The organism is Enterobacter sp. MGH 24, from assembly GCF_000493015.1.
GTDB lineage: Bacteria > Pseudomonadota > Gammaproteobacteria > Enterobacterales > Enterobacteriaceae > Enterobacter.
In genome coordinates this window covers 3885981-3943651 of the sequence record NZ_KI535657.1, presented here as the reverse complement: position 1 = coordinate 3943651, position 57671 = coordinate 3885981, and the positions used below count along the sequence as shown (strand labels likewise).

The following is a 57671-nucleotide window of genomic DNA, read 5'->3' as shown; positions in this document are numbered from 1 at the left end:
GAACATGACGTACGCGGTAGAGTTTAACAATGTTTCCCGTCTGTACGGCGACGTACGGGCGGTGGATGGGGTCACCATTGCCATTCGTGACGGAGAGTTTTTCTCCATGCTGGGGCCTTCGGGCTCCGGCAAAACCACCTGCCTGCGTCTGATTGCCGGCTTTGAGCAGCTGTCAGGCGGCACGATTTCTATCTTCGGCAAAGAGGCGAGCGCGCTGCCGCCGTGGGAGCGGGATGTGAACACCGTCTTTCAGGACTACGCCCTGTTCCCGCATATGTCGATCCTCGACAACGTCGCCTACGGGCTGATGGTCAAAGGCATCGACAAGAAAAAACGCCATGCGCAGGCCCGTGATGCTCTGGAAAAAGTGGGCCTGAGCTTTGCCGTTGCCCGTAAGCCTTCGCAACTTTCCGGCGGCCAGCGGCAGCGCGTCGCCATCGCCCGGGCGCTGGTCAATGAGCCGCGCGTCCTGCTGCTGGACGAACCGCTGGGTGCGCTCGATCTCAAACTGCGTGAACAGATGCAGTTCGAGCTGAAGAAGCTTCAGCAGGAACTCGGCATCACCTTTATTTTCGTCACCCACGATCAGGGCGAGGCCCTTTCTATGTCAGACAGGGTGGCGGTGTTTAATAACGGGCGCATCGAGCAGGTGGATACCCCGCGCGATCTCTACATGCGTCCGCGCACGCCGTTTGTCGCCGGTTTTGTCGGCACTTCTAACGTCTTCGATACGGGCCTTGCGCAGAAAATATGCGGCATGGAAGGCAGCTATTCCCTGCGTCCGGAACATATTCGCCTTAATGAGGGCGGAGACGTTCAGGTTCAGGGCATCGTGCAGGCCGTTCAGTATCAGGGAGCCGCCACGCGGCTGGAGCTGAAGCTCGCCGACGGCGCCAAACTGCTGGTGAGCCAGGCCAATCTCAGTGAAGCCTCGCCGCTGGGCGGCATTGCGCCGGGGCAGGCCGTCACGGCGTCGTGGTCACGCGAGTCGATGATTCGCCTGCACGAGGAGAGGTGAAATGGATATGAGCGTTGCGCATCCTCCCGCCTCGCGCGGCCGCTTAAGCCGCATGACGGCGCTGTTCTGGCGTAAACCGTCGCTCGGCCTGTTCCTGCTTCTGCTCGCGCCGCTGATGTGGTTTGGCATCGTCTATTTAGGGTCGCTGCTGACCCTGCTGTGGCAGGGGTTCTACACCTTTGACGATTTCACCATGTCCGTCACGCCGGACCTGACGCTGGCGAACATTCAGGCGCTTTTTAACCCGGCAAACTACGACATCATCCTGCGTACGCTAACGATGGCGATTGCGGTGACGATTGCCAGCGCCATTCTGGCCTTCCCGATGGCCTGGTACATGGCGCGATACACCCGCGGCAAATGGAAAGCGTTTTTCTATATCGCTGTGATGTTGCCTATGTGGGCGAGCTACATCGTCAAAGCCTACGCCTGGACGCTGCTGCTGGCGAAGGACGGGGTGGCGCAGTGGTTTCTTGGTCATATGGGGCTGAAGCCGATCCTGACCTCGCTCCTTACGCTGCCGGCGATTGGCGGCAACACCTTGTCCACTTCCGGGCTGGGGCGGTTTCTGGTCTTCGTCTACATCTGGCTGCCGTTTATGATCCTGCCCGTCCAGGCGGCGCTGGAACGCCTGCCTGCCTCGCTACTGCAGGCCTCAGCCGACCTCGGCGCGCGCCCTCGCCAGACTTTTCGCTATGTCGTTCTGCCGCTGGCGATCCCGGGTATTGCGGCAGGCTCAATATTCACCTTTTCCCTGACGCTGGGGGATTTCATCGTTCCGCAGCTGGTGGGGCCGCCGGGCTACTTCATCGGTAACATGGTCTACTCGCAGCAGGGTGCCATTGGCAATATGCCCATGGCCGCCGCGTTCACGCTGGTGCCCATCGTGCTGATTTCACTCTATCTGGCGTTCGTGAAACGTCTGGGAGCATTCGATGCACTCTGAACGCGCACCGCTGTTCCTGAAAGTGGCAGCCTGGGGAGGCGTCATCTTCCTGCACTTCCCGCTGCTGATTATCGCGACCTATGCCTTTAACACCGAAGACGCGGCCTTCAGCTTTCCGCCGCAGGGGCTGACGCTGAAGTGGTTTAGCGTGGCGGCCGGACGCGGCGATATCCTTGAATCCGTGACGTTGTCACTTCAAATTGCGGCGTTATCCACCGCAATTGCCCTCGTGCTTGGCACGCTTGCTGCAGCGGCGCTGTGGCGAAGCGAGTTTTTTGGCAAGAATACGATCTCACTATTGCTGCTGTTACCGATTGCGTTACCGGGGATCATCACCGGTCTGGCGCTGCTGACCGCATTCAAAACCATCAACCTTGAGCCGGGCTTTTTCACCATCGTGGTCGGACACGCCACCTTTTGCGTGGTGGTGGTGTTTAACAACGTGATTGCCCGCTTCAGACGCACCTCCTGGAGCCTGGTGGAGGCGTCGATGGATCTCGGGGCCGACGGATGGCAAACCTTCCGCTATGTGGTGCTGCCCAATCTGGGTTCCGCGCTGCTGGCCGGGGGAATGCTGGCGTTTGCCCTGTCGTTTGACGAGATAATCGTCACAACGTTTACGGCGGGACACGAGCGCACGTTACCGCTGTGGTTGCTCAATCAGCTCGGCCGTCCGCGCGACGTGCCGGTCACCAACGTCGTAGCGCTGCTGGTGATGCTGGTGACAACCATCCCCATTCTGGGAGCCTGGTGGCTAACCCGCGACGGTGAGAGCATCGCCGGCAGCGGGAAATAACAGTGAATTCAACAGGACAATGCTATGCAAACACATCTGCTGATTAAGGGTGAACTGGTTGCCGGAGAGGGCGAGAAACAGCCGGTTTATAATCCGGCCACCGGAGAGGTACTGCTGGAAATTGCTGAAGCCTCGCCGGACCAGGTCAACGCGGCGGTAGAGGCCGCTGACCAGGCTTTTATCGACTGGGGGCAAACCACACCGAAAACCCGTGCCGAGTGCCTGCTGAAGTTGGCGGATGCGATTGAAGCGCATGGGGAGGACTTTGCCCGGCTCGAATCCCTCAACTGCGGCAAGCCGCTGCACTGTGCTCTGGGTGATGAAATTCCGGCGGTGGTCGACGTTTTCCGTTTCTTCGCCGGGGCCGCCCGCTGTCTTAACGGGCTGGCCGCCGGGGAGTACCTTGACGGCCACACGTCGATGATTCGCCGCGATCCGGTGGGCGTGGTTGCCTCTATTGCCCCCTGGAACTACCCGCTGATGATGGCAGCCTGGAAACTGGCGCCCGCGCTGGCGGCAGGGAACTGTGTGGTGATTAAGCCCTCAGAGATTACGCCGCTGACCGCGCTGAAGCTGGGAGAGCTGGCAAAAGATATTTTCCCGGCAGGTGTGCTGAACGTGCTGTTCGGACGCGGTAAGACGGTCGGCGATCCGCTGACCGGGCATGAAAAAGTCCGTATGGTCTCGCTGACCGGTTCGATTGCGACCGGGGAACATATCATCGGCCATACGGCGTCCTCCATTAAACGCACCCATATGGAGCTGGGCGGTAAAGCGCCGGTTATCGTCTTTGATGATGCCGACCTGGATGCGGTTGTCGAAGGGGTGCGGACGTTTGGTTTCTACAATGCAGGACAGGACTGTACGGCGGCCTGCCGGATTTATGCCCAGAAGGGCATTTATGCCGCGCTGGTAGAAAAGCTGGGCGCCGCGGTCGCCAGCCTTAAAATGGGTGCGCCGGAGGATGACTCTACCGAACTTGGGCCGCTCAGCTCGGCCGCCCATCTTTCACGCGTCTGTAAGGCGGTCGATGAGGCGAAAGCGCTCGGTCATATCCGCGTTGTCACGGGTGGGAGCAAAAAAGAGGGGGCGGGCTACTACTTCCAGCCAACCCTGCTGGCGGGGGCAAAACAGGACGACGCCATCGTTCAGCGCGAGGTGTTTGGCCCGGTGGTGAGCGTCACCGAATTTGACGACGAGGCGCAGGTGCTGGCCTGGGCGAACGATTCGCAGTATGGACTGGCGTCATCGGTCTGGACCAAAGACGTGGGCCGCGCCCATCGTCTGAGCGCCCGGCTGCAGTACGGCTGCACCTGGGTGAATACCCATTTTATGCTGGTGAGCGAAATGCCGCACGGTGGCATGAAATTATCCGGCTACGGCAAAGATATGTCGGTCTATGGGCTTGAGGATTATACGGTCGTGCGGCATGTGATGATCAAACACTAAGCCCGTCATGCCTGGTCGCATTCGCGGCCAGGCGTTCGCCACGCTCGCCATGAGTGTTACGCATGATACTCAATTGTTATTATCCGTAATTTTTAAGTGGTTATTCTGTAACGAAAAAACTTGATCTGTATCAACATATGACGCATATTGCGTGCGGTTATTTTTTCGGCTCTGGTATACAGAATGACGTTGTATCAAAAGATGTTGGTTTTTTACGCAATCATGGCTTCCATCTGCGCATTAATTACCTGGTTCCTCTCCAAAGACCGCAAACGTATCCGCCTGCTCAGCGCTTTTCTGGTGGGGTCAACCTGGCCAATGAGCTTTCCCGTTGCGCTGCTGGTCTCGCTTTTCTGAAGCACGCTTCCATTTTTAAAAGATGAATATGGCATTCCAGATACGGTAACTGTATAAATACACAGTGCATCGTAAAAGGAGTGCTTATGAACAGTTTTTACTCGCAGCAGGCCGGTTGTAACGTGCGCTGGCATGACCTGCCCGGCACCGGCGATCCCGTGGTGTTCATTCACGGGCTGGGCTGCGCCTCTTCCTATGAATATCCCCGCGTCGTTCATGACCCGCTGTTTGGCGCTCGCAGAGCGATTCTCATCGATTTGCCCGGCAGCGGCTACAGCGACAAGCCTGAGCACTACCGCTATAAAACCACCGACCAGGCCCACGTTGTGGCGGAGCTGATTGACCACCTTAAGCTGGATGCCTTCTGGTTATACGGCCACAGCATGGGCGGCAGCATTGCAATCGAAACGGCGGGGCTGCTTGCAACGCGCGTGAAGGGGCTGATGGTGTCAGAGCCCAATTTTCATGCGGGTGGGGGGATGTTCAGCCGGTCTATTGCAGCGCAAACCGAGCAGCAGTTTCTGAACCAGGGCTATGACGCCATGCTCAGCGCAGAAAAAACGGCGTGGGCGGGATGCCTGCAGAGCAATGCGCCGTACGCCGTCTGGCGGGGCGCATCGAGCCTGGTGGCGGGCGTTGAGCCGGAATGGGAAGCGCAGTTCCTGTCACTTCCTTGCCCGGTAACGTTGATTTTCGGCGAGCTGTCTCTCCCGGATGACGATGTGGATAATCTGAAACAAAAGGGCGTTGAGGTAAAAATCATCCCTGCGGCGGGGCACTCTATGTCGTGGGAAAACCCGTCTGCGCTGGCAGAGACGTTAGCCGGGTGTATGACGGAGTGATGAGCGCAAAAGTTTCGCCCGGCGGCGCTACGCTTGCACGGGCCTACAACGATGAAGAGTGTAGGCCGGGTAAGCGGCAGCGCCACCCGGCAAGAAATGCGGCTACATTGTTAATCAGCGTTTAGCGTAATAATGCGTGCAAGGCCTGACGTGCGTCAGGCTGAACATCATGCGGATGCTGGTAATCAATGTTCTCTATCGCGCGGTTATAGAGGGCGACCAGCCAGTCGTATACGTACGCGGTGGCCGCATGTACGGGCTGTTCCCCCAGGCGCGTCAGGCGGGGCTCGGCACTGCTGACCACCGGCGTGACGAAGATAGCCTGGCCCTTGCGGATGCGGCTTGCCGGACGTACCGCCACCGGCGTCTGGTCGTAACCCAGCCAGCCAATGAAATTGCCCATCACGGCATGCAGTTGCGCAGCGCTGCTTTTATCCGCTTCGACGATACGCTGAAGCTGTTGAGGGAGATCAAGCCGGTAGCTGGTGGTCACCAGCACATCCGCGATTTGCTGTAACACTGCAGGTTCCAGCCCCAGACGGGCGGCCGCGGCCTCATTGCGGCTCCACTGGCGCAGATGATTTATCCAGACTCTGTGCGCCAGTCGCGCTTTGTCTTTTGTCTGGAACAGTCCGACGCTTTCCTGTGCATTCTCGGCAAACAGGTCAATGGTGTCCGTAAACAGCCCGTTCACCTGCTCCTCGCGCGGCTGCTGAACGGCGAGCAGCGTTTCAAAGGCTTTCAGCGGCGGCAGCAGGCCTTCAAGCAGTTCGCCGTGGCGGGCGGCGCTGCTTTGCAGCATGCGCACCATGTTTTCGGCCTGAGCGCGTCTTGTCCCCGGTTCATCAACCAGCGGCGCCAGATAGCTTTGCATCAGCGATGAGAGCTCCTGTCGCAGCAAGCCTTTCAGCGTGCTGAGACGTTTCTGTCGCTGTGCGGGAAGCGTGGCCTGAGACAGCCACTCGATGACGCGCTGCATGCTGTGGCTGTCCAGCGCCTGCAGCGTGCCCCAGCGTAAACCCGGTTTCCCGAGCAGATGCTGTACGGCTTCATCGAGATTCTGCCGTGTGGTAAAGCGGGCGTCGTGAGGGGTTATCGCCCATACCAGCCCCGGCAGGGCAGATTCTTCAGCAGGCTGCGTCTCCTTGACCCAGTTCATCAACACTTTTGCTTTTTTGGCCGTCTGCTCGTGCTGCGCCGTCGCATTGCAAATCACCAGCACATCCGGTTGAAGCTGCTGACGGTAATGCTCGAGCAGCCACTGGGATTTCGCCTGGCGTAACGGGTCGGCACGGTTATCTTCAAAGACCGGAATATCAATAATATCGACGTGATCCAGTACGCCGTTCTCTACCGGCAGCACCAGCTCGCGGGTCAGGAAGGCCAGCACGTCGACGGGGATGCTGATGGCGTTCAGCATTTCACCGTTATTCAGCGGATGAAGCAGCGTCTCCTGCGCGTCCTTAAGATCTAACGTGCCGTCGTGCGTCAGGAACCCTTCACCCGGCAGGCCAAAGCTGTCCACCAGCAGGCTAAGCGGGGCAGCAAGCTCGCCGGCATGGCTGGTTTGATGCAGCACGTGGGCCAGGTTCAACCACTGCTGGGTCAGCTCCTGCTGCTCGCCCCACAGCAGGGACCATACGCTGGCCCGCGTGCTGAGATCGAGCGATGGCACCAGCCGGGCAAATTCATGCCACAGGGCATCATCAATTTGCTGTTTCGCGGCGGGTACGGTGCTTTGCCAGAAGCGGGCAATCGCACCCACTTCCTGAGCCGTGATGCCGGGCACGCCCTGCGGCTGGCGCAGCCCGCGCCATTTCTCCAGGCGTGTCTCAATGACCGCCTTATCCACCGCGCGCATCTGAGGATGCAGCGTCGTGCGGGCAATAAACAGCTGTACCAGCTCGGCCTCGGTGACCAGACGCAGGCGCAGTGGGAACGCCTCATCCGCCGCCTCCGGGTTTTCCCGGCTGAAGCGGACGGCCATGTTGGTCAGGGCATGTCCCGGATTGATATGCGAAAAATAGTCAAAGGTGCGCTGGCCCGGCGTCACGTTGAGGCGCCCATTACCGCTGCCGCACAGAGATAACAGCAGGTGTGCTTTCGCGCTCTGCGAGTGACCGTACAGCCCAATGCTGCTCTGGCGGGTCATGGCGCGTTCAATAGCCTGCTCCCGCGCCTGCGCCGCGTTGATGCGAGCAAGCAGGGCGTCAGCATCGTTATCCAGCACAGGGGCGTTCAGGCGCGTCTCATTAATCCACCCGATTAAGGCCTGAGTGGTGGTCGTCGTCGCTGTCATTTCAGGTATACGCTCCCGCTGTCGATCCAGTAGTGGCTACCGCTGTGTCGGCGATCGGCCAAAGTATTCAGTTTGAAGGTTAATGCGTCAGGCGCAACCGGCGTGCCGTCCTGCAGCCAGGCATCGCTCAGCTCGAAGGCCTCCGGGCCTGCCTGCTTGCTGCCGCCGCAGAGCTTCAGCCGCACGTTCAGCACGCCGTCACCGGCAATGGCTTTCGCCAGTTCAGCCGAGTTAATGCTGAGCGTGTAGAGCGGCGTGGCAGGCCAGCGCGCGTTCGCCAGCTGGCGGAAGCCGAGGGTGACGTTACCGCGCAGCGGGAAGTGCAGACGTGCGTCGAGCTTCGCGCCCGGCTTATCAAGGTCGATATCCTGATACCAGACGTTTTCCTCGCGCAGGGTATTGACGGTGTTATCCAGCACGCCGAGATAGCGCACGGTTGAATACGCGCCAATGTCCGCGGCTTTAAAGTTGAAGCGCGGCAGACGCAGATCGAGCGCCAGGCTGCAGAGCATGGCGCCCACCGCGGCTGTCGATTTCGGGTTGCCAATGCGCCCCTGCTGGCTGAACGGATACCACTCGTGCACCTGGTATTTATCCAGCCAGACGATGCGATTGACCGGCACCGGCTGCAGATGACGAATGAGCGCCTGAACGCCCGGCAGGCAGCCAGGACGTCCGGTGATCAGCAGAATATCGCAGCTGTAATGGGATATCGCCTCGCACACCGCGTGGAGCGGTGAGGCCAGCGTAAACTGCCCGGCCAGCATCGCATCCTGCATTTCGCGGAAATTCACGTGCAGCGGCACGGCGAACAGGTCAAACGCGTCTGAACCCGCAGGCAGGGCATGATCGATCGCCTGCTGCAGATAATTCATCACGTTACGGGTCGGCTTCTGCGCCAGGAGATCGCCAAAGGTGGCATGCAGACCGGCCAGCGGATCGTCAACGTCGCTCGATTCCCACGCGGCAAGAATGGCATGGCCAATCGGCATAAAGAGCTGAAGCGCCGTCTGCTGGCGGAGTACGGCCTGGGTATCAATCCGCCCTGAGTCGCCGAACAGCGAAGCCATGAGCAGCGAGGCGTCCGCGATACCGGACTTCTGCAGCTGCGTTTGCAGGGCAGGCAACACGTAGCGCTGAATCACGTCCAGAAGCGTATCGTCACCCGCGACCTTAAAGCCTTCACGGAACAGCAGCTGCGGGGTGATCTTGACGTTATTGCCGGAACCGTCGTCCAGCTGATAATGGGTGATCGCCATATCCGTTGTGCCGCCGCCGATGTCGATGGACGCGACGCGCAGCGCGCGGCCCGGCTGGCTACCCGGCTCAGGCTCACGGTCCGGTCGGGCGAGGGAGGCGAAGAAGGCTTCGGTCTGTCCGCCAAAGCGGGAGATCGCCTCGTTATACAGCCAGACCAGCTGACCGCAGCTCGCTTCATCCCACTCCATCTGGATTTCAGGCACCGGCACCACGCTTTTATCCTGCTGTTTGCGGGTGACAAAATCCTCATCCTGCGGGTGCCAGCCCATCGCTTTCCAGACGATGGCGATGGCTTCAAACATGCGGCGACGGAAAATCTCGCGCTCCTGCTTTGGCATGGCCGAAGGCAGCGTCAGGATCAGGGTGCGCAGCTGGCGCGGCGACGCCGGGAAGCCCAGACGTAAGCGCGTGGCGACGCTGTTGATCTGCCCCAGCGCCTGCGCCAGCAGCTCGCACAGCATGTGCGTCATCAGGGTGCTGCGGCTGTACTGCGGCGAGAAGACCGGCAGCCGCTCGTCCTGCGGCAGCGTGAAGAGCGGTTCTCCGTCATCGTTCATCAGGTTCATCAGCGGAAACGCGGTGGCAAGCGGTTCACGCTGGGTTTTGCTGTTCATCTGGCTAAAGCGCCAGTCCTGCACGACCGGCGTTTCATCCCACAGATAGCGGCGCGGGCTGGAGATGCCGCTATTGCCTTCCGTTCCCAGACGCTGCATCGCCAGCTTACGGGCTTCATCGCCGACGCGAACAATCGACGGCCAGACAAAGGCGTCTTCGCGACCGCTTTCAACCGAGAAGTGCTGCTTGCCAAAACGCGCTTCCGAAAACTCGAGACGGCTGGTGAACAGCGGCTCGTTCAGGAATTGCGGCTCGCTTAACGAGCGTACCTGCAGCTCGGCGGTCTGGCGCAGTCCATCGTTGGCGTCGCCGTGGTCTTCAATAATGACGCCGCAGGTGTGGGTATTGCCCACGTCGAGGATCAGGTCGACCGGAATGGCAGGCGTGCTGAGCGTATGGGTAACAAATTTCACTTCCGGCACGGTGAGCTGTTCACCGAGCATGGTCATCAGGTTGAGCCAGTGGGCCTGATATTCAAAACCGCGCATCGCCTGCTGGAGATCGCGTTCGGAGCGGTTCTCAACGCCGTCGGCATACTGGGTAAATGCCTCGCGCAGCCAGCCGTCAATCCAGGTCTGGTCGAGAAAACTTTCCACCTCATTGTCTCGCCAGGCCAGCGCGAATCGGGTCCCGTTCAGAATATCGTTTTCAACCGGGGACAGGGCAGACGTGGCGTGTTCAGCTATCTGGCTGTCAAGGGCGAGAGTAACGCGGTGCGTATTACCTGCCGTATCGGGTGTATCCAGCCTTCGCACCTGAACGCGGGCCCAGTTATCCGGCCCCTCAACAAAGGTTCGCGGCGGGTTGAAGCGCAGGAACGGGACCGGAAGCCAGACGCCGTCCAGCACCGTCAGAGACTGATGCAGCGGAATGGTGGTTTCCGGTTTGACCACTTCAGGCTGCCCGCCGTTCGTCCCCGGCACGGTATAGCGCCCGTTGACCAGGTCGAAATCGAGCCGCAACAGCGGGCCGTTCGCGGTTTTACGTACGAAGCGCCCGTTGCTGGCGGTATCCTGCGGCGTCAGCCCGAAATCAAGGAACTGCACGCCGCTGTTGGCAATAAGCGTGACGCTTTGTTTATAGTCGCAAAGATTAACCAGCATAGGATCAGGCACCTGCTTTCTTGAACGTCAGTGGGACGACGGTATTGGCATCATAACGGGCGCGACATTCTGCGATATCGCTGGTGCCTGCTTTACAGGCAATCTCCGGCATCGGGTAGCGGGAACCGTCGGTGCAGCGGGCAGTACCGCGACTTTTAATCATCAGCTCGCCGTTGCTGTGCAGCCCGGAGAAGACCTCCGCGCGGCAGACAACGTTGTCGCCATGGACAACCCGGGCGAAACCTTTATTGTTCTGAATCTGATACCGCATTGACGGCGGCTTGCCGGTGACCGGATCTTTCACGTCGAGAACCGCACGCCAGGTGCCGTTCAGGAAGCGCGTCGATCCCGCTTTCACCTGATTCGCTTCCATCACCATGGCATCTTTCGGGATGGCGACAATCACCACCGGAGCGGGCTGTGGCGCAGGAACAGGAGCAGGCTCTTTTTCTTTGCTTACCAGGACCTCTGCCTGATGCAGCGGTAATTTCATGGCCAGCGGCTCAACCGCTTTGATCGGTTTTGGCGCAATCTCCACGGGCTCAGGTGCGGGCATCGGTGCGGGCTCAGCGGAAGGCGACTGTTTTGGCCACAGCAGCGGTGCGGCAATAGCGGCTACAATCACGGCGGCAACCGGCAGCGTCCACAGGGGAACGCGGCGCTTTTTCGCGACAATTGCCGGAGCCGGTTCCTGAACGGGTTGCGCAACAGCCGGAGCTGGCTCGGGTTCATACAGCTCCTCCGGCGTAATGCGCACCACCGTGGAAGGGGCGATCAGCGGCTCGTCAGCGTGCTCAAAGGTCATCACCGGTTCGGGTTCTGGCTCGGGTTCAGGATCTTCAATCACAACGGGGGCAGGCTCAGGGATCAGCGATTCACGCAGGCAGTCGAGGACATCGTCGCGCGCATTTTCGTTCAGGTTTACAAACCCCCAGAAGCTGATGACCGGCTTTCCCTCCACCAGGAACAGGAAATTTTCCCCCGGGAACTGGAACGCCTTCGACAGCAGAGATCCAAAAAGCTGTTGCGCGGTTTTGGGCGACTGGAGGCATTTCTTACTTAACGACTCGACGCTGGCAAGCGTGTTTTCCAGATAGCGCAGGGCGCGATAGCGGTCATCTTCATCGGCCGCTTTCCAGCTGGTTACGCTCCCTTCCACAGGGGAATACCAGTCCACGCGGTCACCGCTGTCGTTGACCTGAGGAATAGCCAGACAGTCGACGATGGCCTGTTGTTTGCGCAACCGGAGCGCTTCCCGGATTTGTAACGCTGATTCAAAAACGGCTTGTCCGCCGCCGCCAACGGCCTGAAAATCATCCAGGTTACCGCTGCGTAAAAGAGTTTTTGCCACGATTTGATCCCATATACTTCTTCACACCGTTACTTTAACGAAACGAGGAAGCAAACAAACGGAGGAAGAGACGCCAAAAGGGCCGATTTCTTGCGGCATAGAAAGTGACGGTTGTGCTTGACGAATAATGGCACTTAAGGCAAATCATCTTTTTGGGCGCTGGCTGTAAAACCAGCGAAAAACGCGGCTTTAGAATAACCTGATAGTGTTTCGTTATTTGCCAGGTCATAACGCCTGTGCTGTTATTACTGTCCTATATAATAAAACTGTCAGGGTTATAACCATGTCTACAGGGAAAACACTGCTCGCCCTTGCGCTGAGCGCTTTTTTACCAGCCGGTGCCGCATGGGCGGCAAACAACGATACCCTTATTTACTGTTCTGAAGCGTCCCCCGAGTCCTTCAACCCGCAAATCGCCAGCTCTGGCCCGTCATTTGTGGCCAGCTCTCAGGTGCTGTACAACCGCCTGATCAATTTCGACCCGGTGAAAAACACCCCGGTTCCGTCGCTGGCGGAGTCCTGGACGATTTCACCGGACGGTAAGACCTATACCTTTGCCCTGCGCAAAGGGGTGAAGTTCAACAGCAATAAATACTTCAAACCGACGCGCGACTTTAACGCCGATGACGTTATTTTCTCGGTTATGCGTCAGAAAGACCCTAAACATCCGTATCACAACGTGTCGCAGGGCAACTACGAATACTTCAACGATGTGGGTCTCGATAAGCTGATCCAGGACGTGAAAAAGGTCGATGATTACCACGTCCAGTTCACCCTCAGCGAGCCCAACGCCGCGTTCCTGGCCGACTGGGGGATGGATTTCGCCTCCATACTTTCCGCCGAATACGCTGACGCAATGCTGAAAAAAGGCACGCCTGAAAACGTAGACACCTGGCCGATTGGTACCGGGCCTTATGCGCTGCAGCAGTACAAGGTGGATTCGCTGATCCGCTACGTCGCTAACCCGAACTACTGGGAAGGCGAGGTGCCGACTAAGCATCTCATTTTCTCCATCACGCCAAATGTGGAAACCCGCCTGGCGAAGCTGCAGACCAACGAGTGCCAGATTATTCCTGCACCGTCCCCGGTCCAGTTTGACGCGATCAAGAACAACAAAGACCTGACGCTGCACTCGGTCGATGCGCTGAACGTCGGCTATCTGGCGTTTAACACCGAGAAAAAACCGTTTGATAACGTGCTGGTGCGTCAGGCGCTTAACTACGCGACCGACAAGAAGGCCATCGTTAATGCGGTCTTTATGGGGTCCGGTACGGTGGCAAAATCGCCGATCCCGCCAAATATGCTGGGCTTTAATAAAGACCTGAACGACTACAGCTACGATCCAGAAAAAGCGAAAGCGCTGCTGAAGCAGGCGGGGCTGGAGAAGGGGGCGGAAGTCACGCTGTGGTCAATGCCGGTTCAGCGTCCGTATAACCCGAACTCGCGCCGTATCGCGGAGATGATCCAGAGCGACTGGGCGAAAGTGGGCGTGAAGGCCAAAATCGTCTCTTACGAGTGGGGGGAATATCTCTCCGGGATGCGTAAAGGCGAACATGACTCCGCGCTGTTTGGCTGGATGTCCGATAACGGCGACCCGGACAACTTTGCCGACGTGCTGCTGGGCTGCAATAGCATCAAAACCGGATCAAACGCCGCGCGCTGGTGCGATAAGGGTTATGATGCTCTGGTGCAAAAAGCGAAGCTGACCAGCAGCCCGGCCGAGCGTGCGAAGCTGTACGGCCAGGCGCAGGAGATTTTCTACCAGCAGGCGCCGTGGATCGCACTGGCAAACGGGAAAACGTTCTATGCAACACGCAGCAACGTGACCGGATACAGCGTGAGCCTGATGGGCAGCGATTTCTCCAAAGCGAAGCTGAACTAAGCGTTTTATCGCCGGGTGGCGGCTACGCCTTACCCGGCCTACATTTGGCACCCGTAGGCCCGGTAAGCGTAGCGCCACCGGGCACATAACAAGGAGTGACAATGTCACATTTAAGCGAAGTTACCGCCCGTGTCGATGCCGCCATCGAAGAGAGCGTCATCAACCACATGAATGAACTGCTAATCGAATTAAGCGATGACGCAGAGCTTAGCCGTGAAGATCGCTACACCCAGCAGCAGCGTCTGCGTACCGCGATTTCACACCACGGTAAGCAGCATAAAGAGGAGATGGATGCGCGTGAGGAACAGCTGACCAAAGGCGGCACCATACTGTAACGTTCAGAATTGGCGTCGCGCCACCAGCCAGGCCCCGACCACCAGCATCACCGCGCCGCACACCGGGCCAATCAGGGCGCGGAGCGGAACGCCATGGCTCCTCAGCACGTCCATCACCAGCCCGCCAATTAGCTGGCTCGCCACCAGCACGGCGATGGTCGTCGCCGCGCCAACGTTCTGATACCCGCTGATGCTGGCAAACACGAAAAACGACCCCAGCAGCCCAGGGATAAGCGTCCACCAGCGCACCGTTGCGGCCAGTTCGCTAAACCCGGCGACGCCCTGTTTCAGCAGCAGAATACTGACAAACAGCACAATACCGACCAGGGAGTTCAGCAGCATCGCGATAAGAATAGTGGAGGAGGACTGGGTGATACGCACCATTAAGGTGTTTTGCACCACCAGACCGATCCCCGCCGCCACCAGAAACGCCAGCGTCAGTGACTGATTCATGGGATGGCGTCCGGATCGCTGCGCTCGTCGAGCTGAAGCTGCATAAAGGTTAAGTCCAGCCAGCGGCCAAACTTGGTCCCCACCTGCGGCATCTGCCCCGTTATCACAAAACCGAGCGTTTCATGGAGATGAATCGAAGCGTGGTTTTGCGCCTCAATTCCCGCCACCATGACATGTTTGCCGATCTGACGAGCTTCGATTATCAACGCCTTCATCAGCGTGCGGCCAATACCTTTGCCCTGATGATCCGGGTGGACGTAGACCGAATGTTCAACCGTATGACGGAAACCGTCGAAGGCGCGCCAGTCGCCGAAAGAGGCGTAACCGGTGATTGCCCCGTCTTCTTCACTCACCAGAACCGGGTAACCCGCGAGCGTGCGCGCCTCAAACCAGGCGATGCGGTTATCGGTATCGACGGTTTTATCGTTCCAGATCGCGGCAGTATGCAGCACCGCGTGGTTGTAGATCTCTCCTATCGCGGCGCAGTCTTCTTTGCAGGCATGACGAACGATCATGATTAACCCTCTGTGTGTTGTTCACTATAGTATTACGTCATTCCTACGATATTACACAACCGTATCGCCCGATCGCTACGGCATAAGGCATATTTTTTTGTTATCAAAAGCCCATTGAAATGCCGTTCATACACTATAGTATGACGTCATGAACACCATAACAGACACAATGAATCAACGGATTAGCGCAAGAATTCGCCTTGAACGCGAGTCTCGCGGATGGTCCCTGAGCGAGCTTGCCGACCGGGCAGGGGTCTCACGCGCGATGATTCACAAGATAGAGCGCGGAGACAGCAGCCCGACGGCCACCTTGCTGGCCCGCCTGTCCGGCGCGTTTGGCATCAGCATGTCAACGCTTATTGCCCGGGCCGAAATGCAGGAGGGCAAGCTGCTGCGCCTGGCAAACCAGCCCGTCTGGCGAGATCCGCAGACGCACTACCTCCGCCGCCATGTCTCTCCCCGTACCGATCTGCCCATCGACCTTGTCCAGGTTGAACTGCCCGCGGGCAGCGATGTTCCGATGCCTGCCTCTTCTTACGCGCTGGCACGTCAGCTGATCTGGCTCCAGTCCGGCGAGCTGGTGTTTCAGGAGGGCGATACGCGCCACGAAATGCACGCCGGGGACTGTCTCGAGCTGGGGCCGCCAAATGACTGCCGGTTCATCAACGAAACGAATGAACCCTGTATTTATCTGGTTGTACGGCTTAATCAGTCAGGCTCGTAATGCTAATGCGATAACGCCGATCGTGAGCCAGGCTGTAATGACATTTGTAGCAGAAGGAGATCCCGATGAATCAATCTGTTTCGCAAAATCGCCGCTGGGTACTGGCCTCTCGCCCGCAGGGTGCACCGGTCCCGGAAAATTTTCGTCTCGAAACGCAGCCTGTTCCCGTACCCGTTGAGGGCCAGCTTTTGCTGCGTACCGTCTGGCTGTCGCTGGACCCTTACATGCGAGGGCGCATGAGCGATGCGCCATCCTATTCACCGCCGGTTGAGCTGGGCGCGGTGATGGTGGGGGGTACGGTTAGCCGCGTTGAACAGTCAAATCATCCCGACTTCAAAGCCGGAGAGTGGGTGCTGGGCTACAGCGGCTGGCAGGAGTATGAACTCTCAGACGGCAGCGGTCTGGTGAAGCTCGGCGAAAATCCGACTCATCCTTCCTGGGCGCTGGGTATTCTGGGCATGCCGGGCTTTACCGCCTATATGGGGCTGCTGGATATCGGGCAGCCCAAAGCGGGCGAAACGCTGGTGGTTGCCGCGGCGACGGGCCCGGTGGGTGCGACCGTCGGGCAGATCGGCAAAATCAAAGGTTGCCGGGTGGTCGGCGTCGCCGGTGGGGCTGAAAAATGCCGCCATGCCGTTGAGGTCCTCGGGTTTGACCTGTGTCTCGATCATCACGCGGCCGATTTTGCCGAACAGCTGAAACGCGCCTGCCCGAACGGGATTGATGTCTATTATGAAAACGTCGGCGGGAAAGTATTTGATGCCGTGCTGCCGCTGCTGAATACCTCCGCGCGCGTGCCGGTGTGCGGCCTGGTGAGCGGCTACAATGCGACGGGTTTGCCCGAGGGGCCGGATCGTCTGCCGCTCCTGATGGCGACCATCCTGAAGAAACGCATTCGTATGCAGGGCTTTATCATCGGTCAGGACTACGGGCACCGCATTAAGGAGTTCCAGGAAGAGATGGGACGCTGGGTGCAGGAAGGCAAAATTCACTATCGTGAACAGGTCACGGACGGGCTGGAGAACGCGCCCGAGGCGCTGATTGGCCTGCTTGAAGGGCGTAACTTCGGCAAAGTCGTGATTCGCGTCGCGAGTGACAATAAATAAACAGCGTTATGGCGGGGTTTCCCGCCATATTTATTTGTGAAGATACGATATATTGTCTTTAATTAATGGACATGGTTTTTCGCGCCCGTATCCCGGATGGGCCCGAAACCGATAAAAAACAAATTTTGCTTTTTTTGATGTTTTTACGTTCTTCCCACCACCAGGCATGACGATACAGGATATATCGGACCAGCGTCGTTTTATTAAAACTGGCGTTTAAAAATAGCATTAAGTTTTAGCTACAGGAATTGAACATGCTTGATTTGGATCACTTAGAAAAAGCCCAAAGGATCAGTCTTACTATGCAAGTTGAACTCAGTTTGAAAGGGGCGTTAATTACAGGCTCCCTCAAACCTGGGGCACGACTGATTACGAAAGAGATCGCCGATAAATTAGGAACCAGTATTACGCCGGTTCGCGAGGCGCTTTTGCGCCTGGTGTCATCCGGGGCGTTACACGCCACGCCCGCACAGGCATTTCTGGTTCCGGAGGTGACGCTGGAGCGTTATAACGAGATTAACGCCATCAGAAAACAGCTTGAGCCGATGGCGGTCGCCGCTGCATGCCAGAATATGTCAGAGGGCAAGCTGGAGGCGTTGCGCAAAATGTCTGACGCATTCCATGAGGCCATGCGCAACGGAAACGTTCAGCAGGCGCTTCATGCAAATCGCGTTTTCCGCTTTACGCTTTATCAGTATGCGGAAATGCCGACGCTTAATGCGTTAATTGAACAGCTCTGGGTGCGCATCGGACCCTGTATGAACTATCTGCATCAGGAGCTTGACGACATCAAAGCGTCGACATATCACTATGACGAACTCCTTTCCGCCCTTGAGCGAAGAGATGTTGCTGCCTGCCAGAAGGCGATTGATAAGGTGATTGATGAAGCGAATTTGCTTTTACAGCGACAATATTTTAACTAAGAGATTATTTAGTAAAGCGACTATATACCGCACCTAATTATTTATCTGGTGAATAACTCCTGATGGCAATAAGCCATCAGGAGGGTTATTTCATTAATAAAATAAACTTTTTTTTGCTTACTCGAAGCGATAAGAAACCGACAGCCCAACCCCGTAGTTACGGCCTGGTGCAGGTTCGTAATAACGACCGTTGGACTCGTTAACAATTACCGAGCCAACGTATTCTTTGTCAAACAGGTTATCGACGCGGCCAAAGACGTCCATGCCCCAGTTGCCATAGTTGAATTTATATCCGGTATTCAAACCGACGACCGTATACGACGGCGCTTTCGCCGTGTTCTCATCGTCGGCCATAATATCGCTCATGTAGCGCACGTCCGAACCCGCGTACCAGCCTTCCTCCGGCTGCCAGCCAAACGAAGCATAACCCATGTTGCGGGCGATGCCCGGCATACGGTTACCGTTGCAGTCTGCGTCGCCGCAGACGTTGGTGCGGTAGGTCGCGTCCAGGTAGGTCCACGCCAGCTTCAGCTTCCAGTTTTCAGCAAACTGCTGGTCGAGGGAGACTTCCACCCCCTGACGACGGGTTTTACCGGCATTTTTATAGCTGGTACGTCCGCCAGAGCTGGCATCCACCACGATCTCATCATCCGTATCGGTGCGGAACAGGGCAGCGGTCAGCAGGCCATTGCCGATGCGGGTTTTGCTGCCCACTTCGTACGTGTTGTTCGTGGACGGCTTCAGGCCAATGTTCAGACCGCCCTGATTATCGGCACGGTAGGAGAGTTCGTTGATGGTTGGGGTTTCGAATCCACGCCCTGCGGCAGCGTAAAGATTCCAGGCGTCCGTCACCGCATACTTCACGGAGCCCGCCGGGAGCCACTTGTGGTAGCTCGCGTCACCGCTGTCATCGCCGTTGCCCGGCGTAACGTAATGGTCGTTGGAATCAAACCAGACCGAGCTGTAGCGCACTCCCGCATCCACGGACAGCTTCTGCGTCAGCTGCCAGCTCGTCTGGAGATAGGGATCGACGTTCCACATCAGGTTACGTTCGTTTCGACGCTTGTCGCCCTTCACGCCGTAATCCGGCACGCCGTTGTTCATCACGAAGTTCTCGTATCCGCGACGATCTTCGCTCAGGTTTTCGTAGTTCAGGCCGGTGGTAAAGGTGACCGGTACCAGCAGCTCGCCGCGGTGCGTCCAGCGGGTATCAATACCCTGATAGTGGCGCTGCATATCAATCACCCCGCCGGAGTGGGAAGGTTTCAGCTGCGGCTGATAGGGAATCGACTGGTACTGCGTCATTTCACGCTCGCCGGCGTACATCATCACGCTGAGGTCGTCCTGCGTGCTGAGCTGGCGATCGTAGCGCAGACCGGCCTGGGTCTGTTTGATGGTCTTGCGGGTGTTGTACTGATCGCCGCGCGGAGACTGACGCGGATTATTCTGCCACTCCTGATAGCTCAGCCCGCCCGGATCGTTGGCCTTCATGTCCACGCTGTTGAAAATCAGCGTCAGCTTGCTGACGTCATCAATTCGCACGCCCAGTTTGGCGTTAGCGAGGTTCTTCCGCGCGCCGCTGTGGTCACGGTAGCCTTTGGTGGTGAAGCGGGTGGTGGAAACGGTGTAATCCACATCGCCCGCGTGGGTGCCGTCACCCATCGCGCCGGTGGCTTTCATGCCGTAGCGCCAGGTACCGTAGCTGCCGTAATAGCTGCTGGCTTCAATGGTCGGCGGCTGCTGCCCGGTCTGGGTGTTGATGTTAATCACGCCGCCAGAGGCGTTGCCGTACAGGGCAGAGAAGGGGCCGCGCAGCACTTCAACGCTCTCCACGCTGGAAAGGTCGATGTTGGAGGTCTGGCCCTGTCCGTCCGGCATGGTGGCAGGGATGCCGTCGACGTACATACGGATACCGCGCACGCCAAACGTTGAACGGGCGCCAAACCCGCGCATCGAAAGCTGGAGATCCTGAGCATAGTTCTGACGGTTCTGAATTTGTAGTCCCGGGACGCTGCCGAGGGATTCAGACAGGTTGATGCGAGGCGTGGCCTGGCGCATGTCATCGCCATTGACGACGCTGACCGCGGCCGGGGTATCCAGCTCCGATACGGTTTGCGGCGTGGCGCTGACGATCATGGTCTGTTCCTCTGCGCTCATGGCAGTGAGCGGCGCAAAAATAACAGGAACCAGCAGCAGCGGGAGAGAAGCCTTACGGGCAGAAATGATTTTCATGAATAAAACCGGTTGTGGTGTATAAACGAACCAAATGGAACATGTCCATATATGTTAAAGGTTTTGTAAAAGTTTTGAAAACTATAACCGCACATTGCGTTAATGGAAGGCGAGACGCGAAAGAAAAACTCCACATTCAACACATTAATGATTACTATTCTCATTATCAAAAGGCAATGCCATGACGTTGTCTGCCGGAAGTGATGTCAGCCCAACCCCACTTTTCAGAAAAGGAATTGTTATGTCTTTACGTCAACTGTGCTCGCCGCGTCTGAGCCTGTCGCTGCTGTCTGCCACTTTACTGCTTGCCGGGACGTTCCAGGTGCATGCCGCCGAAGAGGTGCTGCGTAAAGCGGTGGGCAAAGGGGCGTATGAAATGGCGGTCAGCCAGCAGGAGAATGCGCTGTGGGTGGCAACGTCGCAAAGCCGCAAAACCGATAAGGGCGGGGTTATCTATCGCCTTGATCCGGTTACGCTGGACGTGACGCAGGCGATTCATAGCGATCTCAAACCCTTTGGTGCCACTCTCGACGGCGCGACGCAAACCCTGTGGTTTGGCAACACTATCAACGGCGCGGTGACGGCCATCGATGCGAAAACGGGCGACGTGAAAGGGCGTCTGGTGCTCGATAATCGCCAGCGCAGTGAAACCGTCAAGCCGCTGCAGCCACGCCAGCTAGTGGCGGATGACGCGACCAACACGATTTACATCACCGGTGTCGGCAAAGAGAGCGTGATTTGGGTGGTGGATGGCGCAACGCTGAAGCTGAAAGAGACCATTGCCAATACCGGTACCTATAGCACCGGCCTGGCGCTGGATGCGCAGGCGAAACGCCTCTATACCACGAATGCGGACGGCGAGCTGGTGACGATTGATACGGGCACGAACAAGATCCTGAGCCGTAAAAAAGTGCAGGATGACGGTAAAGAGCACTTCTACCTGAACCTGAGCCTCGATACCGCCGGTCAGCGTGCCTTCCTGACCGATTCAAAACAGCCGGAAGTGCTGGTGGTGAGCCTGAAAGACGGCAGCGTGATCGAGAAAATCGCCGCGCCGGAGTCTCTGGCGGTCCTGTTTAACCCGGCCCGCAATGAAGCCTATGTGACGCACCGGGAAGCCGGTAAGGTGAGCGTGATTGACGCGAAATCTTATAAGGTCACAAAAACCTTCGACACGCCGGTTTACCCGAACAGCCTGGCAATCTCTGGGGATGGTAAAACGCTGTACGTGACGGTGAAACAGAAGTCGACCCGTCAGCAGGAAGCCACTCAGCCTGACGACGTCATTCGTATCGCGCTGTAAGGTGGGAATTGCCCGGTGGCGCTGCGCTTACCGGGCCGACAAAACCATGAGAAGTAGGCCGGGTAAGGCGAAGCCGCCACCCGGCTTTTTTATTAACGCGAGGTTTCTTCTACCAGCGGTGCGTCGTGTTTATCATCGTCGTGATGAACCGGCGCGGTGCTGTGGATCTCGTGAACGCGCTTACGCACGCCGAACCAGCCGGCAATCAGCAGCACGGCCAGCAGCGGAATGGTCGCGATGGTATAAGTACCGTTCGGGTAATCAAACGCCATCAGCACCAGCACGCTGAACAGGAACAGCAGGGTGAGCCAGGAGGTCACCGGTGCGCCCGGCATCTTGAAGCTCACATCAGCCGCTTTGCCCTCTTTGATTGCTTTGCGCAGACGCATCTGGCAGACCACAATGAAGGCCCAGGAGGCGATAATCCCCAGTGCAGCCACGTTCAGAACGATCTCAAATACGCGGGACGGCACCAGATAGTTCAGGAATACGCCAAAGACGTAAACCACCAGCGTTGCCAGAATCCCCGCATAGGGAACCTGCTGCTTGCTCATCTTCGACATGAACTTCGGCGCAGAACCGCCCATCGACATAGAGCGCAGGATGCGGCCGGTAGAGTAAAGGCCGGAGTTCAGGCTGGAGAGCGCCGCCGTCAGGACCACGATGTTCATGATACTGCCCACGTAAGGTACGCCCAGCTTAGAGAAGAAGGTCACGAACGGACTCTGACCTGCCTGATAGGCAGTCCACGGGAGCAGCAGAACCAGCAGCACCACGGAACCGACGTAGAACAGACCGATACGCCAGATCACGCTGTTGATGGCTTTTGGCACCATGGTCTGCGGATCTTTACATTCACCTGCTGCGGTGCCCACCAGTTCGATAGAGGCGAAGGCGAACACGACGCCCTGAACCAGCACCAGCGCAGGCAGCAGACCGTGCGGGAAGAAACCGCCGTTATCGGTTATCAGGTGGAAGCCGGTAGCATTGCCGTCCAGCGGTTTGCCGCTGCCGAGGAAGACGGTACCCACAACCAGGAAAATCACAATGGCCAGCACTTTTACCAGCGCAAACCAGAACTCCATCTCCGCGAACCACTTCACGCCGATCATGTTCATGGTGCCGACAATCGCCAGCGCGCCAAGCGCAAATACCCACTGCGGCACATCGCCAAACGCGCCCCAGTAGTGCATATACAGCGCAACGGCGGTGATATCGACGATACCGGTCATCGCCCAGTTGACGAAGTACATCCAGCCCGCAACGTAGGCCGCTTTTTCACCGAGGAATTCGCGGGCGTAAGAGACGAAGCTTCCGCTGGAAGGGCGATGCAGTACCAGTTCGCCCAGCGCGCGTAGAATGAAGAAAGAGAAGATCCCGCACACCAGATAGACCAGGGCGAGAGCCGGGCCAGCCATTTGCAGACGCGCACCCGCACCTAAAAACAGACCCGTTCCGATAGCGCCGCCGATGGCGATCATTTGAACCTGACGGTTGCCCATCGCTTTGTGGTAGCCCTCTTCGTGGGAGTTCAACCAGCGACGTTTAGCAGCATGATGATCGGCTGCGCTTTTATTGCTTGTTTTCATTGAGTTACCTGTTTGCCTGTCTGAACCATTATCGTGATAGTCCTGCCTGGCAGAGCGCAATACAAACGATTGCTTCTGCGCAAACACATGTCGCCTTCCCAGTCATTCTGCGTATGGATAAGGCGAAACATGGCGAGGCATCCTACCTGCAATTCATAAGCGACGCAAAATATAACCGTGCCGAAAGTGATGCACGTCGAAGGAAATCGTGTGGTCAGAGCAGACGGCGATCACAACACGCTGAATCGTGGTGAGTTTTTAGACAAAACAGTTGGCGGGTTGATTATTTAATCATCAGATTCTCTTAATTATTACCAGGTGGTCAAGATTTTGATTGCTGCAGAGCATCTAGCAGTAACCTGAAAGCGGTAGTGTGTTGGCGACGGCTTGGATAATAAAGGTGATACCCCTCGAAAGTAGGGCACCACGCGTCAAGAACCCTGACCAGCCGTCCGTCACTCAGCGCCCCCAGAACCGACGCCTCCGGCACGTAGGCTAGTCCGAGTCCATTCTCAGCGGCGTCGATGCGCTGCGACAGGTTGTTCAGCGTAAGCTGCCCCTCAACCCGCACGCGAAGCTCGCGCCCGTCGCGCTGAAACTCCCAGTGGTATAACCCCCCTCGCGTGGGCAGGCGCATATTGATACAGCGGTGGTTAGCGAGCTGCTCCGGCGTCTGCGGTACACCAAAGCGTGCCAGATAATCCTCGGAGCCAACGACCGCCATGCGCATGTCCGGCGCGATCCGTACCGCAATCATATCTTTTGCCACCTGTTCACCCAGGCGAACTCCCGCGTCGAAACGGCCATCCACGATATCCGTCAGGCCATTATCGACCGTCACTTCGACGTTAATCTCAGGATACTGCACCATAAACGCCTTCAGTACCGGCCAGAGCACGGCATCCATGGCATGCTCGCCGGCGACGATGCGAATAGAACCTGCGGGTTTGTTGCGCGCGCTGCGAAGCGCCGTGAGCTCCTGCTCAATCTCAAGCAAATGCGGGCTCAAGCGCGCAAAGAGCTGCTCACCCGCCTGGGTGGGAACCACGCTGCGGGTTGTGCGGGTTAAAAGGCGAACGTCGAGCCGCGCTTCAAGCTTGCGCATGGCATGGCTTAGCGCCGATTGCGAGACGCCCAGCTGCGCCGCGGCGCGCGTAAAGCTGCGCTCGCGGGCAACCACCATAAAGGAGAGCAGGTCGTTGAAATTATCTTTTAGCACCGCGATTGCCTCTATTTATGAATTTCAATCATATTTCCTATCTGATTATGCACGCTAATGCTCCGGATTGCTTTGCGCTACTGTTAACGCAACAGTAAAAGAGGAGCATAAGATGAAAATTATCCGCAGCGGGTCATTACCTTCAGCAAAGGGACCGGAAGCCTGGTTCACAGGCACGGTCCGCATTGACGCGCCATTTCAGGCGAGCGAACCTGCCAGCGTCGGCGGGGCAACCGTGACCTTTGAGCCGGGCGCGCGCACCGCGTGGCATACGCATCCCCTTGGGCAAACGCTGATTGTGACGCAGGGGCGCGGCTGGTTACAGGAGTGGGGCAAAGCGGCGGAAATATTGAATCAGGGCGATATTGCCTGGATCCCACCCGGCATAAAGCACTGGCACGGCGCAAGCGCGCAAACGGCGATGACGCATATTGCCATCGCCGAATCCGTTAACGGCAGCCCGGTAACCTGGCTGGAAAAAGTCACCGACGAGCAGTACCCGAACGGCTAACCGCCAAAAACGGCAATCGCCTGCTGCAGGCGCGTCGTGCGCTGCGTCAGGTGATTCGCGGCGTGAGCGACGTTATCCACCATCCCCGTATTGTTGTGGGTCATTGCGCCGATACGGGAGATGGATGCGTTGATGAGCGTCAGCGCCTGGGTTTGCTCCTGCGTGGCGTGGCCGATCTCCTTAATCAGGGAGGAGACCCGCAGCACGTTGTCGATCATCACCGTCAGCTGCGTTTCGGTCTGTTCCACTTTTTCCACGCCCGCGTTGACGCTGGCGACGTTTTTCTCAATCAGCGCTTTGATCTCTTTCGCCGCCGTCGCGGAGTGCTGCGCAAGGTTGCGCACCTCGGCCGCCACCACGGCAAAACCGCGCCCGGCTTCACCTGCGCGCGCCGCTTCCACGGCAGCATTCAGCGCAAGAATATTGGTCTGGAAGGCAATACGATCGATAACGCTGATAATATCGACGATCTGGCTGTTATCCTGCGACACGGACTGCATCATGCCGATGGTCTCTTTCATCATCGCTTCGCCGCAGTGGGCGCTGTCGCGGGTGCGATCCGCCATCTCCGTGGCTTCTTTCGCGGTTTCTGCCGTCTGCTCCACCGCGCTGGCGATCTCCTCCACCGCCGACGCGGTCTGCTGGAGAAAGTCTGCGGTCTCTTCTGAGCGCGTCTGCAGCGCTGCACCTTCTTTCGCGACCTGCTGGCTGATGGTGCCAATCCCGCTGATTTGCGCCCCGACATCGTCAACCAGCGAATTCAGATTCAAGCCTGATTGATTCACCAGGCGCATCATCAGCCCGATGTCGTCGATCCTGTCAAAATGGTAATAGTCGGTTTTACGTCCTGAAACTATGCGCTGCATCTGCTGCACAATGGATTTTACCGGACGGGCGATCTGCGCATGAAGATAATAAGCCAGGGAGGTAAACAGCAGAACCAGACTCCCCGACTGCACCAGTTTATCAGGGAATAAATACACCGCCAGGCAGGAGAGTAAGGCCGTCGTCGCAATACCAAGATGGATGCGTTTGCTGGTGCTGAGGCTTTTAAAAAGCGACATAAACGAAAATAAACCGCGGCGGACCAGTAATCCTTTATAAAAGCGGTAATGTTTTAATTCGTTATTACGCACTTTGGCATACAGTTTTTCACTGGCCGCGATCTCTTCCCGCGCGGGGATATTTCGCACGGAAATATAGCCCGTCAGGGATCCTCCCTGCCAGACCGGCGTCACGTTAGCCCGCACCCAGTAGTGATCGCCATTATGACGACGGTTCTTCACCAGCCCCGTCCAGGTCTCGCCTTGCTGTAGGGTAAACCACATGTCGCCAAACGCTTCGGCAGGCATATCGGGATGACGGATGAGATTATGCGGCTCACCCAGAAGATGTTCTTCTTTATATCCGCTGGCTTCAATAAAAGCGGAATTAGCATAGGTAATATGACTTTTTATATCGGTGGTCGACATTAACGTCGAACCATCGTTAAGTAAATACTCGTTTTGTGTAACGGGACTGTTACGCCTCATGAGTAACTCCATGATGATGTGCAAGAATAAAAAAACGTCCGGAAAATGCTCCGGCAAGATTAATGTGATTATTTTTATATAACGGCCTGCTGCATATTCTCTCTGAAATTCTGACCGTCTGAAATACCCGTTGTTCATTATTTTTAATCTGTTAATGCTGGCGAATGTAATAAAAATGAAAATATTTTCAGGGGCGTTTTTTTGAGTCGCTGCAAATAAACGACATAACCCAAACTGAAAGAGGGAGATCGTCTCTCAGGAAAAATTGCCATGCTGAAATAGCGTTTCGTTAACAGGATGAAAACGCTATGATTTGGGCTGTTTTCGATAACACAGTGAGGCTGAGGTGAAAATTAACGTCATCGGAACCAGCGGGAGCGGAAAAAGCACGCTGGCGAAGCAGATTGCGACCGAACTGGCTATTCCCTATATCGAGATGGACAGACTCTACTGGCGACCCGACTGGCAGGGCACGCCGGACGATGTGTTTCAGGAAAAGCTGGAGCAGGCGCTACAGGCGTCGCCAGACTGGGTGCTTGACGGCAACTATAACCGCACGCGGCCGGTGAAATGGCGTAATGTCGACGTTGTGGTCTGGGTCGATTATGGCTTTGCCCGCACCCTCTGGCAGGCCGTCATCAGGGCCATCAAACGGGCCTGGCATAAGCACGAGCTCTGGCCCGGCACCGGGAACAAAGAGAGTTTCCGGCGCGCGTTTTTCAGCAGAGACTCCATTCTCATCTGGACGATAAAAACCTGGCGTAACAACCGCACGCGCTATGAAGCCGATCTGCAAAACCCGCAGTATGGGCATATTCGCTTCATCCGCATTACCCGGCGCGGGCAGGTGGAAACGCTGATTGCCGACTTAAAGTCTTATTCTTAGCATGGTTTTATATATCTGATTTCCGGCAAACTAAATGTAAATTAATTGTTTCTCAGTGGTGAAATGCGCCTTTAATAATGTCGACATGTTAAGTCAAACGAGAACGCAACATGTCATGGCGAATCAGCATTCTGGATAAAAGCCCCATCGCTGAAAACGAAACGGCTGCCGATGCACTGGCGCGTACCCTGGCGCTGGCGCAGCAGGCAGAAAATCTGGGCTATCACCGCTTCTGGATTGCCGAACACCACAATACTCCCCACCTTGCCAGCCCCTCGCCGGAGCTGCTGATTGCCTGGATCCTCGGGCAAACCACGCGCATTCGGGTTGGGTCCGGCGGCGTAATGCTTCAGCACTACAGCCCTTATAAAGTCGCCGAGAATTTCAACGTGCTGGCCGCGCTGACGCCTGGCCGTGTGGATCTCGGCGTCGGGAAAGCCCCCGGCGGATTACCGCTCTCAACCCGCGCGCTGCAGCAGGGCCTGAATCAACAGGAAAAGGGCAGCTTCGCCGAACAGCTGGCCCAGCTCGACCGCTGGATCCGTCCTGAACATCCGTCAACCGAGGATGCCGTCCGCGCCACGCCTCTGCCACCGTTGCCTGCTGAGGGTTTCCTGCTGGGCGCGAGTACCAAAAGCGCGCTGCTGGCCGCCGGGCTCGGCTGGCACTTTGTGTTTGCCGCGCACCTGAACGGTGACCCGGACCTGCTGCGTGAGGTGATTACCACCTGGCGTGAGAACAGCACGCGGGACGCGATAGTGGCGGTACAGGCGATTGTCGCGCCGACGCAGGCCGAGGCAGAAGCCCTGGCGCAAAAGGTCGAAGTGTGGGGCGTCGAGCTGGCAAACGGCCAGCGCGTCACCGTCGCCAGCGAAGAGCAGGCCTACGCCTTTGCGCGTCAGGCGGGCAGCGAGCCGGTACGCATTGCACGTCGGGCGCAGTCGCTGCTGGCGGGTACGGCTGAGTCGGTGGTCGAACAGCTTGACGCCCTGCATGAAAAGTGGGGCATTGACGAATTTATCATCGACACGCCGGTAGCGGAGGGAGCAACGCGCGTCGCGTCGCTGCGCCTGCTTGCCGAGGCGCGTCTTAACAGGGAGGTCACCGTATGAGCTTTGGCGAACAGCTGATTGCCTGGCGTCGCGAACTGCACCAGAACCCGGAGCTGTCCGGCCAGGAAGTGGAGACCACGACGCGCCTGCGCCAGTGGCTGACGAATGCCGGGATTACCCCGCAGCCTTACGACCTGACTACCGGGCTGGTGGCGGAAATCGGCTCGGGCAACAAACTGATTGCGCTGCGGGCCGACATTGATGCTCTGCCGATTGAAGAGCGCAGCGGCGTGCCGTTTAGCTCCCAGCGTGCAGGCGTAATGCATGCCTGCGGGCACGATATCCACACCAGCGTCATCCTCGGCGCCGCGTTGAAGCTGAAAGAGCGGGAAGCGTCGCTTAACGGCCGGGTGCGGATCCTGTTTCAGCCTGCCGAAGAGAACTTTGGCGGTGCGAAGAGCATGGTACGGGCCGGTGCCCTGCGTGACGTTAGCGCCATCTTCGGCATGCACAACGAGCCCAGCCTGCCGGTGGGTGAGTTCGCGACCCGCGGCGGACCGTTTTATGCCAACGTCGATCGCTTCGTGATCCGCATTACCGGTAAGGGCGCGCACGCCGCACGACCTCATGAAGGCAACGACGCCATTGTGCTGGCGAGCCAGCTGGTGACGGCGCTGCAAAGCGTCGCCAGCCGCAACGTCAACACGCTGGATTCGGTGGTGCTGAGCGTGACGCGCATTGCAGGCGGTAACACCTGGAACGTGCTGCCGGAAAGCGTCGAGCTGGAAGGCACGCTGCGCACCCACCGCACGGAAGTGCAGCAGAACGTGAAAGCCCGCGTGGGCGAAATCGCCGCCGGGTTTGCCAGCGCCTTTAGCGCGCAGATTGACATCACCTGGTATGCCGGGCCCACCGCGCTGGTGAACGACGAACGCTGGGCCGATTTCGCCACCTCGGTCGCACGGGACGCCGGATATGAAACCCGGCACGCCGAGCTGCATATGGGCGGGGAAGATTTCGCGGTCTATCTGCAGTCCATTCCCGGCGCGTTTGTCAGCATCGGCAGCAACAGCCCGTATGGTTTGCATCATCCGGCATTCAACCCGGATGAAGCCTTAATTGAGCCCGCTGCCCGCTATTTTGCACAGCTTGCGGAAAAAGCCCTGCAACACGTTTAATTCTTAAGAGGTGAATATGTCTGCAACCCGACAACTGCGGCTGGGGACCATTTTGCATGGCGCATCCGGAAATATGTCCGCCTGGCGTCACCCTGAGGCCGTCGCCGATGCCAGCATCAATTTTGATTTCGTCAAAGCCACTGCGTTGAAGGCGGAGGAGGGCAAACTCGATTTTCTATTCGTTGCCGACGGTCTCTATATCAACGAGAAATCGATCCCGCATTTTTTAAACCGCTTTGAACCGCTGACGGTGTTATCGGCTCTTGCCAGCATCACCTCGCGCCTGGGGCTGGTGGGAACCTTATCCACCTCCTACAGCGAGCCTTTCACCACGGCGCGCCAGTTCGCCAGCCTCGACCACCTGAGCAACGGACGCGCGGGCTGGAACGTGGTGACTTCGCCGCTGGAAGGGTCGGCAAAGAACTTTTCCCGCGAAAAACACCCCGAACACGCGCTGCGCTATCGCATTGCCGATGAGTATCTCGACGTGGTGAAAGGGCTGTGGGATTCCTGGGAGGGCGACGCCTTTGTGCGCAATAAAGAGAGCGGCCAATTCTTTGATTCGGCAAAATTGCATACCCTGGACCACCACGGTGATTTCTTCCAGGTCGCCGGGCCGCTGAATATTGGTCGAACGCCACAGGGACGACCGATTGTCTTTCAGGCCGGCGCGTCTGACGACGGGAAAAAGCTGGCGGCGAAGCATGCAGATGCCATTTTTACCCATCACGAGACCTTCGACGAGGCAAAAGCCTTTTACCGCGACGTGAAGCAGCAGCTGGAAAGTAACGGACGCCGCGCGTCAGATTTACATATTTTCCAGGGCGTCAGCGTGATTGTGGGTAAAGACGCCGATGACGTGGAAAACCAGTATCAAACCACGGCGGCGCTGGTGTCGATTAACGATGCCCTCAACTATCTCGGACGCTACTTCGAACATCACGATTTCAGCCAGTATCCGCTCGACGAGCCGTTCCCGGATATCGGCGACTTAGGCAAAAACAGCTTCCGCAGCACCACCGATGAAATCAAGCGCAATGCCCGCGAGCGCAGCTTAACCCTGCGTCAGGTTGCGCTGGAAGCCGCCTCGCCGCGCCCGCGCTTTTCCGGTACGCCGGAAGAGGTGGCCGACGGCCTGCAGGCCTGGTTTGAAGGCTATGCCGCAGACGGCTTCATCATCCAGGGCGGTACGCCGGACACCTTCCCGCGCTTTGTTGACCAGGTGGTGCCCGTTTTACAGGCCCGCGGTCTGTTCCGCACCGACTACCCGGGCACCACGCTGCGCGAAAGTCTGGGTTTAGACGAACCTAAAAACCAATACACACAACAATAAAAGAGAACACCGCTATGCAGAAAACATCGCTTATTCTGGCGCTCGCGCTGGCCTTTACCCCTGCCGTCTGGGCAGAGAATGTGAATATTAACGGCACCGGCGTGAGCATCGAGGCCAACAAAACGCCGGTTAATACCGCCAAAAACAACGATGCGGTGGCACAGCTGCCGAAAGATTATCGCTTCGCCGTGCCGGGGAAATTTACCGTGGCGGTGGCCGCGCTTAACTCGCCTCCGCTGACGGTCTTCTCCGATGACAACAAAACGCTGCTGGGGAGTGAAGTGGACGTCGCCCGTCTGGTCGCTGACAGCCTGGGGCTGGAGCTGAACGTGGTGCCGACCTCCTGGGAAGACTGGCCGCTGGGCGTGGCCTCCGGGAAATATGATGCCGCCATCAGCAACATCACCGTCACCAAAGAGCGCAAAGAGAAGTTTGACTTTGCCACCTATCGTAAAGATTCCCTCGGGTTCTACGTGAAATCAACCAGCCCGATCAAGTCGCTTGAGAAGGCTGAGGACATCGCCGGGCTGCGGATTATCGTCGGCTCCGGCACCAACCAGGAGGCCATCCTGCTCGCATGGAATGCCGAAAACCTGAAGAAGGGACTGAAGCCCTTCACCCCGATCTACACCAAAGACGATGCGGCACAAACGCTGGCGCTGCAGTCCGGACGCGCGGACGCCTACTTCGGTCCGAACGTGATTGGCGCCTGGAAAGCGGCGCTGAACGGGAAAACCAAACTGGTGGGTAGCGTCGACGGCGGCTGGCCGAAGGCGGCGCACATCGCGGTCACGCTGAAAAAAGGCAGCGGGCTGGTTGAGCCGGTGCAAACCGCGCTGAACGGCGTCATCAAAAACGGCGATTACGACAAAGTGCTGAACCGCTGGGGGGAAGGGGTTGAGCGCATTCCTCAGTCCGAAGTGAACCCGGCTGGCCTGGGCGATTAAGGAGGCGTGATGAGCGAACGATTTCGTGATGTTTCCCCGGAAGACGCTGAGCTTCAGCCCATCATTGAGGGGCTGTTCGGCGAATATGCCGCCCGTTACGGGGACTACTTCTCTAAAGACGCGGAGGTGGAGCTCACCGAGTGGTATTTAGCGCCGCAGGGGCTGTTTATCGTGCTGGAGCGCGACGGGAAGATTATCGCCACCGGCGCGTACAAACCTTTCGACGAACGCACCGCGGAAATCAAACGCATCTGGACGGACAAAACCCTGCGTCAGCAGGGGCTTGCCGGACGTGTGGTGCAGGAGCTGGAGCGCAGGGCGGTGCTGGCAGGCTATAGCCAAATCTACCTGACAACCGGCTTTCGCCAGCCGGAAGCGGTCAGGCTCTATCTCAGCCAGGGCTATCAGCCGCAGTTCGATCTGAACCGCGATCCGGAAGAGTACAGCCAGCCGCCGTTTGACGGTCGGCTGCGCTTCACCAAAACGCTGGTACGCGAAGCGTTCAGTAAAACCGCATGAGGAACGACGATGAGCAACGTTGAAACCATTAAGGTGGTCCCGGCGCGTTATCCGCTGCGGACCGTCGGCGCCGCGGTGGCGCTGTTTTTCCTGGCGGTCGTGATTCAGTCCGTGGCCTTTAACCCGCGCTGGGAGTGGTCGGTGTTCGCCCGCTGGTTTTTTGACCCGGTGATCCTTGAGGGCGTAGGGCAGACCCTGCTGCTGACGCTGATCGGCACCGCGCTGAGCGTGGTGTTGGGCGGCATGCTGGCGCTGGCGAGACTGTCCTCGTCATGGCTTCTGAGCAGCCTGGCGTGGGCCTACATCTGGCTGTTTCGGTCGCTGCCGCTGATCGTGGTGCTGATCGTTCTGTACAACTTTTCCTATCTCTACGACACGCTCTCGCTCGGCGTGCCGTTCACCAGCATCACCTGGGGCAGCTTTGAAACCATCAACGTGCTGGGGCAGTTTTCTACCGCCGTGGTGGGGCTGACGCTGGTGCAGAGTGCCTATACCGCCGAGATCATTCGCGGGGGATTCCTCGGGGTCGATCATGGCCAGTACGAAGCCGCCGCCGCGCTCGGCCTGCCGGCCTGGCGACGCACGGTGCGCATCATTTTGCCTCAGGCGTTGCGCACCATTCTGCCGTCGGGGTTCAATGAAATCATCAGCCTCGCCAAGGGCACGGCGATGGTGTACGTCCTGGCGATGCCGGAACTGTTCTATACCATCCAGATGATCTACAACCGCACGCAGGAGGTGATCCCGCTGCTGATGGTCGGTGCCGCGTGGTACCTGGCGATCACCACCGTCCTGTCCGCTATACAGTATGGCGTCGAGCGCGCGCTTGCCCGCAGCGAACGCCGCTCTGCCGTTAATCAGAACCGTGCCACCCGTCGTACCCGTTCTGTCACCACCGCACCAGCACAGGAGCCTATTCATGCAAGCCTCTCCTGAAGGACATATTTCGATTACCGGCGTCAGCAAATTTTTTGGCCGCCATAAGGCGCTCGACAACGTTTCGCTTGAGATCCCGCCCGGGTCCGTGACGGTGATCCTCGGACCGTCCGGCTCCGGTAAATCGACGCTGCTGCGCACCATTAATCACCTGGAGCGCGTCGACGAAGGCTTTATCCAGATCGACGGGGATTACATTGGCTATCGTCGTCAGGGCGATAAGCTCTATGAGCTAAAGGAGAAGGAGATCCTCAAACAGCGCGTCAACGTGGGCTATGTGTTCCAGAACTTCAATCTCTTTCCCCATCTCACGGTGCTGGAAAACCTGATAGAGGCGCCGATCGCGCATAAAAAGCTCAGCAAAAAAGAGGCGGTGGAAAGGGCGTACAGCCTGCTGGACGTGGTTGGGCTGCGGGATAAAGCCGATGCCTGGTCACGCCATCTTTCAGGCGGTCAGCAGCAGCGTATCGCGATTGCCCGCGCGCTGGCGCTGCGTCCCCGCGTGATGCTGTTTGATGAGCCTACCTCGGCGCTGGATCCGGAGCTGGTGGGGGAAGTGCTGGACGTGATCAAAAAGCTGGCCCGGTCCGGCACTACGCTGGTCGTGGTGACCCACGAGATCGGCTTTGCCCGGGAAGTGGCGGATCAGGTGGTGTTTATGGTCGACGGAAAAATCGTCGAGCAGGGAAGCAGTGACGAGGTATTAAACCGTCCGTCACATGCGCGAACGCGCCAGTTTCTCTCCAAAGTCTTGTAAGGAGCGCCAATGAAATATGGACTTCTGGCGGGGCTGGTCTTTACGACGGCGAGCCACGCCAGCATTGATTTGAAAGCCAACGAACAGCCGCTGCCGGTGACGGTGGATCGGCAGGCCGTAGCGAAGATCCCCGCAAACTACACATTCGTGGAGCCGGGTACGCTAACGGTCGCCGTTTCGGCGCTGAATTCTCCGCCGCTGGCGCTGCTGGCCAGCGATAACCGCACGCGCATTGGCAGCGATCCGGATATCGCCCGTCTGCTGGCGGGCAGCCTTGGACTGAAGCTGAAGCTGGTGCCGACGGCGTGGGAAGACTGGCCACTGGGGATCGCCTCCGGGCGCTACGACGTGGCGCTGGTAAATATTGCGGTGACCGAACAGCGTAAAGAGAAGTTTGATTTTGCGACCTACCGCGTCGATTCGCTGGCGTTTTCGGTGAAATCCACCAGCGAGATCCAGTCAATCAAAAGCGCGGAAGATCTGGCCGGGAAAAAGGTGATTGTCGGCTCCGGTACGAATCAGGAGCGCATTCTGCTGGGCTGGAACGAAGAGAACAAAAAGGCGGGGCGGACGCCTGCGCTGCCGGTCTATCTTCACGACGATGCCTCGGGCAATCTCTATATTCAGTCCGGCAGGGCGGACGTGTTCTTTGGCCCTCAGTCGGTTTCAGCTTACAAAGCGGCGCTCACCGGCAAAACCCGCGTTGTCGGTTTAGGGCCGAAAAAAGCCTATGTCGCGACCACCACCAAAAAAGGCAATGAGCTGGTGTACGCGCTGCAGGCCGCGCTGGACGGCGCGATTAAGCGCGGAGATTACCAGAAGGTGCTGGCCCGCTGGGGCGAGCAGGGGGAAGCGGTGGCGCAGTCGGAGGTCAACCCGCCTGGGATAACCTACTAATGGTGCTCTACACTTAGGGTTTTCATCCCTCAGGGGGCAACATGATTAAACTCTACGGCGTACCCGGCTGGGGCTCGGCAATCGGTGAAGTGATGCTAACCCTGGCTGATATCCCCTATCAATTTATCAACGTGGACGGGTTTGACCAGCCCGGCCCGCAGCGTGAGCTGCTGCAAAAGCTCAACCCGCTGTGTCAGGTACCCACGCTGGCGCTGGAAAATGGTGCCATCATGACCGAAACAGCGGCGATTGCCCTGATGGTGCTCGACCGATGCCCCGATCTCGCGCCGCCCGTGGGGCAGGCCGAACGCCAGCAGTTTCAGCGTCTGCTGATCTGGTTTGTGGCCAACGTCTATCCCACATTTACGTATGCGGACTATCCCGAACGCTGGGCGCCGGATGCGCCGGAACAGCTTCAGAAAAACTGCATCGAATACCGGAAATCCCTCTATTTGTGGTTCGACGCTCAGCTCAAGGCCGCCCCGTTTGCGTTAGGTGAACGGCTGACGCTGCTGGATGTGTATATCGCGGTGGTGCGGACCTGGGGGCCTCGCCATGGCTGGTTTGCAGCCAATACGCCGAAACTGACGGCCATCGCAGATACCGTCTGCCAGCTGCCGGAACTGCACAAGGTGTTAAAGGCCAACGGTATTATCTGATAACGTGGAGCTCTTACTCACAACTGGAAGCCTGCATATGCCACACGTAGATATCAAATGTTTTCCCCGCGATTTGAACGACGAACAAAAAACCGCACTGGCCGAGGATATTGCTGAGGTCATTATTCGCCATTTCAACAGCAAAGACAGCTCGGTGTCCGTTGCGTTGAATCAGGTGAACCAGGAGGACTGGAAAGCGCAGGTCTGGGACACCGAAATAGGACCAAAGCTGGACGAGTTAATCAAAAAGCCAGGCTATTCAATGTAAGCGCAATTGCCGGGGGGAGCGCTCCTTCCCGGTTTTTCCCGTCACGTCTTCCTGCTTTTTCGCAAAAAACGATAAAAATGCGTTTTGTCTTATCCGCTACACTTAACGTTTCTGACTGACAGCTCATCAATCCTTAGGAAAGATCTCCAACAGAATCAGTTAAGGACAGACACGTTAAAGGATAATTTTCTCATGACAAAATTACCCCGTTTTTCACTCGCCTTTCTTCATCCCCGTTACTGGCTAAGCTGGACCGGCATTGCCGCGCTGTGGCTCATTATGCTGCTCCCTTATCCGCTTCTGTTCAGAATCGGTCATGGGCTTGGTCGACTGGCGATGCGCCTGCTTCCGCGCCGCGTTGAGATTGCCCGCCGCAACCTGGAGCTCTGTTTTCCGGAGATGAAAAAGGATGAACGCGAGACGTTGCTGCAGCGTAATTTTGAATCGGTAGGAATGGGGGTGATCGAAACCGGAATGGCATGGTTCTGGCCTGCATGGCGGGTGCGGAAATGCTTTACCGTGACGGGTTATGAGCACATGGAAAAGGCCAGGGCGCAAGGAAAGGGCGTGGTGCTGGTGGGGATGCATTTTCTAACGCTTGAGCTAGGCGCGCGGATATTTGGCATGCTTAACCCCGGTATTGGGGTGTATCGTCCCAACAATAATGCGCTGCTGGACTGGCTCCAGACGCGCGGACGCCTGCGCTCCAATAAAACCATGCTCGATCGCCATGATTTAAAGGGCATGATTCGCTCGCTGAAGCAGAATGAAATTTTGTGGTACGCCCCGGACCATGACTATGGCAAAACCAATAGCGTCTTCGTGCCGTTTTTTGCGGTGCCGGATGCCGCCACGACCGCGGGAAGCTATATGCTGGTCAAAAGCGCTAAGCCTGCCGTTATTCCCTTTGTGCCGCGCCGCAGGGCGGACGGCACCGGTTACGAACTGATCATTCTGGAGGATATCAGCGAGGCGTTGCAGGGGGGAGATAAAGAATCTGTTGCGACGCAGATGAACAGGGCGATTGAGCAAGCGGTACGGATGGCGCCTGAGCAATATATGTGGCTGCACCGTCGCTTCAAAACGCGTCCTGAAGGTGTACCCGATCGGTATACCCGCCTGAAACAGACGGCAACACGGGGTGATATTCTCTCCGCTAGCGATTTTTCTGACCGTTCAGGCGTACAGCACTAAAACCTCAGCGATGCCCTCACCCTGGGGTGAGGGCATGACTGGCGCTATAGCGCAGACCGGCGGTACGGCGCATAGTCCGCCTGCCACCAGGTCTTCTCAATACGCGCCATCAACGTCTCATCATCTATCGCCGGAGCCATGCCCTGTGCAATCGCGGCCCGGGCGACGGCAACGGCAATCTGGCGTGACACCGTTTCAATCTCATCTACCGGCGGCAGCAATCCCCCTTTTTCCGTAGTGACCAGTGGAGACTGCGCGGCCAGGCTGCGGCTTGCTGCCATTAGCATCTCTTCCGTCACCCGGCGCGCGTTACAGGCCAGTACACCCAGCCCCAGGCCCGGGAAAATATAGGCGTTGTTGCACTGGGCGATCTCGTAGTGTTCATTCTCCCAGAATACCGGGGCGAACGGGCTGCCGGTGGCCACCAGCGCGGCTCCCTGGGTCCAGGCGATAAGATCCTGCGGCTGGGCTTCCGCCCGCGAGGTTGGGTTCGAAAGCGGCATGATGATGGGGCGCGGACAGTGGCGATGCATCTCTTTGACAATCTCTTCGCTGAACAGCCCCGGCTGGCCTGACACGCCGATCATCACCGTAGGATGCGCGTTCTTCACCACGCCAAGCAGGGAAATATTCTTCGCCTCTACCTGCCAGCGGCTAACGGCGTCGCGCGCGGTAAGCAGATTTTTCTGGAAATCGAGCAGGTTAGTCATGTCGTCGGTCAGCAGGCCGAAGCGATCGACCATAAAGATCCGGCTGCGCGCTTCGGACTCGGTCAGGCCGTCATCCACCATCAGCGCCACAATTTTTTCAGCTATCCCGCATCCGGCAGAGCCGCTGCCCAGGAAGACCACGCGCTGATCGCGAATGCGCGTGCCCGCCGCATGCGCCGCCGCCATCAGCGTCCCTGCTGTGACGGCGGCCGTGCCCTGGATATCATCATTGAAGCAGCACAGCTGGTCGCGGTAGCGCTGGAGAAGTCGGGTGGCATTTTTCTGCGCGAAGTCTTCAAATTGCAGGAGAACATTGGGCCAGCGCGCTTTAACGGTGCTGACAAACATATCCATAAACTCAGCGTACTGGTCGTCGCTGATGCGCGGATGACGCCAGCCCATGTACATCGGGTCGTCGAGGTGTTGCTGATTATTGGTGCCGACATCCAGCATAATCGGCAGGGTAGAGGCCGGATGGATCCCGCCGCAGGCGGTATAAAGCGACAGCTTGCCAATGGGGATGCCCATTCCGCCGATACCCTGATCGCCAAGCCCTAAAATACGTTCCCCGTCCGTCACCACAATCACGCGAACGTCGTTGCGCGAAAAACTTTGCAGCATCTCGTCAATACGATGGCGGTTAGGCCATGAAATAAACAGGCCGCGTGCGCGTCGATAAATCGTGGAGAAATGCTCGCAGGCTTCACCGACCGTCGGGGTATATATAATCGGTAACGTCTCTTTCAGATGCGAACGCAGGAGATTATAAAAGAGCGTTTCATTGGTGTCCTGAATATTTCGCAGATAAACATGACGCGAAATATCGCTTTTAAAATGGCAGAACTGCACCCAGGCGCGCTCGGTTTGTTCTTCAATGGTTTCAACGTTGTGCGGCAATAACCCATGCAGATTAAAATTGTCACGCTCTTCTTTAATAAATGCGAGCCCTTTATTTAGCAGCGGATTTTCCAGCAATACGGCCCCGTTATAGGGGGTGTACAGAACTTCTTTCCGGGACATGGTTAACTCCTGAATATTTAAGCAATACAGATAAAAGGCGAGTAAAAACAGTGGCTTTACTGGGTGTAAAGACACGGTTTGTTGTGCGTTTGATTGGGGGGTAATTTAGCGCTTAGCTAACGGAGCAGGAGTGATAAAGTTCACATTCTTTCTGGTTTTATTAATTTCAAAAAGGAATGCACCGATCGCCATGAATAACTTTAGTTACATAATGATGAATTAAATTATTTAAAAGGAAAGAGTTATTGCGTTCACATTTCTCTGCGGGAGCACATGCTAATTTCACCCTGAGCCTGTTTTTAGAAAAGGCCGCATAATTCATTATTTATATTTAAGAACATTTTTTCGTATCAGGAATAATTTCAGTTATTCCTTTCTCTGTATATCCGAACACAATTTTCAGGTGATTATATGAAAGATAATCCTGTACCGACTTCTGAGCTGTCTACCTCGCGTTTTGCCTTTGGGCTCAACAATGCCGAGGTGGGCACGGTCCCGTTGATGCTGTTCGTCGGGATTGCCGCCATTGTGGCGACGTCCGCCTGGGCAGGGCTGCTGCCGAAAAATATGATAGGTGGTCTCGCGGTCATCATGACCCTCGGCTTCGCGTTTGCCAAAGTGGGGCGTCAAATCCCGGTGCTGAAGGATATCGGCGGCCCGGCGATCCTGTGCCTGATGGTTCCCTCCGTGCTGGTCTATTTTGGCGTATTCGGGAAACAAACCCTTGATACCGTACACCTGCTGATGAAAGAGGCGAATCTGCTCTATTTCGTCATCGCCTGCCTGGTGGTCGGCAGCATTCTGGGAATGAACCGGGTGCTGCTGATCCAGGGGATGATGCGCATGTTTGTTCCGCTGGCGGCGGGGACCTGCATGGCCGTGCTGAGCGGCCTCATGGTGGGCTCACTGTTTGGTTATACGCCTTACCACACCTTCTTCTTCATCATTGTGCCCATCATCGGCGGCGGAATTGGCGAGGGGATTTTGCCGCTGTCCCTGGCCTATTCGGCAATACTGGGGCAGACGCCGGACGTCTACGTTGCGCAGCTGGCACCCGCTGCGGTCGTCGGGAATATCTTCGCCATTATTTGTGCGGGCTCGCTGGCGCGTCTCGGCGCGAAACGTCCTGCGCTTTCGGGAAACGGCATGCTCACGCGGAGTAAAGACGACGCCAGTCTGTTTGCCGGGGCACAAAGCGCTCAGCAGACGGATTTTCATCTGATGGGGGGCGGATTGCTGATGGTGTGCGCGTTTTTCATCGTCGGCGGATTGTTTGAAAAACTGGTCCACATTCCCGGCCCGGTGCTGATGATCCTGATTGCCGTCCTGTGTAAATACTTCAGGGTGATCCCAGCCTCAATGGAGCAGGGCGCGCACAGCTGCTATAAATTCGTCTCGGCTGCGCTGGTCTGGCCGCTGATGATCGGCCTCGGGATGTTATACGTGCCGCTCGAGAGCGTGGTGTCGGTTTTCTCCGTGGGATACGTGGTGGTATGCGGTTCGGTCGTGATTGCGATGGCGCTGAGCGGCTACGTTATCGCGTCGCGTCTGAATATGTATCCTGTGGAAGCGGCCATTGTGACCTGCTGCCACAGCGGGCTGGGCGGGACGGGGGATGTGGCCATTTTGTCCGCGTCTAACCGGATGTCGCTGATGCCGTTCGCGCAGATCGCCACCCGCATCGGCGGCGCGTCGACGGTGATTTTCGCCACGCTGCTGATGGGCTGGATTATGGCGCACTGATCCGAAACGTCAGGATACTGAATCGCAACGACATTTTCAGGGTGCCGCTGCGGTTCAGTCCTTTATAAAACTCACCGCGCTGTATAGAATTACCGCATCCACAGCGACGGGATACCACACGATGACCGCAAGAGTTGATTATCAAATTGAAAAATATCTCCTTACCGAAGCCGCCGAGCCGGAGCGCCTGACGCGCCAGTGGGCAGAGGTGATGGAGGAGTGTCGTGAGCAACAGTCCGGTGCAGAGGAGCGGCTGCGTCTCGCGTTGCTTAATGTGGATTACGTCACCAGCTTCGAGCTGCCCTTCAGGCTGCTCCTTACCCGTGCGCCCCAGCTGATAGACGCTGTCAGAAAAGAGCTTCAGCTCAGTCAGAAAAATGTTCTGTTTAACGGGAAGCGCTTTGGCTGCGTCTATAGCCTTAAAAGGGATCTCGACGGAATACCTGACGAGTTTACCTATCAGCTGAAAACGCGGATCCAGCGCAGTAATGCGAGAGGATGTAATGAATTGCCTTACCGGCAAATTGCCCAGCAGGTTAAAGCCCCTCGCGAACGCCTTAAGCTGGCGCTGGAAAATGGGTTAGCGGTAACGGCACTCGACGGGCTTTTCTGGTTTGGCATTCAGCGCATCGCGGCGGATGTACAGAGATTACGCAAGACAGGGATGAGGATCGTGACGTCCGACGCCGAGGTGTTTGATACACTCACCAAAACAACCCGGCGGATCCCGGTCTATCATCTGGAAGAGACTGAAATTATTTAACCTGCAGCAGTATCTTCATCAGCCCTGGAAAGCGGGCATCCAGATCCTCTCTTCGCAATGAAATCATGTTTTCGCGTCCCTGCGGGCGCTGCCAGATCACGCCGCTGTCGCGCAGTACGCGCCAGTGGTGGGTCATCGTGGACTTCACCACGTCTTCCGGGCGCAGCGCGTTACAGCTGAGTTCGCTGCCATCGGCCAGCCGGCGAATGATCGACAGCCGGAGCGGGTTGCCGAGGGCAAACAGCACATTTTCCAGCAGTATTTGTTCAGTTTCAGGGTGGTTGGGGATCATCGTTTTCCTGCGTTTGGCGTCAGATTGAGCTATATCAACAATAGGTCAACCGTTAAAAAATAGTTCGATAATACTCGTACAATAGGACTATTATAGCAAACGAACGAATGCACGACCATCCTGGTCGTCACAAACAAGTCATAGTGACTAAGGAAATATCATGCCCCGACCCATCCCTCTCGAACGTTATCGCAACATCGGTATCTCCGCGCATATCGATGCCGGTAAAACCACCACCACCGAGCGCATCCTGTTTTATACCGGGATGAGCCACAAGCTGGGTGAAGTACACGATGGCGCGGCAACCACTGACTGGATGGCGCAGGAGCAAGAGCGCGGGATCACGATTACCTCCGCGGCGGTCAGCTGTTTCTGGCCGGGCATGGACAGGGGATATGAGCCGCACCGGATCAACATCATCGACACCCCGGGGCACGTGGATTTCACCATTGAAGTGGAACGTTCCATGCGCGTACTCGACGGTGCCGTAATGGTGTATGACTCCGTGGGTGGCGTGCAGCCGCAGTCGGAAACCGTCTGGCGTCAGGCCAATAAATATCACGTTCCGCGACTGGCCTTCGTCAACAAAATGGACCGTCCGGGTGCCGATTTCTTCCGCGTCGTGCGGATGATGCAGGAGCGCCTGAAGGCCAATCCGGTGCCGATTGTCATTCCGGTGGGCGCCGAAGATCATTTCACCGGCGTGGTGGATCTCATCAAGATGCGCACCATTCTGTGGGATGATGCGACGCAGGGCATGGTGTTCACCTATGCGCCCGTCCCGGATGATTTAGTCAGTACCGCCCGTGAATGGCGGGAAAAAATGGTCTCTGCGGCGGCGGAAGCCAGCGACGATCTGATGGATAAATACCTGGAAACCGGCGACCTGACGGAAGCGGAAATTATCAAAGGGCTGCGTATTCGCACCATCTCGGGTGAAATTCAGCCGATGCTGTGCGGCAGCGCGTTCAAAAATAAAGGCGTGCAGCGCATGCTCGACGCGGTGATTGAGCTCATGCCGTCGCCGCTGGACGTGCCGGCCATTGATGGCGTGGATGAAAAAGGGCAGCACGCGGAGCGTCATCCAAGCGATGATGAGCCGTTCTCCGCCCTGGCGTTCAAGCTGATGAGCGATCCGTACGTCGGTCAACTGACCTTTATCCGCGTGTACTCTGGCGTGCTGCGCAAAGGCGACGCGGTGTACAACCCGGTGAAAGGGAAGAAAGAGCGTATCGGGCGTATCGTGCTGATGCATGCCAACGATCGCCACGAGGTGGACGAACTGCGCGCCGGGGATATCGCGGCCTGCGTGGGGCTGAAAGATGTGACCACCGGCGACACGCTGACCGATCCGAACGCGGTGATCACGCTTGAACGCATGGAGTTCCCGGATCCCGTTATCTCGCTGGCGATCGAGCCGAAAACCAAAGGCGATCAGGAGAAAATGGGGATCGCGCTGCAGCGTCTGGCGGCGGAAGATCCGTCTTTCCGCCTGCATACTGACGAAGAGTCCGGCCAGACCATCATCTCCGGGATGGGTGAGCTACATCTTGAGATCATCGTCGACCGCATGAAGCGTGAGTTTGGCGTCGAGGCGAACATTGGTCGTCCGCAGGTAACCTACCGTGAAACCCTGCGTAAAACGGTGAAGGATATCGAAGGTAAATTTGTTCGCCAGTCCGGCGGTAAAGGGCAGTACGGCCATGTGGTCCTGAGCCTGGAGCCGCTGGAGCCAGGTAGTGGCTTTAAATTTGAAGATGCCACCAAGGGCGGCGTGGTGCCGCGCGAGTATATCCCGTCCGTTGAGAAAGGGCTGCGGGAAGCGATGAACAGCGGCGTGCTGGCGGGTTATCCGGTAGTCGATGTCAAGGCGACGCTGACGTTTGGCTCGTATCACGACGTTGACTCCTCGGAGATGGCGTTCCGCATGGCGGCGATCCTCGGCTTCAAAGAGGGCGCTCGCAGGGCGGATCCGGCTATTCTCGAGCCGATCATGCACGTGGAGGTGGAAACGCCGGAAGAGTACGCGGGTAACATCATGGGCGATCTCTCTTCCCGCCGCGGCATGGTGCAGGGGATGGCAGAGCAGTACGGAAGCCAGATTATTCGTGCTGACGTGCCGCTGGCAGAGATGTTTGGTTACGCCACGACATTGCGCTCGATGTCCCAGGGGCGCGCGACGTATACGATGGAGTTCCATCATTTTGCGGAAGCACCGCGGAATGTTGCGGATGAGATTATTTCACGACGTGCGAAGTAGTGAATGAATTGCACACGGTAGCCGCTGGGCTACCGTGTGCTTTTTCCTCTGCAACAGAGGGCGTTTCCTTTCATATCACGTTGTTACTTTATCAGCGTGGCCGAGCGAACTTTCCATACGCCTTTTTCCTGAACGAGACAATCTGCTACAACGTGATCTTGTTTCTTACCAAACGCGATATAGACGTTTGTGCAAACGGCATCAAAATCAGAGTGTAAGACGGTTATCTGATTCCAGTCTTCATCCCAATCCTGCGATTTGATGAACATATCTGCATCTGGCATGTCTTTTTCGTTACTGTCGCCAGAGTACATTTCTTTAATTGCTGCAAGGGTCCCTGAGGCTACGTACTCGTTCATGATGTCTGGATTAAGTACTGGCGGTTTGTTCTGATCTAATTGCGCGATATACCATTGATTGAATTTTAGCGCCGCCTGGCCCGGTGAAGAGATGCTATCTGCGACCGCGAACGGCGACAGGGCGAAAAGAAAAAAACAGAGTGTTTTCATTAGTCATGCCTGAACAGTTCGTAATGGGGTTGATCAAATACCAGTCGGAGGAAATGGAGCACTGCCATTCAGACAGTGCCAATAGCTTATGCTACCACTCTATGGTTCCAGCTATCTTTGTAAACGATATTACCATCACAGTGCTTCCAGGTAATACTTTCATAACGTAGAAGGATTGTTTCAAGGTGAGTGCCAGAGCCTGCGCCAGGATATAAATCAGGTGTTATCGATGTGATTTTAACATTCTCCAGGAAAATGTTAAAATATTCGCTTTCTATTCCAGCTTCGTTAATTACGTACATTTTTATCACTGCTGATTTGAGTGTGGCTCCGGTAGTTAAAGCTTTATACAAGAGAGGGGTCACCCGATCGAATTCCTTCTGAAACATAATTGGTGCGTGAATTCGTGTACCCGTTAGGCGACCAGTATTGCTATCGGCTGGGATATTGACATTATGAGTCAATGATTTTAGCTCAATAGCACCGATACGCCCGAAGACCAGAGATGAGCCAACCATTGGTGAACCATTTTCATCCGTTAACCACATATAAGCTGGATTGGACATAGTAAATCCTTTTATTTCAGTTTTGTTATGCGTGAAGTTACTCGAGGAAGTAACCAGATTAGAATAATGATTGTGAGCAAAGTCAATGTTAGGCAGTATTCGGGGAATTCGTGAAGCCATAACAAACCAAAACCTATGACGAGTGCAGGAAAGGCTATACTTTCTAAAAAAAGTCTTATTAGATTTTTAAACATTTAAATCACTTTGCATAAAATCGGCTAAATCATCCAGGTTTGAAAAAGCATTTAATTTCATTTTTTCAAATAACTTTGATAGGGTTGGCTCACAAAAATAATAGAGCATCTCGAGTTTTTCCTGGTACAGAATCCAGTAATAATCGGGATTAATAACTTTCAAATGACGGGCGGCGAGAGCACATTTCTGTTGAATGCCATAAAACTGGAGAGCGAAGACTCCTTGTGGTAATTTTGCAGAAAGACGTTCAACAACAACTTTCGAAATGAGGTTGGAGTTAGAAAGGGCGATCGAGGCCGCAGTGGCAAACGCATAGCGCGTTGCTCCCGCTACGTTCATGTGAGAGCTGAATTCTGCAATTCTTTTTGTGAGCTTACGGGCTGAACCTTCTGGATTGCCATCATCTATGTCATCACATATCGTTTTCAGGTACAGATAAAATATGTGTGCAATGACATCGGCGTGTTTGAAAATCGACTCTATTGAGTAGAGCGTTCTGATTTCTTCTGCTTTTAACTCCTGACAGACATCATTGTACTGGGGAATAAAACATGATGAATACCAACTGACTCGCTCGATACCAGAATATATATCGGATGCAACACCTCTTGCCGATCGCAAAACACCCCCAATTGCGTTTTGCATAGTGAGCGCCAAATGGCGGTCGCTCTGAAATTTTATCCTTAAATAATCAGAAGCCTTCATGATGTGAGATCCTTAATGCGTTTTATATTTTACGTTGTTATTGCTACCACATAATTAATATCCTCTTTTTTTTCTGACAGCTGGTAAGCTTTTAATGTTATATGAAATCATTATATTTCATTGGCATCTGATTGATCTTACCAATCCAGCGCCTTCACCATCTTCCCGCTCGCCACAAACGTCCCGGCCCCAAGATGATGCAGGGTATTCAGCTTATCCTCGTCAAACTGCCAGCGTCCGGCGACAAACGTGCGTTCATCGGCTGCCGCTGAAACCACTTCCCCAAACAGCGTGTCGTATTTTTCTGCCACGGAGGTGACGGGTAATAACCGACACTCCATCCATGCCAGACATTTTTCTTCAATCACCGGCAGGCCAAGTTCAGGACCGTTCACGACCGGGATCCCGTAGCAGTTGAATTTGTCTTCATCGCGCCCGCTGACGCTACCGACCGCGTAAGTCCAGTTGGCCGCCGCCACGCCGGGGATGACGATGCCAAATTTCCCGCTGCGTTCAATCAGCTCACGTGACCAGGTACTTTTATCTACTACTATAGCGATACGCGGCGGCTCAAACTCAACGGGCATTGACCATGCGGCGGCCATCACGTTGCGTCTGTCGAGGCTTTCATCCCGACTGGTGATAAGCACAGTAGGGCCGTGGTTCAGAAGACGGCTGGCATGACGTAATTCAACAGGGCGAAAGTGGCTCATAGGTTCTCCTCATCTATACCGATGAGTATGACGAAAAAGCACGTAAATCAAAGTGAGTGCGTAAAATTAGTTTATAAACAGAACATCACAATCAAAGGAAACTGATTCATGTCCCCATTCCTGACCGCCTATTTCGCCCGCATCGGCTGGACGCAACCGACACGAGTGGATATCGACACCCTGCGCGCGCTGCATTTACATCACAACTGTGCGATCCCTTTTGAGAATATTGATGTCGTTCTGCCGCGCGAAATCCAGCTTGACGATCGGTGCCTGGTCGACAAGCTGGTCGCCGCACGTCGCGGAGGGTACTGCTTTGAGCAAAACGGCCTGTTCGAACGCGTATTGCGTGAGGTCGGGTTTACGGTGCGAAGCGTGCTGGGACGCGTGGTATTAGCGAGTCCGCCGCAAATGCCCCCGCGCACGCACCGGCTGCTGCTGGTCGAGCTTAACGGTGAGCGCTGGATAGCCGATGTCGGCTTTGGCGGCCAGACGCTGACGGCGCCGATTCGTCTGCTCGCCAGTGAAGAACAAGAGACGCCGCACGGGCTGTATCGACTGCTGAGCGAGGGTAATGACTGGGTGCTGCAGTTCCGTCACCACGAGCACTGGCAGTCGATGTACCAGTTTGACCTCACAACGCAGTATTTCAGTGATTACGTGATGGGGAATTTCTGGTCGGCGCACTGGCCGCAGTCGCATTTCCGCCACCATCTGCTGATGTGTCGTCATCTGCCGGATGGTGGCAAACTGACGCTGACCAACTTCAACTTTACCCACTGGCAAAATGGTCATGTGGAGGAGCAGATCCATTTACCGGACGCTGAAGCGCTTTACCGACTGATGCAGGAACGCTTCGGACTGGGCGTTGACGATGCAAAACACGGATTTTCACTGGCGGAGCTGACGGCGGTAATGGCGGGCTTTGATACACATCCTCAGGCCGGGAAATAATGCGCAAAGGGGCTCAGGCCCCTTTACCGTTTCAGGGTTTATAGCTGAGTAAACTTGCCGATCCAGGGGCTGCTGTTTTCGCCTGACCACAGATGTAGAATCAGCTCCCGGAATTTTTCCGCCGCCGGACTCAGGGTCGTTTCGCGGCGCTGCACGAGGCCCAGCGTACGACGTATGACGGGTTCAATCAGCGGACGGCTGACAAGGACATGATGTTCGTCGGTCGGCATCGCCAGGCTGGGAACGACAGACACGCCAAGACCCGCTTCCACCATCCCCAGCGACGTTGACAGATGACGCACTTCATAAAACCAGTTCGGTTTCCAGGCCATTTTCTCGAACGCCTGATCGATAAGCGATCGGTTCCCGCTGGAGCGTCTTACGCCAATCAGCTTCATGCCAGCCAGATCGTCCCATGTCACCAGCGGTTTTTTCGCCAGCTCGTTGTCCCGTCGGCATGCCAGAACAAAGGGTTCATTCACCAGCGGCGCAAAATCGATATTTGGATGTGTGACGTTTATCATATTTATGCCGAAATCTGCGTCGCCATTTAACACCGCTTCGAGACAATCGCTGGCACTGTGCTCAAGTATGCGGATACGGATATTTGGATAGTCATTGTTATAATCTCGTATCACTGAAGGCAGAAAATAGAATGCGGCGGTGGGGATACAGGAAACGGTAATAACTCCTGCCTGATGCGTCGCCATTTCTTTAATACTCAGGATCGCGCTTTCATAAAAATCGATTAAATTCTTTGCCTTAGGTAAAAATTCCCGGCCCACGGTTGTGAGCTTGACGCTGCGCGTGGACCGTTCAAACAGCATAGCCCCAAGGCTCTCTTCGAGCTTCTGAATTCTGCGTGTTAAAGCCGGTTGTGAAATATGAAGAAATTGAGATGCTTTTGTAAAACATCCGATTTCTGCAATTTTTACAAACGCTTGTATTCCCTGTAATTCATGCTGCATATCCGCACCTGATTATTACTTTCCCATACCCACGATAACGCAAGGGCTATTAATACGCAAAGCGTATTAATCATGCTTTTTTTGACATTAGAGTTATCAACGGGAGTGTGAAAACCTTATTGCGTTCCTGATAAACGTGAAATGAGAAAAAGACATGTTAAAGATCCCTTGCGTATTAATGCGTGGCGGTACCTCAAAAGGCCCGGTCATTCTGGCCAGCGACCTGCCTGCGGAAACCGACGCGCGTGACGCGGTTTTACTCAGCCTGATGGGCGCAGGCCACGAACTCGAAATTGACGGTATTGGCGGTGGAAGTCCGCAAACCAGTAAGGTGGCGATCGTTAGTCCGTCCGACAGCCCGGACGCGGATGTAGATTACCTATTCGCCCAGGTGATGGTGAACGAACGTCGCGTCGATACCACGCCTAACTGCGGCAATATGCTCTGTGCCGTGGGCCCCTTTGCCATTGAAAAAGGGCTGGTGAAGGCGCAAAGCCCGGTGACGACGGTGCGTATTCGCAATCTCAACACCGGAACGCTGGTCGACGCTGAAGTGCAAACGCCTGAGCATCGCGTTGTGTATGAAGGCGATACCCAAATAGACGGTGTGCCGGGGACAGCGGCACCGATTGGCTTAACCTTCCTGAATTCTGCGGGGTCGAAAACCGGGAAACTGCTGCCAACGGACAGCGTGACAAACGTGTTCGACGGTATCGAAGTTACCTGTATTGATATGGCAATGCCGATGGTCCTGATTGACGCCTCGGCGCTGGGCAAAACAGGCGGGGAGTCACCGGCAGAATTAGATGGCGACAGGGCGTTTAAGGAAAGGCTGGAGAACCTGCGCCGTCAGGCTGGCGCGGCGATGGGCTTAGGGGACGTGTCCAACAAAGTGATCCCTAAACCGGTTCTTCTCAGCCGCGCGCGAAACGGCGGAACGCTTCAGGTGCGCTATTTCATGCCGCATACCTGCCATAAATCACTGGCGATTACCGGCTCGATTGGTATCTCAACCGCGACGCTTATTGAAGGCTCCGTCGCCGCTAAAATTGTTGCCGACCGTCGAAAGGAACGCTTTACCAACATTATTGATATTGAACACCCCAGTGGAAAAATATCCGTATCGTTGCTGAGGGACGGAAATAATATCGAAAATACCCGAGCTGCGGTTATTCGTACGTCACGCAAATTATTTGAAGGCGTTGTTTGCGTGCCAGAAAAAATGCTCTCTGAAGTTGATTAAGTAAAGTCCTAACTAAAAAGCTATCCATCTTACAAAAATACATTCTGTACCTTAACTATAATACTGAGGTTATTATGGCGTTAACGCATGCTAACAATACCCTGAAAGCCCCCGATCCGGTAAAAGCCAGCGCGCATATTCGCGTGATTCTGGCGCTGGCATTATCCGGGCTTGCGGAACTTGCTTCGTTGTTTTTTATTCAGCCGCTGCTCCCGACGCTTGCTGTGGAATATAATGTTCCGGTCAGTCAGGTGAGTATTATCTTATCCGCAGAAACGGCGTTGCTGGCAATTGGGCTGCTGTTTACCGGGACGTTATCCGATCGCTACGGCAGGAAGCGGTTAATTATCGTCTCCCTCCTGCTGGGCGGCATTCTGACGCTGCTCTGCCCGCTGGTGGAATCCTGGGCGATGCTGGTTGCGCTGCGGGCGGTAATTGGTCTGGCGCTGAGCGGCATCGCGGCGGCGGCAACGGCCTACATCAGTGAAGAGGTCGCCCCGGTAGCGGCAGGCATCGTAACGGGATATTTTGTCTTTGGTAACTCGATGGGCGGCATGTCCGGGCGTATTGTTGCCAGCCAGCTGATCGATCACGTTTCAATCAATGTCATCTTTTACGGGTTTGCGGTCAGTCTGATTGCGGTTGCCATTCTGGTGAAGTTCCTGCTGCCAGAATCGAAGAACTTCACGCCTACGCAGAGTCTGAACGTGATGCGCATGGTAAAAGGGGCGGCATCGCATTTCAAAAACAAAAATCTGGCGCTGGCGTTTGTTATCAGCTTCATTATTTTCGGCGCATTTACCTCACTTTATAACTATCTGGCCTTCTTTCTGAAAGGCGAGCCATTCCATATTTCACCGGCAAACGCGGGCCTGCTCTCCTTTAGCTTCGCCCTGAGTTTCTTTACCGCTCCGCAGGCAGGTCGCTTATCGGCGAAATATGGCGCCATGAAAGTCCTGCGCGTGCTGTTCCTGATCATGGCCTTAGGGATGCTGCTGACGCTGACGTCAAATGTCGTCACCTTTATTGTCGGCGCTGTGATTTTTACCGGCTGTTTCTTCGGCTGCCACTCTATCGGTTTAAGCTGGGTCAGTAAAAACGCAACGCATGCAAGAGGCCAGGCCGTCGCGCTCTATTTATTCTTCTACTACATGGGCGGTTCGGTTATTGGTTTTATCAACGGTTTTGTCTTCCACTCAATGGGCTGGCAGGGGATGACCGGATTTATTCTGGCATTACTTGGCGTAGGCGTTGTGGTGGCAACGTATCTGGCATCCGGCAATAAACAGGTACTGGTTCCAGCGCAGTCAGCTGAATAAATAGCATGGCAATGTGTTCACGCCTCGGGGCGTGAACACAGGATGAGCACGTATATCAAACGGGTATTATTATGAAATTAGCAAGTTATATTCATCAGGGCCGTAAAAGCTACGGGATTTATACACAGTCCGGCATTATCGATCTGGGAAATAAAATCGGCCATCACTATGCGACTTTGAAAGACCTTCTACAATGGGATGCGGTTGACGTCGCCAGGCAATATCACGATTGCCCTGTGGATATGATGCCTGAAGACATTACCTTCCTGCCCGTGATAGAAGAGCCAGGAAAGATTTTCTGCGTTGGGATGAATTACGCTGAAAAAAGAAAAGAATTTGCCGAGACGAATAATGCCCCCACGCTGTTTATTCGCTTTCCTGATTCCCAAACCGGGCATGCGCGGCCGGTTTTAAAACCGGTTCTCTCCAGCGAGTTTGATTACGAAGGCGAGCTGGCCGTGATCGTCGGTAAACCCGGCACCCGAATTGACGTCGAAAACGCACTCAGCCACGTCGCGGGCTACAGCTGCTATATGGATGGTTCCGTCCGCGACTGGCAGCACGCCTGGTTCACCGCCGGGAAAAACTGGAAGCAAACCGGCGCCTTCGGCCCGTATATGACCACGGCGGATGAGATCCCCGATCCTCACGCGTTGACCATCCACACCTGGCTGAACGGCATGCTGGTCCAGAATGACTCCACCGGCAGCATGATCCACAAAGTGGCAGATCTCATTGCCTATATCAGCACGTTCACCTCCCTCAGCGCCGGAGACGTCATCATTACCGGCTCGCCCGGCGGCGTCGGGAAAAAACGTAACCCGCCTCTGTTTATGCGCGATGGCGATCGTGTCGAAGTCGAAATCGAAAACATTGGCCGCCTGATGAACACCATCGTGGAAGCGCAACTCCAGCAGCAAGAATTAACCGTCTAGACGCTCAGGAGAGAGACGATGTACACCGCCACCACGCCAGAATTTGAGGTGATTAAAGCCGGTAACGCTCAGGCCAGAGAGGAGGTCGCCCGCTTCCTGGCCCGCAACGGTTTAGGCATTGATAACGATATTGAGCAATTTATCGTTGCGCGCTATGAGCGTCAGCTTGTCGGCTGCACCGGCATTGCGGGTAATACGCTGAAATGCATCGCCGTGGATGCCGGCTGGCGGGGCACGTCGTTAAGCCTGACGTTAATTCATGAGGCCGAGCTTCTGGCGGCACAAAACGGCGAACATCAGCTCTTTCTTTTTACCTGCCCGGATAACGTAAAGTCATTTCGCGGATGCGGGTTTTATCCCCTGGTGACGATCGAGAATTGTGCGGCATTAATGGAGAATACGCCCGTCGGAATTCATCGTTACTGCAGCCAGCTGCGTCGCCACCATTTCGTGCCGGGGCAAAACACTGGCACGATTGTGATGAACGCGAATCCGTTCACCCTGGGCCATCAATATCTTATCGAGCATGCGGCCAGCCGGTGCGACTGGCTGCATGTTTTCGTGGTGCAGGAAGATGTCTCCGCTTTTTCGTTTAAAGAACGGTTGGCGATGGTCAGAGACGGATCGCGGCATCTGCAAAATGTCACTGTGCATCCGGGGTCGGCATATATTATTTCTCGCGGGACATTCCCGGGCTATTTCTTAAAAGATAAGCAGGTCATCGATAAAGCCTACGCCGCCATTGACCTCATGCTGTTCAGAAATTACATCGCCCCCGCGCTGAATATTACTCATCGTTTTGTCGGTACCGAGTCTTTCTGCCCGTTAACCGCCGAATATAACCGGGCGATGCACCGCTGGCTGGAAGACGAAACGTGTTCGGCGCCGCGTATCAGCGTACACGAAATAGAAAGAAGAACGGATGGCAATAATGTGCCAGTGTCGGCTTCAGCCGTTCGTCGTTTATTAAATGAAAATAAACTCTCTGCCGCCAACCGCATGGTGCCGGCCACCACGCGCGCGTTTCTGAATAAAGAGGTCCAGCATCAGCCCTGTTTATCCGAACCGATGTCGGCAGCGGTTTAACCGCATTATCACAGGAAAAATGATATGAAAATTGTGCAAGCCGCAATGGCGGGAACGCTGGAGTCCAGCGACCTGATGGTGAAGGTGAGCCCCGTCGAGAGCGGGCTGGATGTGGTCATCCAGAGCGAAGTGTATAAGCAATTCGGCGACCGAATTACTGAGGTAGTCAATGAAACCCTGGCCGCGTTCAACATCGAGCAGGGGCTTGTCGTAATTGATGATAAAGGCGCGCTGGACTGCGTGATCCGCGCCCGCGTACAGGCTGCTCTGCTCAGAGGAATGGCACGGGAAGACATTGCATGGGAAACGTTATAATGAAAAAGTTACGCCGCAGTATGTTATTTATTCCCGGTTCAAGTGCCGCCATGCTTTCAACGGCATTTATCTATAAACCTGATTCCATAATGTTTGATCTGGAAGATGCCGTCGCGCTAAAAGAAAAAGACAGCGCCCGTCTTCTGGTATTTCACGCCCTGCAACATCCGATGTACAGCGATATTGAAACCGTTGTCAGAATTAACCCGCTGAATACGCCTTTTGGATTAAAAGATCTGGAAGCCGCCGTCAGGGCGGGTGTCGATGTCATTCGTTTACCCAAAACCGATTCCCCGGAAGATATTCATCAGCTCGAACGCGAAATCGTCCGCATTGAAGAAACCTGCGGACGTCCCGTTGGCTCAACGAAATTAATGGCGGCGATAGAATCTGCCGTTGGCGTGATTAACGCTGTCGCTATTGCGAAATCCTCCGACCGCCTGATGGGTATTGCGCTGGCCGCCTTTGACTACGTGATGGATATGCAAACCGAGCGGGGCGACGGGACGGAACTGTTCTATGCCCGCTGCGCCGTATTACATGCCGCGCGCGGAGCCGGTATTGACGCCTTCGACGTGGTGTACGCCGATGTGAACGACGAGGCCGGTTTCCTGAAAGAAGTGGATCTCATCCGCCGGATGGGCTTCAACGGTAAATCGCTGATTAACCCGCGACAAATTGAAATTCTTCATAACGCCTACGCGCCAACGCAGGAAGAGGTGGATTACGCAGAGCGCGTGCTTGCCGCCGCTGAGGAGGGTGAACGCAACGGACTGGGGGTGATTTCACTGAACGGCAAAATGATCGATGCGCCAATCATCAACCATGCCCGCGTTGTGATTGAACGCAAAAATGCCTCCGGCATTCGTCAGTAATCCCCTTTACCGCAAGCGACAGGATGAAAAATGAAAAACCAAACTGAAACCCTGCACCACATTCCTGGCTCTCGCCGTGAGTACGTCGCCTTCAGCGGCGCTAACGCGACGACGCCTTATCTTGCTGACAGCCAGCAAAAGACTCAGCGAAAACTGTTTACCAGCGTGGACGATGTGCTGGCCCGCTGCGATCTGCATGACGGCATGACCGTCTCTTTTCATCACGCCTTTCGTGAAGGGGATAAGGTTATCAATTACGTGATGGATAAGCTGGCCCAGCGCGGCCTGAAGGGGATCACGCTCGCGTCCAGCTCGCTGATGTCGTGCAATTCACCGCTTATAGAGCATATTCGCAATGGGGTGATCGGTAAAATCTACACCTCCGGGATGCGTGGTGAACTGGCGGATGCGATTTCGCACGGGCTGATGGACGAGCCGGTGCAGATCCACTCCCACGGCGGGCGGGTGAATTTGATTCAGAAGGGCGAGATTGCCATAGATGTCGCGTTTCTGGCGGTCTCCTGCAGCGACGAATACGGTAATGCCAGCGGCAGCGGCGGCACCTCTCAGTGCGGCTCTCTCGGCTATGCGATGGTCGACGCGAAGTATGCCAAAAAGGTGGTCTTGCTCACCGAAACCCTGAAGCCGTTCCCCAACCTGCCAGCCAGTATCGTTCAGGATCAGGTTGACTATGTTGTGCAGATTGAGAGCGTCGGCGACCCGGCAAAAATCAGCGTCGGTGCCGCCAGGGTGACCAGCAATCCGCGCGAGCTGATGATTGCCCGCTCTGCCGCCGACGTTATCGAACACTCCGGCTATTTCCGCAACGGCTTTTCCATTCAGACCGGTTCAGGGGCGGCGTCAACCGCCTGCACGCGGTTTATGGAAACTCGTATGCGCAAGCACAATATTGTCGCCCGCTTCGCGCTCGGCGGGATCACCGGCAGCATTGTCGATCTGCATCAGAAAGGGTTAATTGAAAAGATCCTCGATACGCAAAGCTTTGACGGCGCGGCTGCGGCCTCCATGGCGGTCAATCCCGACCACGTGGAGATCTCCACCAACGTGTATGCGAACCCGGCCGCAAAAGCCGCCTGCTGCGACAGGGTGGACGTGGTGATCCTCAGCGCGCTGGAGGTGGATACCCAGTTCAACGTTAATGTCCTGACCGGCTCCGACGGCGTGATGCGCGGCGCGTCGGGCGGACACTGTGACGTCGCCGCGGCGGCAAATCTCACCATCGTGGTTGCCCCGCTGATCCGCAGCCGCATTCCTACCGTCGTCAGGCAGGTCACCACGCTGGTGACGCCGGGCGAAAGTATTGACGTTTTGGTTACCGATCACGGTATTGCCGTTAACCCGGCACGCCCGGAAATTCGCGAACGCCTGATTAACGCCGGGCTGGCCGTTGTCGACATCGACGCGTTGTATCAAAAGGCGCTGCTCATCTCGGGTGAACCTAAGCCTGTTGAGTTCACTGACCGTATCGTCGGCGTGGTTCGCTACCGCGACGGCAGCGTGATTGACGTGGTTCGCCAGGTGAAGGAGTAATCGTCATGACGGATAAAGCTTGGAACGCGAAAGTCTCTCTGGAACAGGTAATGAGCGCCAGAGAGCAGCGAGCCCGTCGGCAGCAGGCGTGGCTGTTTCAGTCGGAACATACGGTTGTATCCGTCACGCTGGTCTGGCCGGGGGAGGTGAAGGATACCGACCTGGCCAGGCGGGTGATGGCCGCCGCGAATCAGGCGCTCGGCGAGGTATTCCGCACCCATCAGTGGACGGTCTGCCGGCATCAGATCCTGCAGCCGGTCACCGGCCCCGAAGCGCTCTGGTCGGTGTCGGCACCGGCGTGGATGATCAAACACGTCACGGCGCATCTGGAAGATAACCATCCTCTGGGGCGCCTGTGGGACATCGACGTGTTTTGTCCGAAGACGGGGCTGCTGAAAAGAAACGCCATCCAGCAGCCGATGCGCAGATGCTTTATCTGTCATGAACCGGCCCACGTTTGCTCGCGCGCGCGGCGTCATTCGCAGGCCGAACTCGCGCGCGTAATCGAGGCGTTAACCGATGACTACTTCGCTTGCCAGATGTAATGCGTCAGACGCTCAGCACACCTTCGCTGAGCTGGCTGCCGAGGCCATGTATCGGGAAATTCGCTTAACCCCGAAGCCGGGTCTGGTGGATCGCGTAAACAGCGGGGCGCATAGCGACATGGATTTTGCGCTGTTCATGACCAGCATCGCGGCGATTGCGCCCTGGTTCTCAACCTTCTTTCACGTAGGCAGAGAGACGGCTCGTCATGCTGGGCCGCAAACGCTGCGGGCCATAAGACCGACCGGCCTGGCCTGCGAGCAGGCGATGTTTGACGCCACCGGTGGGGTGAATACCCATAAAGGCGGGATCTTCTCTATGGGGTTGCTGTGCGCCGCGGCGGGACGCCTGACGCAAAGGGATGAAACGCTCACGCAGCGCAGCTTATGCCGTGAGACCCGCATTATCTGTACCGGCATCGTGGAGCAGGAGCTGAAAACCACCGGCATCGCCAGAACGAAGGGCGAGCAGCAGTACCAGGCATACGGCTTTACCGGGGCGAGAGGGGAAGCGGCCAGCGGTTTTATGACCGTCCGCCAGGCGGGTCTCCCGCTCCTCTACACCGCGTTAGGTCAGGGCGAATCCGAAGACATGGCGCTCTTGAGGATGCTGCTGGGTTTGATGGCCGCGAATCCGGATACCAACCTGGTTTCTCGTGGGGGAATAGAAGGGCTGAATTACGCCAGACGCTATGCGAGGCGGTTATTAAAAATAAGACGTCTCCCGGCGGATAAATTGGTTAACGCGCTGCTCAGAATGGATGCGGAATTTATCAAACGCAATTTAAGCCCCGGCGGTAGCGCCGATCTTATTTCCGTTGGCTGGCTATTGTCGCAGTTTCCACCCGAATAATCGCGAATAGCGTAACAGGAAAACGTCATGATTGAACAACGCCTGCAGCAGCTCAGTAAGGTTTACACCCTTGTTCTGGTCCCGGGTCTCAGAGACAGCGATGAACATCACTGGCAAAGCTGCTGGGGGCGGCGTTTTCCCTTCTGGAAACGGATCCAGCAGAAAAACTGGTTAGAGCCCGATATCGAAAACTGGGTCTCGGCCATTACCCGCGAGCTGGCAGTGTGCCCGCTGCCCGCCATTCTCGTCGGCCACAGCTTTGGCGCGCTGGCGTCCTGTCGGCTGCTGCAAACGCGGCGGGTAAACGTCGCCGGGGTGGTGATGGTCGCACCGGCAGAGCCTGCTTTTTTCGGACTTGAAGAGGCCATTCAGCCAACGCCATTACCCGTCCCCTGCATGATCTTTGCCAGCCGAAACGACCCTCTGATGCCTTATGCACGCGCTCACTATTGGGCCACGTGCTGGCGCGGTCATCTCATCGATATCGGTGAGGCCGGGCACATTAATTCTGAGTCCGGTTTTGGCGAATGGCCGTATGGACTCGAACGATTAACCGAATTTTGCGAAC

Annotated in this window: 53 protein-coding genes and 1 pseudogene (1 of these 54 only partly in view); 38 read left to right on the top strand and 16 right to left on the bottom strand. The window is 56.2% G+C overall.

Translation table 11 applies throughout. From position 1 onward, the window contains the following. Window positions 1-4: 4 nt before the first annotated feature. The 6 genes from L370_RS03490 (at window position 5) to L370_RS03510 (ending at window position 5408) form a co-directional block, all read left to right on the top strand. On the top strand, window positions 5-1018 hold the full coding sequence (locus L370_RS03490) for an ABC transporter ATP-binding protein (RefSeq protein WP_023335878.1): 1014 nt from the start codon (window positions 5-7) through the stop codon (window positions 1016-1018). Window positions 1019-1025: 7 nt separating this feature from the next. After that, on the top strand, window positions 1026-1964 hold the full coding sequence (locus L370_RS03495) for an ABC transporter permease (protein ID WP_369796165.1): 939 nt from the start codon (window positions 1026-1028) through the stop codon (window positions 1962-1964). Then, window positions 1954-2760, top strand: coding sequence for an ABC transporter permease (locus L370_RS03500; RefSeq protein WP_023335876.1), 807 nt, complete (start codon window positions 1954-1956; stop codon window positions 2758-2760). Before L370_RS03495 ends, L370_RS03500 begins: the two co-directional genes overlap by 11 nt. Window positions 2761-2784: 24 nt before the next feature. After that, window positions 2785-4209: an aminobutyraldehyde dehydrogenase gene (gene patD, locus L370_RS03505; protein WP_023335875.1), complete on the top strand. Its 1425-nt coding sequence runs from the start codon at window positions 2785-2787 to the stop codon at window positions 4207-4209. A gap of 183 nt (window positions 4210-4392) precedes the next feature. Then, a complete protein-coding gene (locus tag L370_RS0122150) occupies window positions 4393-4566 on the top strand; it encodes a GhoT/OrtT family toxin (RefSeq protein WP_013096478.1) in 174 nt (57 codons plus the stop codon). A gap of 86 nt (window positions 4567-4652) precedes the next feature. Further along, entirely contained in the window at window positions 4653-5408 is a 756-nt protein-coding gene (locus L370_RS03510; RefSeq protein WP_023335874.1) for an alpha/beta fold hydrolase, read from the top strand. Window positions 5409-5529: 121 nt separating this feature from the next. Here L370_RS03510 and L370_RS03515 read toward each other — a convergent pair whose 3' ends face one another. The 3 genes from L370_RS03515 to L370_RS03525 are packed head-to-tail and all read right to left on the bottom strand — an operon-like array spanning window position 5530 to window position 12036. Then, a complete protein-coding gene (locus L370_RS03515; RefSeq protein WP_023335873.1) occupies window positions 5530-7707 on the bottom strand; it encodes a virulence factor SrfC family protein in 2178 nt (725 codons plus the stop codon). Next, window positions 7704-10685: a virulence factor SrfB gene (locus L370_RS03520; RefSeq protein WP_023335872.1), complete on the bottom strand. Its 2982-nt coding sequence runs from the start codon at window positions 10683-10685 to the stop codon at window positions 7704-7706. The genes L370_RS03515 and L370_RS03520 overlap by 4 nt, the downstream gene beginning before the upstream one ends. A 4-nt stretch (window positions 10686-10689) precedes the next feature. Beyond that, a complete protein-coding gene (locus tag L370_RS03525; RefSeq protein ID WP_023335871.1) occupies window positions 10690-12036 on the bottom strand; it encodes an SrfA family protein in 1347 nt (448 codons plus the stop codon). Window positions 12037-12319: 283 nt separating this feature from the next. Between L370_RS03525 and L370_RS03530 the strand changes: the two genes are divergently transcribed. Together L370_RS03530 and L370_RS03535 are read left to right on the top strand one after the other, a co-directional pair. Further along, complete coding sequence (locus L370_RS03530; RefSeq protein ID WP_023335870.1) at window positions 12320-13918, top strand: ABC transporter substrate-binding protein; 1599 nt, start codon at window positions 12320-12322, stop codon at window positions 13916-13918. Window positions 13919-14019: 101 nt separating this feature from the next. Then, complete coding sequence (locus L370_RS03535) at window positions 14020-14253, top strand: YdcY family protein (protein WP_023335869.1); 234 nt, start codon at window positions 14020-14022, stop codon at window positions 14251-14253. Window positions 14254-14256: 3 nt separating this feature from the next. Here L370_RS03535 and L370_RS03540 read toward each other — a convergent pair whose 3' ends face one another. After that, entirely contained in the window at window positions 14257-14706 is a 450-nt protein-coding gene (locus L370_RS03540) for a DMT family transporter (RefSeq protein ID WP_023335868.1), read from the bottom strand. Continuing rightward, window positions 14703-15221 (bottom strand): GNAT family N-acetyltransferase, encoded by a 519-nt coding sequence (locus tag L370_RS03545; protein ID WP_023335867.1) that lies wholly within the window; start codon window positions 15219-15221, stop codon window positions 14703-14705. Before L370_RS03545 ends, L370_RS03540 begins: the two co-directional genes overlap by 4 nt. A 148-nt stretch (window positions 15222-15369) precedes the next feature. Here L370_RS03545 and L370_RS03550 point away from each other — a divergent pair, with 148 nt between their 5' ends. The 3 genes from L370_RS03550 to L370_RS03560 all read left to right on the top strand — a co-directional run bounded on the left by L370_RS03550 (window position 15370) and on the right by L370_RS03560 (window position 17974). Next, complete coding sequence (locus L370_RS03550) at window positions 15370-15945, top strand: helix-turn-helix domain-containing protein (protein WP_032643265.1); 576 nt, start codon at window positions 15370-15372, stop codon at window positions 15943-15945. 65 nt (window positions 15946-16010) lie between these two features. Continuing rightward, complete coding sequence (locus tag L370_RS03555) at window positions 16011-17051, top strand: NADP-dependent oxidoreductase (RefSeq protein WP_023335865.1); 1041 nt, start codon at window positions 16011-16013, stop codon at window positions 17049-17051. 254 nt (window positions 17052-17305) lie between these two features. Then, window positions 17306-17974, top strand: a complete 669-nt coding sequence (locus L370_RS03560) for a GntR family transcriptional regulator (protein WP_023335864.1) — start codon at window positions 17306-17308, stop codon at window positions 17972-17974. 117 nt (window positions 17975-18091) lie between these two features. On the opposite strand, the gene pqqU is transcribed toward L370_RS03560, so the two are convergent. Then, the gene (pqqU, locus tag L370_RS03565; RefSeq protein ID WP_023335863.1) at window positions 18092-20206 is read right to left on the bottom strand and encodes a TonB-dependent receptor PqqU; all 2115 of its coding nucleotides are present in this window, start codon (window positions 20204-20206) and stop codon (window positions 18092-18094) included. A 241-nt stretch (window positions 20207-20447) separates the two neighbouring features. Between pqqU and L370_RS03570 the strand changes: the two genes are divergently transcribed. After that, the gene (locus L370_RS03570; RefSeq protein ID WP_023335862.1) at window positions 20448-21509 is read left to right on the top strand and encodes a 7-bladed beta-propeller protein YncE; all 1062 of its coding nucleotides are present in this window, start codon (window positions 20448-20450) and stop codon (window positions 21507-21509) included. 92 nt (window positions 21510-21601) lie between these two features. Here the strand turns inward: L370_RS03570 and ansP are convergent, their stop codons facing one another. Next, window positions 21602-23098: an L-asparagine permease gene (ansP, locus tag L370_RS03575; RefSeq protein ID WP_023335861.1), complete on the bottom strand. Its 1497-nt coding sequence runs from the start codon at window positions 23096-23098 to the stop codon at window positions 21602-21604. A 322-nt stretch (window positions 23099-23420) separates the two neighbouring features. Beyond that, a complete protein-coding gene (locus L370_RS03580) occupies window positions 23421-24317 on the bottom strand; it encodes a LysR family transcriptional regulator (RefSeq protein WP_023335860.1) in 897 nt (298 codons plus the stop codon). Between the two features lie 112 nt (window positions 24318-24429). Between L370_RS03580 and L370_RS03585 the strand changes: the two genes are divergently transcribed. Then, entirely contained in the window at window positions 24430-24828 is a 399-nt protein-coding gene (locus L370_RS03585; RefSeq protein WP_023335859.1) for a (R)-mandelonitrile lyase, read from the top strand. On the opposite strand, the gene L370_RS03590 is transcribed toward L370_RS03585, so the two are convergent. Next, complete coding sequence (locus L370_RS03590) at window positions 24825-26360, bottom strand: methyl-accepting chemotaxis protein (protein ID WP_023335858.1); 1536 nt, start codon at window positions 26358-26360, stop codon at window positions 24825-24827. The genes L370_RS03585 and L370_RS03590 overlap by 4 nt on opposite strands. Before the next feature lie 346 nt (window positions 26361-26706). On the opposite strand from L370_RS03590, the gene L370_RS03595 reads away from it, so the two are divergent. The 11 genes and pseudogenes from L370_RS03595 to L370_RS03650 all read left to right on the top strand — a co-directional run bounded on the left by L370_RS03595 (window position 26707) and on the right by L370_RS03650 (window position 36986). Further along, complete coding sequence (locus L370_RS03595) at window positions 26707-27246, top strand: AAA family ATPase (protein WP_023335857.1); 540 nt, start codon at window positions 26707-26709, stop codon at window positions 27244-27246. A 110-nt stretch (window positions 27247-27356) separates the two neighbouring features. Continuing rightward, window positions 27357-28358: an LLM class flavin-dependent oxidoreductase gene (locus L370_RS03600; RefSeq protein ID WP_023335856.1), complete on the top strand. Its 1002-nt coding sequence runs from the start codon at window positions 27357-27359 to the stop codon at window positions 28356-28358. Then, complete coding sequence (locus L370_RS03605) at window positions 28355-29476, top strand: M20 peptidase aminoacylase family protein (protein WP_023335855.1); 1122 nt, start codon at window positions 28355-28357, stop codon at window positions 29474-29476. The genes L370_RS03600 and L370_RS03605 overlap by 4 nt, the downstream gene beginning before the upstream one ends. Before the next feature lie 16 nt (window positions 29477-29492). Further along, window positions 29493-31756 (top strand): annotated as a pseudogene (locus L370_RS23715) (NtaA/DmoA family FMN-dependent monooxygenase). A 9-nt stretch (window positions 31757-31765) separates the two neighbouring features. Next, window positions 31766-32275, top strand: coding sequence for a GNAT family N-acetyltransferase (locus L370_RS03620; protein WP_008501765.1), 510 nt, complete (start codon window positions 31766-31768; stop codon window positions 32273-32275). Window positions 32276-32284: 9 nt separating this feature from the next. Then, complete coding sequence (locus L370_RS03625) at window positions 32285-33211, top strand: amino acid ABC transporter permease (RefSeq protein ID WP_023335852.1); 927 nt, start codon at window positions 32285-32287, stop codon at window positions 33209-33211. After that, complete coding sequence (locus L370_RS03630) at window positions 33195-33968, top strand: amino acid ABC transporter ATP-binding protein (RefSeq protein WP_023335851.1); 774 nt, start codon at window positions 33195-33197, stop codon at window positions 33966-33968. The genes L370_RS03625 and L370_RS03630 overlap by 17 nt, the downstream gene beginning before the upstream one ends. A gap of 9 nt (window positions 33969-33977) precedes the next feature. Next, window positions 33978-34865: an ABC transporter substrate-binding protein gene (locus tag L370_RS03635; protein WP_023335850.1), complete on the top strand. Its 888-nt coding sequence runs from the start codon at window positions 33978-33980 to the stop codon at window positions 34863-34865. A gap of 41 nt (window positions 34866-34906) precedes the next feature. After that, complete coding sequence (locus tag L370_RS03640) at window positions 34907-35524, top strand: glutathione S-transferase family protein (RefSeq protein WP_023335849.1); 618 nt, start codon at window positions 34907-34909, stop codon at window positions 35522-35524. Window positions 35525-35561: 37 nt separating this feature from the next. Further along, complete coding sequence (gene pptA, locus L370_RS03645) at window positions 35562-35792, top strand: tautomerase PptA (RefSeq protein WP_023335848.1); 231 nt, start codon at window positions 35562-35564, stop codon at window positions 35790-35792. Between the two features lie 192 nt (window positions 35793-35984). After that, window positions 35985-36986 carry a Kdo(2)-lipid IV(A) acyltransferase gene (locus tag L370_RS03650; protein WP_023335847.1) on the top strand — a complete coding sequence of 334 codons (1002 nt, stop codon included), beginning with the start codon at window positions 35985-35987 and terminating at the stop codon, window positions 36984-36986. A 44-nt stretch (window positions 36987-37030) separates the two neighbouring features. Here the strand turns inward: L370_RS03650 and L370_RS03655 are convergent, their stop codons facing one another. Then, a complete protein-coding gene (locus L370_RS03655) occupies window positions 37031-38716 on the bottom strand; it encodes an NAD-dependent malic enzyme (protein WP_023335846.1) in 1686 nt (561 codons plus the stop codon). Window positions 38717-39127: 411 nt separating this feature from the next. Here L370_RS03655 and L370_RS03660 point away from each other — a divergent pair, with 411 nt between their 5' ends. Together L370_RS03660 and L370_RS03665 are read left to right on the top strand one after the other, a co-directional pair. After that, the gene (locus tag L370_RS03660) at window positions 39128-40459 is read left to right on the top strand and encodes a 2-hydroxycarboxylate transporter family protein (protein ID WP_023335845.1); all 1332 of its coding nucleotides are present in this window, start codon (window positions 39128-39130) and stop codon (window positions 40457-40459) included. 121 nt (window positions 40460-40580) lie between these two features. Next, on the top strand, window positions 40581-41222 hold the full coding sequence (locus tag L370_RS03665; protein WP_023335844.1) for an ECs1377 family protein: 642 nt from the start codon (window positions 40581-40583) through the stop codon (window positions 41220-41222). Here L370_RS03665 and L370_RS03670 read toward each other — a convergent pair. Next, complete coding sequence (locus L370_RS03670; protein ID WP_023335843.1) at window positions 41215-41514, bottom strand: ArsR/SmtB family transcription factor; 300 nt, start codon at window positions 41512-41514, stop codon at window positions 41215-41217. The genes L370_RS03665 and L370_RS03670 overlap by 8 nt on opposite strands. Window positions 41515-41674: 160 nt before the next feature. Between L370_RS03670 and fusA the strand changes: the two genes are divergently transcribed. Continuing rightward, complete coding sequence (gene fusA, locus L370_RS03675; RefSeq protein ID WP_023335842.1) at window positions 41675-43774, top strand: elongation factor G; 2100 nt, start codon at window positions 41675-41677, stop codon at window positions 43772-43774. An 83-nt stretch (window positions 43775-43857) separates the two neighbouring features. Here fusA and L370_RS03680 read toward each other — a convergent pair whose 3' ends face one another. The 4 genes from L370_RS03680 to L370_RS03690 all read right to left on the bottom strand — a co-directional run bounded on the left by L370_RS03680 (window position 43858) and on the right by L370_RS03690 (window position 46462). Then, the gene (locus L370_RS03680; protein WP_023335841.1) at window positions 43858-44283 is read right to left on the bottom strand and encodes a DUF3828 domain-containing protein; all 426 of its coding nucleotides are present in this window, start codon (window positions 44281-44283) and stop codon (window positions 43858-43860) included. 86 nt (window positions 44284-44369) lie between these two features. Next, on the bottom strand, window positions 44370-44849 hold the full coding sequence (locus L370_RS0122145; protein WP_032666614.1) for an Hcp family type VI secretion system effector: 480 nt from the start codon (window positions 44847-44849) through the stop codon (window positions 44370-44372). A 186-nt stretch (window positions 44850-45035) separates the two neighbouring features. Further along, window positions 45036-45749, bottom strand: coding sequence for a hypothetical protein (locus L370_RS03685; protein ID WP_023335839.1), 714 nt, complete (start codon window positions 45747-45749; stop codon window positions 45036-45038). 137 nt (window positions 45750-45886) lie between these two features. Beyond that, on the bottom strand, window positions 45887-46462 hold the full coding sequence (locus tag L370_RS03690) for a flavin reductase family protein (RefSeq protein ID WP_023335838.1): 576 nt from the start codon (window positions 46460-46462) through the stop codon (window positions 45887-45889). Between the two features lie 108 nt (window positions 46463-46570). Between L370_RS03690 and nhoA the strand changes: the two genes are divergently transcribed. Further along, window positions 46571-47416 carry an N-hydroxyarylamine O-acetyltransferase gene (nhoA, locus tag L370_RS03695; protein ID WP_023335837.1) on the top strand — a complete coding sequence of 282 codons (846 nt, stop codon included), beginning with the start codon at window positions 46571-46573 and terminating at the stop codon, window positions 47414-47416. 38 nt (window positions 47417-47454) lie between these two features. Here the strand turns inward: nhoA and L370_RS0122140 are convergent, their stop codons facing one another. Then, window positions 47455-48384 (bottom strand): LysR family transcriptional regulator, encoded by a 930-nt coding sequence (locus tag L370_RS0122140; protein ID WP_050582368.1) that lies wholly within the window; start codon window positions 48382-48384, stop codon window positions 47455-47457. Between the two features lie 154 nt (window positions 48385-48538). Here L370_RS0122140 and L370_RS03700 point away from each other — a divergent pair, with 154 nt between their 5' ends. The 10 genes from L370_RS03700 to L370_RS03745 form a co-directional block, all read left to right on the top strand. Next, window positions 48539-49627: a 4-oxalomesaconate tautomerase gene (locus L370_RS03700; RefSeq protein WP_023335835.1), complete on the top strand. Its 1089-nt coding sequence runs from the start codon at window positions 48539-48541 to the stop codon at window positions 49625-49627. A 74-nt stretch (window positions 49628-49701) separates the two neighbouring features. Continuing rightward, the gene (locus L370_RS03705) at window positions 49702-50946 is read left to right on the top strand and encodes an MFS transporter (RefSeq protein ID WP_023335834.1); all 1245 of its coding nucleotides are present in this window, start codon (window positions 49702-49704) and stop codon (window positions 50944-50946) included. A gap of 71 nt (window positions 50947-51017) precedes the next feature. Beyond that, window positions 51018-51881 carry a fumarylacetoacetate hydrolase family protein gene (locus L370_RS03710; RefSeq protein WP_023335833.1) on the top strand — a complete coding sequence of 288 codons (864 nt, stop codon included), beginning with the start codon at window positions 51018-51020 and terminating at the stop codon, window positions 51879-51881. Between the two features lie 18 nt (window positions 51882-51899). Further along, window positions 51900-52967, top strand: a complete 1068-nt coding sequence (gene citC, locus L370_RS03715; RefSeq protein WP_023335832.1) for a [citrate (pro-3S)-lyase] ligase — start codon at window positions 51900-51902, stop codon at window positions 52965-52967. 24 nt (window positions 52968-52991) lie between these two features. After that, the gene (gene citD, locus L370_RS03720; RefSeq protein ID WP_023335831.1) at window positions 52992-53282 is read left to right on the top strand and encodes a citrate lyase acyl carrier protein; all 291 of its coding nucleotides are present in this window, start codon (window positions 52992-52994) and stop codon (window positions 53280-53282) included. Further along, complete coding sequence (gene citE, locus L370_RS03725; protein ID WP_023335830.1) at window positions 53282-54157, top strand: citrate (pro-3S)-lyase subunit beta; 876 nt, start codon at window positions 53282-53284, stop codon at window positions 54155-54157. The genes citD and citE overlap by 1 nt, the downstream gene beginning before the upstream one ends. A gap of 30 nt (window positions 54158-54187) precedes the next feature. Then, window positions 54188-55708, top strand: coding sequence for a citrate lyase subunit alpha (citF, locus tag L370_RS03730; protein WP_023335829.1), 1521 nt, complete (start codon window positions 54188-54190; stop codon window positions 55706-55708). 5 nt (window positions 55709-55713) lie between these two features. Next, window positions 55714-56253 (top strand): citrate lyase holo-[acyl-carrier protein] synthase, encoded by a 540-nt coding sequence (gene citX, locus L370_RS03735; protein ID WP_023335828.1) that lies wholly within the window; start codon window positions 55714-55716, stop codon window positions 56251-56253. Next, window positions 56228-57103 carry a triphosphoribosyl-dephospho-CoA synthase CitG gene (citG, locus tag L370_RS03740; protein WP_023335827.1) on the top strand — a complete coding sequence of 292 codons (876 nt, stop codon included), beginning with the start codon at window positions 56228-56230 and terminating at the stop codon, window positions 57101-57103. The genes citX and citG overlap by 26 nt, the downstream gene beginning before the upstream one ends. Window positions 57104-57130: 27 nt before the next feature. Then, window positions 57131-57671, top strand: partial view of an RBBP9/YdeN family alpha/beta hydrolase gene (locus L370_RS03745; protein WP_023335826.1) — the 5' portion only. It continues 8 nt past the right edge of the window; 541 of the gene's 549 nt are visible here — the first part of the coding sequence; the start codon lies at window positions 57131-57133; its stop codon lies beyond the right edge, outside the window.

What these genes read in the sequence shown, in the direction of transcription:
- L370_RS03490 (WP_023335878.1), top strand. Translation starts at nt 5, where the DNA reads ATGACGTACGCGGTAGAGTTTAACAATGTTTCCCGTCTGTACGGCGAC.
- L370_RS03495 (WP_369796165.1), top strand. Translation starts at nt 1,026, where the DNA reads ATGAGCGTTGCGCATCCTCCCGCCTCGCGCGGCCGCTTAAGCCGCATG.
- L370_RS03500 (WP_023335876.1), top strand. Translation starts at nt 1,954, where the DNA reads ATGCACTCTGAACGCGCACCGCTGTTCCTGAAAGTGGCAGCCTGGGGA.
- patD (WP_023335875.1), top strand. Translation starts at nt 2,785, where the DNA reads ATGCAAACACATCTGCTGATTAAGGGTGAACTGGTTGCCGGAGAGGGC.
- L370_RS0122150 (WP_013096478.1), top strand. Translation starts at nt 4,393, where the DNA reads ATGACGTTGTATCAAAAGATGTTGGTTTTTTACGCAATCATGGCTTCC.
- L370_RS03510 (WP_023335874.1), top strand. Translation starts at nt 4,653, where the DNA reads ATGAACAGTTTTTACTCGCAGCAGGCCGGTTGTAACGTGCGCTGGCAT.
- L370_RS03515 (WP_023335873.1), bottom strand. Translation starts at nt 7,707, where the DNA reads ATGACAGCGACGACGACCACCACTCAGGCCTTAATCGGGTGGATTAAT.
- L370_RS03520 (WP_023335872.1), bottom strand. Translation starts at nt 10,685, where the DNA reads ATGCTGGTTAATCTTTGCGACTATAAACAAAGCGTCACGCTTATTGCC.
- L370_RS03530 (WP_023335870.1), top strand. Translation starts at nt 12,320, where the DNA reads ATGTCTACAGGGAAAACACTGCTCGCCCTTGCGCTGAGCGCTTTTTTA.
- L370_RS03535 (WP_023335869.1), top strand. Translation starts at nt 14,020, where the DNA reads ATGTCACATTTAAGCGAAGTTACCGCCCGTGTCGATGCCGCCATCGAA.
- L370_RS03540 (WP_023335868.1), bottom strand. Translation starts at nt 14,706, where the DNA reads ATGAATCAGTCACTGACGCTGGCGTTTCTGGTGGCGGCGGGGATCGGT.
- L370_RS03545 (WP_023335867.1), bottom strand. Translation starts at nt 15,221, where the DNA reads ATGATCGTTCGTCATGCCTGCAAAGAAGACTGCGCCGCGATAGGAGAG.
- L370_RS03550 (WP_032643265.1), top strand. Translation starts at nt 15,370, where the DNA reads ATGAACACCATAACAGACACAATGAATCAACGGATTAGCGCAAGAATT.
- L370_RS03555 (WP_023335865.1), top strand. Translation starts at nt 16,011, where the DNA reads ATGAATCAATCTGTTTCGCAAAATCGCCGCTGGGTACTGGCCTCTCGC.
- L370_RS03560 (WP_023335864.1), top strand. Translation starts at nt 17,306, where the DNA reads ATGCTTGATTTGGATCACTTAGAAAAAGCCCAAAGGATCAGTCTTACT.
- pqqU (WP_023335863.1), bottom strand. Translation starts at nt 20,206, where the DNA reads ATGAAAATCATTTCTGCCCGTAAGGCTTCTCTCCCGCTGCTGCTGGTT.
- L370_RS03570 (WP_023335862.1), top strand. Translation starts at nt 20,448, where the DNA reads ATGTCTTTACGTCAACTGTGCTCGCCGCGTCTGAGCCTGTCGCTGCTG.
- ansP (WP_023335861.1), bottom strand. Translation starts at nt 23,098, where the DNA reads ATGAAAACAAGCAATAAAAGCGCAGCCGATCATCATGCTGCTAAACGT.
- L370_RS03585 (WP_023335859.1), top strand. Translation starts at nt 24,430, where the DNA reads ATGAAAATTATCCGCAGCGGGTCATTACCTTCAGCAAAGGGACCGGAA.
- L370_RS03590 (WP_023335858.1), bottom strand. Translation starts at nt 26,360, where the DNA reads ATGAGGCGTAACAGTCCCGTTACACAAAACGAGTATTTACTTAACGAT.
- L370_RS03600 (WP_023335856.1), top strand. Translation starts at nt 27,357, where the DNA reads ATGTCATGGCGAATCAGCATTCTGGATAAAAGCCCCATCGCTGAAAAC.
- L370_RS03605 (WP_023335855.1), top strand. Translation starts at nt 28,355, where the DNA reads ATGAGCTTTGGCGAACAGCTGATTGCCTGGCGTCGCGAACTGCACCAG.
- L370_RS03620 (WP_008501765.1), top strand. Translation starts at nt 31,766, where the DNA reads ATGAGCGAACGATTTCGTGATGTTTCCCCGGAAGACGCTGAGCTTCAG.
- L370_RS03625 (WP_023335852.1), top strand. Translation starts at nt 32,285, where the DNA reads ATGAGCAACGTTGAAACCATTAAGGTGGTCCCGGCGCGTTATCCGCTG.
- L370_RS03630 (WP_023335851.1), top strand. Translation starts at nt 33,195, where the DNA reads ATGCAAGCCTCTCCTGAAGGACATATTTCGATTACCGGCGTCAGCAAA.
- L370_RS03635 (WP_023335850.1), top strand. Translation starts at nt 33,978, where the DNA reads ATGAAATATGGACTTCTGGCGGGGCTGGTCTTTACGACGGCGAGCCAC.
- L370_RS03640 (WP_023335849.1), top strand. Translation starts at nt 34,907, where the DNA reads ATGATTAAACTCTACGGCGTACCCGGCTGGGGCTCGGCAATCGGTGAA.
- pptA (WP_023335848.1), top strand. Translation starts at nt 35,562, where the DNA reads ATGCCACACGTAGATATCAAATGTTTTCCCCGCGATTTGAACGACGAA.
- L370_RS03650 (WP_023335847.1), top strand. Translation starts at nt 35,985, where the DNA reads ATGACAAAATTACCCCGTTTTTCACTCGCCTTTCTTCATCCCCGTTAC.
- L370_RS03655 (WP_023335846.1), bottom strand. Translation starts at nt 38,716, where the DNA reads ATGTCCCGGAAAGAAGTTCTGTACACCCCCTATAACGGGGCCGTATTG.
- L370_RS03660 (WP_023335845.1), top strand. Translation starts at nt 39,128, where the DNA reads ATGAAAGATAATCCTGTACCGACTTCTGAGCTGTCTACCTCGCGTTTT.
- L370_RS03665 (WP_023335844.1), top strand. Translation starts at nt 40,581, where the DNA reads ATGACCGCAAGAGTTGATTATCAAATTGAAAAATATCTCCTTACCGAA.
- L370_RS03670 (WP_023335843.1), bottom strand. Translation starts at nt 41,514, where the DNA reads ATGATCCCCAACCACCCTGAAACTGAACAAATACTGCTGGAAAATGTG.
- fusA (WP_023335842.1), top strand. Translation starts at nt 41,675, where the DNA reads ATGCCCCGACCCATCCCTCTCGAACGTTATCGCAACATCGGTATCTCC.
- L370_RS03680 (WP_023335841.1), bottom strand. Translation starts at nt 44,283, where the DNA reads ATGAAAACACTCTGTTTTTTTCTTTTCGCCCTGTCGCCGTTCGCGGTC.
- L370_RS0122145 (WP_032666614.1), bottom strand. Translation starts at nt 44,849, where the DNA reads ATGTCCAATCCAGCTTATATGTGGTTAACGGATGAAAATGGTTCACCA.
- L370_RS03685 (WP_023335839.1), bottom strand. Translation starts at nt 45,749, where the DNA reads ATGAAGGCTTCTGATTATTTAAGGATAAAATTTCAGAGCGACCGCCAT.
- L370_RS03690 (WP_023335838.1), bottom strand. Translation starts at nt 46,462, where the DNA reads ATGAGCCACTTTCGCCCTGTTGAATTACGTCATGCCAGCCGTCTTCTG.
- nhoA (WP_023335837.1), top strand. Translation starts at nt 46,571, where the DNA reads ATGTCCCCATTCCTGACCGCCTATTTCGCCCGCATCGGCTGGACGCAA.
- L370_RS0122140 (WP_050582368.1), bottom strand. Translation starts at nt 48,384, where the DNA reads ATGCAGCATGAATTACAGGGAATACAAGCGTTTGTAAAAATTGCAGAA.
- L370_RS03700 (WP_023335835.1), top strand. Translation starts at nt 48,539, where the DNA reads ATGTTAAAGATCCCTTGCGTATTAATGCGTGGCGGTACCTCAAAAGGC.
- L370_RS03705 (WP_023335834.1), top strand. Translation starts at nt 49,702, where the DNA reads ATGGCGTTAACGCATGCTAACAATACCCTGAAAGCCCCCGATCCGGTA.
- L370_RS03710 (WP_023335833.1), top strand. Translation starts at nt 51,018, where the DNA reads ATGAAATTAGCAAGTTATATTCATCAGGGCCGTAAAAGCTACGGGATT.
- citC (WP_023335832.1), top strand. Translation starts at nt 51,900, where the DNA reads ATGTACACCGCCACCACGCCAGAATTTGAGGTGATTAAAGCCGGTAAC.
- citD (WP_023335831.1), top strand. Translation starts at nt 52,992, where the DNA reads ATGAAAATTGTGCAAGCCGCAATGGCGGGAACGCTGGAGTCCAGCGAC.
- citE (WP_023335830.1), top strand. Translation starts at nt 53,282, where the DNA reads ATGAAAAAGTTACGCCGCAGTATGTTATTTATTCCCGGTTCAAGTGCC.
- citF (WP_023335829.1), top strand. Translation starts at nt 54,188, where the DNA reads ATGAAAAACCAAACTGAAACCCTGCACCACATTCCTGGCTCTCGCCGT.
- citX (WP_023335828.1), top strand. Translation starts at nt 55,714, where the DNA reads ATGACGGATAAAGCTTGGAACGCGAAAGTCTCTCTGGAACAGGTAATG.
- citG (WP_023335827.1), top strand. Translation starts at nt 56,228, where the DNA reads ATGACTACTTCGCTTGCCAGATGTAATGCGTCAGACGCTCAGCACACC.